At 39.9% G+C, this 57671-nt stretch carries 60 protein-coding genes and 1 tRNA gene (1 of these 61 only partly in view); 36 read left to right on the top strand and 25 right to left on the bottom strand.

Annotated features, from left to right (window positions below):
- Positions 1-1778, bottom strand: the 5' portion of a protein-coding gene (locus RBATCC27255_RS09295; protein WP_169923319.1) for a SpoIIE family protein phosphatase. 547 nt of this gene lie to the left of the window's left edge; 1778 of the gene's 2325 nt are visible here — the first part of the coding sequence; its start codon is at positions 1776-1778; its stop codon lies off the left edge, out of view.
- A 235-nt stretch (positions 1779-2013) separates the two neighbouring features.
- Here RBATCC27255_RS09295 and ruvX point away from each other — a divergent pair, with 235 nt between their 5' ends.
- From ruvX to RBATCC27255_RS09280, 3 genes are all read left to right on the top strand, one after another.
- Positions 2014-2439 carry a Holliday junction resolvase RuvX gene (ruvX, locus tag RBATCC27255_RS09290; protein ID WP_101029733.1) on the top strand — a complete coding sequence of 142 codons (426 nt, stop codon included), beginning with the start codon at positions 2014-2016 and terminating at the stop codon, positions 2437-2439.
- 140 nt (positions 2440-2579) lie between these two features.
- The gene (locus tag RBATCC27255_RS09285) at positions 2580-3272 is read left to right on the top strand and encodes a zinc-ribbon domain-containing protein (protein WP_101029732.1); all 693 of its coding nucleotides are present in this window, start codon (positions 2580-2582) and stop codon (positions 3270-3272) included.
- A gap of 129 nt (positions 3273-3401) precedes the next feature.
- The gene (locus tag RBATCC27255_RS09280; protein ID WP_313709807.1) at positions 3402-3641 is read left to right on the top strand and encodes a helix-turn-helix domain-containing protein; all 240 of its coding nucleotides are present in this window, start codon (positions 3402-3404) and stop codon (positions 3639-3641) included.
- A 392-nt stretch (positions 3642-4033) separates the two neighbouring features.
- Here the strand turns inward: RBATCC27255_RS09280 and RBATCC27255_RS09275 are convergent, their stop codons facing one another.
- Entirely contained in the window at positions 4034-4786 is a 753-nt protein-coding gene (locus RBATCC27255_RS09275; protein ID WP_101029731.1) for a DeoR/GlpR family DNA-binding transcription regulator, read from the bottom strand.
- Between the two features lie 459 nt (positions 4787-5245).
- The gene (locus tag RBATCC27255_RS09270) at positions 5246-7939 is read right to left on the bottom strand and encodes a valine--tRNA ligase (RefSeq protein ID WP_101029730.1); all 2694 of its coding nucleotides are present in this window, start codon (positions 7937-7939) and stop codon (positions 5246-5248) included.
- 215 nt (positions 7940-8154) lie between these two features.
- Here RBATCC27255_RS09270 and RBATCC27255_RS09265 point away from each other — a divergent pair, with 215 nt between their 5' ends.
- Positions 8155-8532, top strand: a complete 378-nt coding sequence (locus RBATCC27255_RS09265) for a hypothetical protein (protein ID WP_101029729.1) — start codon at positions 8155-8157, stop codon at positions 8530-8532.
- A gap of 109 nt (positions 8533-8641) precedes the next feature.
- On the opposite strand, the gene RBATCC27255_RS09260 is transcribed toward RBATCC27255_RS09265, so the two are convergent.
- On the bottom strand, positions 8642-8980 hold the full coding sequence (locus tag RBATCC27255_RS09260) for a hypothetical protein (protein ID WP_101029728.1): 339 nt from the start codon (positions 8978-8980) through the stop codon (positions 8642-8644).
- Between the two features lie 114 nt (positions 8981-9094).
- Between RBATCC27255_RS09260 and RBATCC27255_RS09255 the strand changes: the two genes are divergently transcribed.
- Positions 9095-9271 (top strand): hypothetical protein, encoded by a 177-nt coding sequence (locus RBATCC27255_RS09255; protein WP_015523241.1) that lies wholly within the window; start codon positions 9095-9097, stop codon positions 9269-9271.
- A 96-nt stretch (positions 9272-9367) separates the two neighbouring features.
- Here the strand turns inward: RBATCC27255_RS09255 and RBATCC27255_RS09250 are convergent, their stop codons facing one another.
- A complete protein-coding gene (locus RBATCC27255_RS09250; protein WP_101029727.1) occupies positions 9368-9922 on the bottom strand; it encodes an adaptor protein MecA in 555 nt (184 codons plus the stop codon).
- A gap of 229 nt (positions 9923-10151) precedes the next feature.
- On the opposite strand from RBATCC27255_RS09250, the gene RBATCC27255_RS09245 reads away from it, so the two are divergent.
- Positions 10152-11687 carry an alpha-amylase family glycosyl hydrolase gene (locus RBATCC27255_RS09245; RefSeq protein ID WP_101029726.1) on the top strand — a complete coding sequence of 512 codons (1536 nt, stop codon included), beginning with the start codon at positions 10152-10154 and terminating at the stop codon, positions 11685-11687.
- 130 nt (positions 11688-11817) lie between these two features.
- On the opposite strand, the gene RBATCC27255_RS10520 is transcribed toward RBATCC27255_RS09245, so the two are convergent.
- On the bottom strand, positions 11818-11976 hold the full coding sequence (locus RBATCC27255_RS10520) for a hypothetical protein (RefSeq protein ID WP_169923318.1): 159 nt from the start codon (positions 11974-11976) through the stop codon (positions 11818-11820).
- Positions 11966-13408 (bottom strand): nicotinate phosphoribosyltransferase, encoded by a 1443-nt coding sequence (locus tag RBATCC27255_RS09240; protein ID WP_015523285.1) that lies wholly within the window; start codon positions 13406-13408, stop codon positions 11966-11968. The genes RBATCC27255_RS10520 and RBATCC27255_RS09240 overlap by 11 nt, the downstream gene beginning before the upstream one ends.
- Before the next feature lie 210 nt (positions 13409-13618).
- Between RBATCC27255_RS09240 and RBATCC27255_RS10515 the strand changes: the two genes are divergently transcribed.
- The 4 genes from RBATCC27255_RS10515 to RBATCC27255_RS09225 all read left to right on the top strand — a co-directional run bounded on the left by RBATCC27255_RS10515 (position 13619) and on the right by RBATCC27255_RS09225 (position 16255).
- Positions 13619-13786: a hypothetical protein gene (locus RBATCC27255_RS10515; RefSeq protein WP_015523284.1), complete on the top strand. Its 168-nt coding sequence runs from the start codon at positions 13619-13621 to the stop codon at positions 13784-13786.
- A 177-nt stretch (positions 13787-13963) separates the two neighbouring features.
- Positions 13964-14039 (top strand) — tRNA-Trp (locus RBATCC27255_RS09235).
- Positions 14040-14265: 226 nt separating this feature from the next.
- On the top strand, positions 14266-15621 hold the full coding sequence (locus tag RBATCC27255_RS09230; protein WP_147640004.1) for a hypothetical protein: 1356 nt from the start codon (positions 14266-14268) through the stop codon (positions 15619-15621).
- Positions 15599-16255, top strand: coding sequence for an NUDIX hydrolase (locus RBATCC27255_RS09225; protein ID WP_101029724.1), 657 nt, complete (start codon positions 15599-15601; stop codon positions 16253-16255). The genes RBATCC27255_RS09230 and RBATCC27255_RS09225 overlap by 23 nt, the downstream gene beginning before the upstream one ends.
- Here the strand turns inward: RBATCC27255_RS09225 and RBATCC27255_RS09220 are convergent.
- From RBATCC27255_RS09220 to RBATCC27255_RS10510, 3 genes are all read right to left on the bottom strand, one after another.
- On the bottom strand, positions 16250-17059 hold the full coding sequence (locus tag RBATCC27255_RS09220) for a tyrosine-type recombinase/integrase (protein ID WP_101029723.1): 810 nt from the start codon (positions 17057-17059) through the stop codon (positions 16250-16252). The two genes, RBATCC27255_RS09225 and RBATCC27255_RS09220, sit on opposite strands and share 6 nt — an antisense overlap.
- A gap of 108 nt (positions 17060-17167) precedes the next feature.
- Positions 17168-17554 (bottom strand): cysteine-rich VLP domain-containing protein, encoded by a 387-nt coding sequence (locus RBATCC27255_RS09215; RefSeq protein ID WP_101029722.1) that lies wholly within the window; start codon positions 17552-17554, stop codon positions 17168-17170.
- 1134 nt (positions 17555-18688) lie between these two features.
- Positions 18689-18871: a hypothetical protein gene (locus RBATCC27255_RS10510; RefSeq protein ID WP_169923317.1), complete on the bottom strand. Its 183-nt coding sequence runs from the start codon at positions 18869-18871 to the stop codon at positions 18689-18691.
- Positions 18872-19265: 394 nt separating this feature from the next.
- Here RBATCC27255_RS10510 and RBATCC27255_RS09210 point away from each other — a divergent pair, with 394 nt between their 5' ends.
- Genes RBATCC27255_RS09210 through RBATCC27255_RS09175 form a run of 8 tightly spaced genes read left to right on the top strand, consistent with a single transcriptional unit; the run spans position 19266 to position 27394 of the window.
- Complete coding sequence (locus RBATCC27255_RS09210; RefSeq protein WP_101029721.1) at positions 19266-19682, top strand: very short patch repair endonuclease; 417 nt, start codon at positions 19266-19268, stop codon at positions 19680-19682.
- On the top strand, positions 19679-20182 hold the full coding sequence (locus RBATCC27255_RS09205; protein WP_101029720.1) for a hypothetical protein: 504 nt from the start codon (positions 19679-19681) through the stop codon (positions 20180-20182). Before RBATCC27255_RS09210 ends, RBATCC27255_RS09205 begins: the two co-directional genes overlap by 4 nt.
- A gap of 14 nt (positions 20183-20196) precedes the next feature.
- Entirely contained in the window at positions 20197-21204 is a 1008-nt protein-coding gene (dcm, locus tag RBATCC27255_RS09200) for a DNA (cytosine-5-)-methyltransferase (protein WP_101029719.1), read from the top strand.
- Positions 21188-22339 (top strand): HpaII family restriction endonuclease, encoded by a 1152-nt coding sequence (locus RBATCC27255_RS09195; protein WP_101029718.1) that lies wholly within the window; start codon positions 21188-21190, stop codon positions 22337-22339. Before dcm ends, RBATCC27255_RS09195 begins: the two co-directional genes overlap by 17 nt.
- The gene (locus RBATCC27255_RS09190; protein WP_101029717.1) at positions 22339-23268 is read left to right on the top strand and encodes a DNA cytosine methyltransferase; all 930 of its coding nucleotides are present in this window, start codon (positions 22339-22341) and stop codon (positions 23266-23268) included. Before RBATCC27255_RS09195 ends, RBATCC27255_RS09190 begins: the two co-directional genes overlap by 1 nt.
- An 11-nt stretch (positions 23269-23279) precedes the next feature.
- Positions 23280-24413 (top strand): SIR2 family protein, encoded by a 1134-nt coding sequence (locus RBATCC27255_RS09185; protein WP_101029716.1) that lies wholly within the window; start codon positions 23280-23282, stop codon positions 24411-24413.
- Entirely contained in the window at positions 24413-26263 is a 1851-nt protein-coding gene (locus RBATCC27255_RS09180; RefSeq protein WP_101029715.1) for an ATP-binding protein, read from the top strand. Before RBATCC27255_RS09185 ends, RBATCC27255_RS09180 begins: the two co-directional genes overlap by 1 nt.
- Before the next feature lie 21 nt (positions 26264-26284).
- A complete protein-coding gene (locus tag RBATCC27255_RS09175) occupies positions 26285-27394 on the top strand; it encodes a phospholipase D-like domain-containing protein (protein WP_101029714.1) in 1110 nt (369 codons plus the stop codon).
- Positions 27395-27453: 59 nt separating this feature from the next.
- Here RBATCC27255_RS09175 and RBATCC27255_RS09170 read toward each other — a convergent pair whose 3' ends face one another.
- Positions 27454-27696: a helix-turn-helix domain-containing protein gene (locus tag RBATCC27255_RS09170; protein WP_101029713.1), complete on the bottom strand. Its 243-nt coding sequence runs from the start codon at positions 27694-27696 to the stop codon at positions 27454-27456.
- Between the two features lie 126 nt (positions 27697-27822).
- Here RBATCC27255_RS09170 and RBATCC27255_RS09165 point away from each other — a divergent pair, with 126 nt between their 5' ends.
- Complete coding sequence (locus RBATCC27255_RS09165) at positions 27823-28290, top strand: hypothetical protein (protein ID WP_101029712.1); 468 nt, start codon at positions 27823-27825, stop codon at positions 28288-28290.
- Between the two features lie 93 nt (positions 28291-28383).
- On the top strand, positions 28384-28623 hold the full coding sequence (locus RBATCC27255_RS09160) for a helix-turn-helix domain-containing protein (protein ID WP_101029711.1): 240 nt from the start codon (positions 28384-28386) through the stop codon (positions 28621-28623).
- 74 nt (positions 28624-28697) lie between these two features.
- On the opposite strand, the gene RBATCC27255_RS09155 is transcribed toward RBATCC27255_RS09160, so the two are convergent.
- The 11 genes from RBATCC27255_RS09155 to RBATCC27255_RS09115 form a co-directional block, all read right to left on the bottom strand.
- Complete coding sequence (locus RBATCC27255_RS09155; protein WP_101029710.1) at positions 28698-29048, bottom strand: TnpV protein; 351 nt, start codon at positions 29046-29048, stop codon at positions 28698-28700.
- A gap of 2 nt (positions 29049-29050) precedes the next feature.
- Complete coding sequence (locus RBATCC27255_RS10505; protein ID WP_169923316.1) at positions 29051-29227, bottom strand: hypothetical protein; 177 nt, start codon at positions 29225-29227, stop codon at positions 29051-29053.
- A 463-nt stretch (positions 29228-29690) separates the two neighbouring features.
- Positions 29691-29948, bottom strand: a complete 258-nt coding sequence (locus RBATCC27255_RS10500; protein WP_169923315.1) for a hypothetical protein — start codon at positions 29946-29948, stop codon at positions 29691-29693.
- Between the two features lie 213 nt (positions 29949-30161).
- Complete coding sequence (locus RBATCC27255_RS09145; protein ID WP_101029708.1) at positions 30162-31418, bottom strand: serine hydroxymethyltransferase; 1257 nt, start codon at positions 31416-31418, stop codon at positions 30162-30164.
- A gap of 58 nt (positions 31419-31476) precedes the next feature.
- Positions 31477-32469, bottom strand: coding sequence for a tRNA dihydrouridine synthase DusB (dusB, locus tag RBATCC27255_RS09140; RefSeq protein ID WP_101029707.1), 993 nt, complete (start codon positions 32467-32469; stop codon positions 31477-31479).
- A 9-nt stretch (positions 32470-32478) separates the two neighbouring features.
- Positions 32479-33000: a hypothetical protein gene (locus tag RBATCC27255_RS09135; RefSeq protein ID WP_101029706.1), complete on the bottom strand. Its 522-nt coding sequence runs from the start codon at positions 32998-33000 to the stop codon at positions 32479-32481.
- Between the two features lie 175 nt (positions 33001-33175).
- Positions 33176-33556, bottom strand: coding sequence for an MmcQ/YjbR family DNA-binding protein (locus RBATCC27255_RS09130; RefSeq protein ID WP_101029705.1), 381 nt, complete (start codon positions 33554-33556; stop codon positions 33176-33178).
- A 13-nt stretch (positions 33557-33569) separates the two neighbouring features.
- The gene (locus tag RBATCC27255_RS09125; protein ID WP_101029704.1) at positions 33570-34157 is read right to left on the bottom strand and encodes a Fic/DOC family protein; all 588 of its coding nucleotides are present in this window, start codon (positions 34155-34157) and stop codon (positions 33570-33572) included.
- Positions 34157-34333 (bottom strand): antitoxin VbhA family protein, encoded by a 177-nt coding sequence (locus tag RBATCC27255_RS10495; protein WP_169923314.1) that lies wholly within the window; start codon positions 34331-34333, stop codon positions 34157-34159. The genes RBATCC27255_RS09125 and RBATCC27255_RS10495 overlap by 1 nt, the downstream gene beginning before the upstream one ends.
- A gap of 79 nt (positions 34334-34412) precedes the next feature.
- Positions 34413-35489 (bottom strand): 6-phosphofructokinase, encoded by a 1077-nt coding sequence (locus RBATCC27255_RS09120; RefSeq protein WP_101029703.1) that lies wholly within the window; start codon positions 35487-35489, stop codon positions 34413-34415.
- Positions 35486-37666, bottom strand: a complete 2181-nt coding sequence (locus RBATCC27255_RS09115; RefSeq protein ID WP_101029702.1) for an RNA degradosome polyphosphate kinase — start codon at positions 37664-37666, stop codon at positions 35486-35488. The genes RBATCC27255_RS09120 and RBATCC27255_RS09115 overlap by 4 nt, the downstream gene beginning before the upstream one ends.
- 326 nt (positions 37667-37992) lie before the next feature.
- Between RBATCC27255_RS09115 and RBATCC27255_RS09110 the strand changes: the two genes are divergently transcribed.
- The 3 genes from RBATCC27255_RS09110 (at position 37993) to RBATCC27255_RS09100 (ending at position 42575) form a co-directional block, all read left to right on the top strand.
- Complete coding sequence (locus RBATCC27255_RS09110) at positions 37993-39348, top strand: sodium-dependent transporter (protein WP_101029701.1); 1356 nt, start codon at positions 37993-37995, stop codon at positions 39346-39348.
- A gap of 195 nt (positions 39349-39543) precedes the next feature.
- On the top strand, positions 39544-41490 hold the full coding sequence (gene metG / locus RBATCC27255_RS09105; RefSeq protein WP_101029700.1) for a methionine--tRNA ligase: 1947 nt from the start codon (positions 39544-39546) through the stop codon (positions 41488-41490).
- 311 nt (positions 41491-41801) lie between these two features.
- On the top strand, positions 41802-42575 hold the full coding sequence (locus RBATCC27255_RS09100; protein WP_101029699.1) for a TatD family hydrolase: 774 nt from the start codon (positions 41802-41804) through the stop codon (positions 42573-42575).
- Positions 42576-42784: 209 nt separating this feature from the next.
- Here the strand turns inward: RBATCC27255_RS09100 and RBATCC27255_RS09095 are convergent, their stop codons facing one another.
- The 3 genes from RBATCC27255_RS09095 to RBATCC27255_RS09085 are packed head-to-tail and all read right to left on the bottom strand — an operon-like array spanning position 42785 to position 44938.
- Positions 42785-43615 carry a hypothetical protein gene (locus RBATCC27255_RS09095; RefSeq protein WP_101029698.1) on the bottom strand — a complete coding sequence of 277 codons (831 nt, stop codon included), beginning with the start codon at positions 43613-43615 and terminating at the stop codon, positions 42785-42787.
- Position 43616: 1 nt separating this feature from the next.
- Positions 43617-44342 carry a class D sortase gene (locus RBATCC27255_RS09090; RefSeq protein WP_101029697.1) on the bottom strand — a complete coding sequence of 242 codons (726 nt, stop codon included), beginning with the start codon at positions 44340-44342 and terminating at the stop codon, positions 43617-43619.
- Between the two features lie 5 nt (positions 44343-44347).
- On the bottom strand, positions 44348-44938 hold the full coding sequence (locus tag RBATCC27255_RS09085) for a hypothetical protein (protein WP_101029696.1): 591 nt from the start codon (positions 44936-44938) through the stop codon (positions 44348-44350).
- 839 nt (positions 44939-45777) lie between these two features.
- Here RBATCC27255_RS09085 and RBATCC27255_RS09080 point away from each other — a divergent pair.
- The 13 genes from RBATCC27255_RS09080 (at position 45778) to RBATCC27255_RS09020 (ending at position 57656) form a co-directional block, all read left to right on the top strand.
- Positions 45778-46500: a YveK family protein gene (locus RBATCC27255_RS09080; RefSeq protein ID WP_101029695.1), complete on the top strand. Its 723-nt coding sequence runs from the start codon at positions 45778-45780 to the stop codon at positions 46498-46500.
- A 21-nt stretch (positions 46501-46521) separates the two neighbouring features.
- The gene (locus tag RBATCC27255_RS09075) at positions 46522-47235 is read left to right on the top strand and encodes a CpsD/CapB family tyrosine-protein kinase (RefSeq protein WP_101029694.1); all 714 of its coding nucleotides are present in this window, start codon (positions 46522-46524) and stop codon (positions 47233-47235) included.
- 58 nt (positions 47236-47293) lie between these two features.
- Positions 47294-47968 (top strand): sugar transferase, encoded by a 675-nt coding sequence (locus tag RBATCC27255_RS09070; protein WP_101029693.1) that lies wholly within the window; start codon positions 47294-47296, stop codon positions 47966-47968.
- Between the two features lie 12 nt (positions 47969-47980).
- Positions 47981-48757 (top strand): glucose-1-phosphate cytidylyltransferase, encoded by a 777-nt coding sequence (gene rfbF, locus RBATCC27255_RS09065; RefSeq protein ID WP_101029692.1) that lies wholly within the window; start codon positions 47981-47983, stop codon positions 48755-48757.
- The gene (rfbG, locus tag RBATCC27255_RS09060) at positions 48757-49812 is read left to right on the top strand and encodes a CDP-glucose 4,6-dehydratase (protein WP_187128358.1); all 1056 of its coding nucleotides are present in this window, start codon (positions 48757-48759) and stop codon (positions 49810-49812) included. The genes rfbF and rfbG overlap by 1 nt, the downstream gene beginning before the upstream one ends.
- Positions 49813-49845: 33 nt before the next feature.
- The gene (locus RBATCC27255_RS09055; RefSeq protein ID WP_101029690.1) at positions 49846-50766 is read left to right on the top strand and encodes an NAD-dependent epimerase/dehydratase family protein; all 921 of its coding nucleotides are present in this window, start codon (positions 49846-49848) and stop codon (positions 50764-50766) included.
- 91 nt (positions 50767-50857) lie between these two features.
- On the top strand, positions 50858-51430 hold the full coding sequence (gene rfbC, locus RBATCC27255_RS09050) for a dTDP-4-dehydrorhamnose 3,5-epimerase (protein WP_101029689.1): 573 nt from the start codon (positions 50858-50860) through the stop codon (positions 51428-51430).
- Positions 51431-51466: 36 nt separating this feature from the next.
- On the top strand, positions 51467-52474 hold the full coding sequence (locus tag RBATCC27255_RS09045; RefSeq protein WP_101029688.1) for a glycosyltransferase family 8 protein: 1008 nt from the start codon (positions 51467-51469) through the stop codon (positions 52472-52474).
- A gap of 2 nt (positions 52475-52476) precedes the next feature.
- Positions 52477-53730: a glycosyltransferase family 4 protein gene (locus RBATCC27255_RS09040; RefSeq protein WP_101029687.1), complete on the top strand. Its 1254-nt coding sequence runs from the start codon at positions 52477-52479 to the stop codon at positions 53728-53730.
- Positions 53731-53789: 59 nt separating this feature from the next.
- The gene (locus RBATCC27255_RS09035; RefSeq protein ID WP_206602220.1) at positions 53790-54212 is read left to right on the top strand and encodes an acyltransferase; all 423 of its coding nucleotides are present in this window, start codon (positions 53790-53792) and stop codon (positions 54210-54212) included.
- A gap of 2 nt (positions 54213-54214) precedes the next feature.
- Positions 54215-55333: a polysaccharide pyruvyl transferase family protein gene (locus RBATCC27255_RS09030; RefSeq protein ID WP_101029685.1), complete on the top strand. Its 1119-nt coding sequence runs from the start codon at positions 54215-54217 to the stop codon at positions 55331-55333.
- Positions 55334-55347: 14 nt separating this feature from the next.
- Positions 55348-56499, top strand: a complete 1152-nt coding sequence (locus RBATCC27255_RS09025; protein ID WP_341458209.1) for a Coenzyme F420 hydrogenase/dehydrogenase, beta subunit C-terminal domain — start codon at positions 55348-55350, stop codon at positions 56497-56499.
- A gap of 20 nt (positions 56500-56519) precedes the next feature.
- Positions 56520-57656 carry a glycosyltransferase gene (locus tag RBATCC27255_RS09020; RefSeq protein WP_101029683.1) on the top strand — a complete coding sequence of 379 codons (1137 nt, stop codon included), beginning with the start codon at positions 56520-56522 and terminating at the stop codon, positions 57654-57656.
- The last annotated feature ends 15 nt before the right edge of the window (positions 57657-57671 follow it).

Genomic DNA, 57671 nt, shown 5'->3' with positions numbered 1-57671 from the left:
GTTTTGCCGAAACCGTCATTGAAATAATTTATGCAGTCACCGCAGAGCTTACCGTTGTCGGCGGTGTGCTGGTCGCTTCCGATTTCAACATCAAACACGGGCATTTCGCACATTGCAATACGGATTCTGTTGCCCTCACGGCTGATTGTCGGAAGGTCAAATCTTCTTCCGCAACAGCGTGAAATCTCACGCATAACCTCGCCCTTAGAAAGCTTTTCGGACTTATTCGAGAGCGTAAGTTCCACGCTCATTCTTCCGCCGTTTGACACAAGGCAGATGCACTCCTCAACAATTGCACCGAGGCTTGTGAGGGCGCTGATTATCCGTTGTGCAGATTCGTTATCGCACCGCATTGTGTTGCGAAATTCATCAGCCAAATCGTGGAGAATATCTCCGATTCCGGAAAACTGCCCTGCAACAACGCTCCGCACATCGGTAATCCTTTGTTGTGCCTCAAGCGCCGACTGATATTCACGGTAGTTTGCGTTCATTGAACGGGCAATTTCGCCTTTTTTACAGCAGTTTTTTACGAAAGATTTTTCAACATCTCTTTCGCCTATTGTGCCGTTCGATTCAAGATACTCTTCAAGCCTTGCAAAATCGTCACGGGTAACACCGCCCTTGTGTTCATAGCAGTACATTTTCAGTCCGCAGGTTTCGCAGACTTCATTTCTTGTACCCTCACAAACGGCTTCAAATGTCGGTGAATAGAGCTTTTTCATTTTTTCGGATACCTTTGAAACATCGTTTTTCACATTGCCGACCGCCTTTGAGGCAAAGTCGAGTCGCATAACAATATTTTTTCGCAGAGCCTCTCCGAGCGATGTATTTTTGTCGCTTGAAAACACGGGCGAAATCACATTGCCGACCTCTTTCGGAAGTACCATAAACACCGCACTTGCGGCAAGGCTTTCAACAAGCACACCCGACGGTGTTCCGAACTGCGAACCGAACGCAAGGCACATCACGCCGTTTGAGATTACAAAGGCAATCGCACAACCCAATTTTCCGAGCTGTGAAAAAAGCCCCGCCATAAGTCCTCCGAATGCAAAACCGCCGCAGATGTAGCCGTTCTCTCTTGATGCAATGCTGAAAATCGCCCCTGTTGAAATTCCGCTGATTGCACCGCCTGTAACCGAGCCGTAGCGTGAACAGAGCAAAATGACGAGCATTGCAATAATTCTGCCGAGCGATATATTCTGCCACGCAATACTGCCGAAAGCCAGAATCAGGATACACCCCGACATAACCACGCTTGCGGTTTCCTGTTGCGAAAAAACTTCAAAACTTCTGTTGTCGCCTGCAAGGTGCAGTGCTGTGCTGATAAAATATGCCGCCGCACCTGCAATTACCGCCTCGGTTACGCAATCGGCAAAGGTTGTAAGAGTGCTTGTGCTTACGAAAAGCAACGAAACACCCGTTGCAAAAATCGGAACAAATGCCACAAGCGGAGCAAAAACCTTGCTTTTTGTAACCTTGTCAAGATCACCGAGCAGCCACCGCAGACCTCCTATTGCCGCCACAACGGCAAGGTAACGAAAGCTGTCCGAAGGTTTTAGCAGGACATAGCCGAATGCCGTACCTAAGAGTGATGACAAAAGATACTTTCTCGGAACTGCCGCCGCAAATGACGCCCCGAACGGTGCAAGGCTTCCGAGAACCGCTCCCCGTGACACCAAAATTCCGCAGAGCAGACAACCTGCGTTTGTGAGCATTTTCCGCATAAAATCGCCCTGAACAGCGGGCTGTCTGCGAGCCAAAGTCGTTTTTGCTTCCATAAAAATCAACATCCTTTAATGATTTACTTCTTTTTGTATTTTCATTATAGAATATTACGGATGACAGTTTTGTCTTTTTGTGAATGAGAATTTTTATATTCTTTTGTAGAAACAAAGCTTTGAAAAAACTTAATAAAGTAATTACGCAAAAGATTGTTCAACATTAAAAAAAGCCGTTGTTAAAATTCCGATTTTGCATTATAATGGAGTAAACCAAAGCGAAAGGACAAACAAAATGATTATAATGTCAGTTGACCTCGGAAAAGCACGCACAGGCATTGCCGTATGCGACAAAACCGAGTTTTTAGCGTCGCCATATACGGTTATTTTTGAAAAGTCACCGAAACAGTTGCTTGAAAAGGTGTCAAATGCAGCCAAAGAAACAAAAGCCGAGCTTATTGTTGTGGGACTTCCGAAAAATATGGATGGCAGTGAGGGCGAAAGCGCACAGAATGCCAGAGCGTTTGCCGAAAATCTGAGCAATGAAACAGGCATTGAATGCGTTATGCAGGATGAGCGTGGAACAACAATAACGGCTCACAATTTTCTCAACACCACAAATACAAGAGGGAAAAAGCGTAAAAATGTCGTTGACGAGGTTGCCGCCACAATAATTCTTCAGGATTATCTTGACAAAAGAAAATCGGGCTTAAACAAATAAAATCATAAAAGATTTACCCTTCCGATGATTTCGGAGGGTTGTCTAATGTACATTTTGAGAATTTTGTTGATTATTGTAATTATTTATGGTAAAATTCTTTCGGAGATTTAATCTCTGATTTTACTTGAGAGAGGGATTCTATGTTTTGTCCGAATTGCGGAAATCAATGTCCTGACGGCACAAAATTCTGTCAGTCATGCGGTACACCGCTCATAAACAATCAACAGCAAAACACTCAGCCTGATTTTAACAATCAGCAGGCTAATTATCAGCAACCTAATCAGCAATATCAACAGCCAAATTACAATCAATATCAGCAACCGAATCAGTATCGGCAACCGATGTACAATCAACCGTATCAGCAGTACCCACAGTATCCCGATAAATTCAACGGACATCAGATGGGTTGGTACAAATTTCTGATTTACTTTGCACTTTTTGCAGGTGCGTTCTTTAATGTATGCTATGCTGTTTTGTACATGACAGGCAGTATTTACGAAACCGAGCAAATTGATCCGCTTACCGTATATTCACTTTATCCGGGTGTAAAAGCGGTTGACATCGTGTATGGCATATTGCTTCTTGTACTTGCCGTTTTTATGATCGTAACCCGTTTTCAGCTTTCAGGATTGAAAAAGAACGGTCCGAAAATGGTTGTTGCACTTTACGGTCTTAATATTGCCATTGCGATTATTTATGCCATTTTAATTTCATGCACAACAGATTACATGGCATTCGATGCGTCAACAGTCGGTCAGTGCGTTATACCGATTGTTATGGCAATTGTCAACAAGGTTTATTTTGACAGAAGAAAAGATATTTTCGTGAATTAAATTATGTTGAGAATTTTATAACCTAAAATTCAAGCACGCCGCAGTTTCAAGTGAGAAAAACTGCGGCGTGCTTTTAAGTTAAATGCTTTAGTACTTTTAAGTACTATAAAATCATTATATCACCCATTTATGATAAAGTCAATAGTACCGATAGATACTATGCAGGGTGATAATATGTATTTTAAAAGACTGCGTGATTTGCGAGAAGATCATGATATGAAACAAAGTGAAGTTGCCGAATATTTAGGAATTCAGCAGACGGTCTATTCACGCTACGAAAGAGGATTTCAGTCAATTCCTGTTGAGCATTTAATTAAACTGGCTGATTTGTACAAAGTTTCCACAGATTATATTCTCGGCAGAAAATAGTTACAAATTAAAAATTAAAGTCGGGCAGCAGATTTTCAATGCAAAATTTCTGTTCCCGACTTTTTTATTTGTGATACGGCGTGCCGCCGTACAAAACCGAACCGCCCTCGGCAGTACATATACTGTCTGAGGGCGGTTCGGTTTTACAAGGGGTTTCCGAAAGTTATCTTACTGAAATCAGTTGTTTTTAGGTTTTTTTGAAAATTCAACTCAGATTTAACGATACTATCCAATGATGATAAAAATATTTTCAATGCATTCTCAAAACTGTTAAATCTGCTAAAGTTTTGACAATACAAAAGCTCCTGCCGTTTTTGATTAAAAAGAACAGGAGCTTTAATGGGTAAAATTATAAAAAGCACTGGCTCAAACTATGTACCGGACAAGGTAAATCAGTACATAAGTTTTATTTTCATCTGCTCACAAAACTCAAGCCATTCATGTGACGGCTTTTCGTCTGTAATCAGATAATCAATCCTATCCCAATCCAAAAAATTAACGAATGCAGTATGGTTGAATTTTGAATGGTCTGCAAGTAATACCACACACTCGGCACGGCTTGCCATCTCAGACTTCAAATCAGCCTCACCTTCGGAAGAATCAGTTATGCCTCTTTCCATATCAAGCCCTTTGCATCCGAGGAGAACAAGGTCAACATTGTACTTTTTCATAGCCTCTTTTGCAGGTTTTCCGTAGAAAGAACGGTTTTTTTCATCATAAAGTCCGCCGGTTGAAACCAGCTTCATTTTACAAGTGTCGAGTTCCTGAAAAATCTGTGCAGAAAAGGTAATTGCGGTAAGATTTTCATTGTCCTTAAAAAGCTTAACAGCCTCAAGAACAGTTGTGCTGTTATCAATCATCATCGTGTTCACACCGATAAATTTATCAACAAGCAGCTTAGCAATTTTCTTTTTGCCCTCAAGGTTAATTCCCTTGCGTTTAAAGAAATGCACTCTGTCATTCTGAGAAGTTGTATTAAGAACAGCTCCGCCGAAAGTTCTGGTAATGATACCGTCATTCTTCAGCTTTTCAAGATCACGCCTGATAGTTTCTTCGGTTACATTATATATTCTGCTTAAATCCGAGACGAAAACCTCGCCTTCGGTTTCAACCTTTTGTCTGATTTCGTCAATTCTCTTTGCCATAAACATTTCCCTCAACTTTTATTACATACTAACATAATTATCAACAAAAGTAAAGGGAATTCGACTGTTTTTACAATAATTTTAACAATCGGGAGCGGATTCCTTCACCCTATACACAAAGGTGTATTAAGCAACCCTTAATTATTATTGAAAAAACATATTATGCCCGAGCGTAACATTGCAACCGTTCGCACAATCCCGTAGGGTATTTACAAAATCTGTTTTTCCATACAAATAAACAACAACTTCCATATACAAAAACAGTCGGGAAACAATGCGTTGCATTTTGCAAACTGTCTTCCCGACTATAATTTTCCATTTTCAATTTTCAACTTTCAATTTAAAAAGCTCACTCTCTCCCTAATAAGACTATCTGCACAAACATAAAAAGGCTGAAAGAACAACTATGCTCTTTCAGCCTTTGATTATAACTTTATTCTGTTTTATCGGATTGCCGAATTATTTGAGTGCGGCGATTGCGGCCTCGATAAGAGCAATCTGTTCCCTTTCCTTTGCGGCCTGTCCCTTAACCTTTTCTATTACAGCCTCGGGAGCTTTTGCAACAAAGCCCTGATTGTTGAGTTTACCCTCGCTCTGTGCAAGACGCTTTTTAACCTGTTCAAGTTCCTTGTTGAGTCTTGCAAGTTCCTTTTCCCTGTCAACGAGTTCGTCCATAGGAATGTAAATCTTTGCATCTGATGTTACAATATTTACAGCACCCTCAATTTCAAAGCTTTCTGCAACTTCAACCTCGCTTGCAGATGCAAGCTTCTGAATGAACTGTGTACCGTCCCTGAATGTGTCGGCAAACTTTGTTGCAACATAAACCTTTGCTTTTCTTGACGGCGGAACATTCATCTCTGCACGGCGGTTACGGATTGCACGGATTGCAGACATAATTTTTTCCATTTCATCCGATGCCTCGGGATAATTAAGCTCTGCGTTGTATTCGGGATACTTTGCGAGCATTACCGTTTCGCCCTCGTGAGGAATTGTCTGCCAGATTTCTTCTGTGATGTACGGCATAAACGGGTGGAGAAGTCTGAGAATTTGATCAAGCACATAAAGGAGTACCTGTCTTGCATTCTGAGCGTCCTCACCGTCACTTGAAAGTCTTGTCTTAACAAGCTCAATGTACCAATCGCAGTAGCAGTCCCAGATGAATTCATAAATCTTCTGAACTGCAATGCCGAGTTCAAACTTCTCAAGATTTTCGTTTACTTCTTTTGCAACTGTGTTGAGAGTTGAAACAATCCACTTGTCCTCTGTTGTGAGAGTTTTCGGAAGTTCATTCTTAACATCGTGGTCGTCAATGTTCATGTGAACATAACGGGATGCGTTCCAGAGCTTGTTTGCAAAGTTAGCGCAAGCCTCAACACGCTTGTCGGAATAACGCATATCGTTACCGGGTGTGTTGCCTGTTGCAAGGAAGAAACGGAGTGCGTCTGCACCGTATTTGTCAATAACTTCAAGCGGGTCGATACCGTTGCCGAGAGATTTTGACATCTTTATGCCGTTTTCATCTCTTACAATACCGTGCATAAATACGGTCTTGAACGGAGCAGAACCCATATTTTCACAAGCCGAGAAAATCATTCTTGCAACCCAGAAGAAGATGATATCATAACCTGTTACAAGAGTGCTTGTGGGATAGAAATACTCAAGTTCGGGAGTTTTGTCGGGCCAGCCGAGTGTTGAGAACGGCCAAAGTGCCGAACTGAACCATGTGTCGAGAGTGTCCTCGTCCTGATGAATGTGTGTACTGCCGCACTTACAGCACTTTTCGGGTGCGTCTTTTGCAACCATAACTTCGCCGCAGTCATCGCAGTACCATGCAGGGATTCTGTGTCCCCACCAAAGCTGACGGGAAATACACCAATCCTTGATATTCTCCATCCAATGGAAGTAAACCTTTTCAAATCTTTCGGGGATGAATTTTGTGTCGCCCTTGCGGACAACATCAATTGCAGGCTTTGCAAGCGGAGCCATTTTTACAAACCACTGCTTTGAAACCATAGGCTCAATTGTTGTGTGACAACGGTAGCAAGTGCCGACATCGTGAGTAAGATCTTCAACCTCTTTGAGAGCGCCGATTTCTTTAAGGTCGGCAACAATAGCCTCTCTTGCCTCCATTGTTGTCATGCCTGCATATTTTCCGCAGTCGAGAACCTCGGGTTCATTTTCGGCAAGCTGTCCCTTTGCCTTTAACTCGTTGTATTCTTCAACATCCTTTGCGCCTGTAAGGTGACCGTCATATGTAAAGCAACGGACAATCGGAAGATTGCAGCGCTGACCGACTTCAAAGTCGTTAGGGTCGTGTGCAGGAGTAATTTTAACAACACCTGTTCCCTTTTCCATATCTGCGTGTTCATCACAGACAATCGGGATTTCCTTGTTAAGGAGCGGAAGGATTACATGACAGCCGTGGAGGTGCTTGTAACGCTCATCGTCCTTGTTGACGGCAACAGCAGTATCACCGAGCATTGTTTCGGGACGGGTTGTTGCGATTTCAAGGTACTCGCCTGTTTCCTTAACCTGATAGAGCAGGTGCCAGAAATGACCGTTCTGCTCCTTGTATTCAACCTCGGCATCCGAAATTGATGTACAGCAATGAGGACACCAGTTTACCATACGGTTGCCACGGTAGATTTTTCCGTCATTATAAAGGCGAACAAAAACTTCTTTAACAGCCTTTGAACAGCCCTCGTCCATTGTGAAGCGCTCACGCTCCCAGTCACAGCTTGAACCGAGCTTTTTAAGCTGACTTGTGATTCTTCCGCCGTATTCCTTTTTCCATTCCCATGCACGCTTTAAAAATTCTTCTCTGCCGAGGTCTTCTTTGGTGATGCCCTCTTTACGCATTGCCTCAACGATTTTAGCCTCTGTAGCGATTGACGCATGGTCTGTACCGGGAAGCCAAAGTGCGCTGTAGCCCTGCATTCTTCTCCAACGGATAAGAATGTCCTGAAGTGTTTCGTCAAGTGCGTGTCCCATATGCAGCTGACCTGTGATGTTTGGCGGCGGCATTACGATTGTATAAGGTTTTTTATCTTTGTCAACCTCTGCATGGAAGTAGTTACCTTTCAGCCAGAAGTCGTAAATTCTGTCCTCAAACTCTGACGGGTTGTAGGATTTAGCAAGTTCCTTTGCCATAGTCATTACTCCTCTTGATTTATTGTTCGGATAAACCGAGTTCATATACCTTTTTATTATCTCATTTATGTACTGATTTGTCAATTATTCGCAAATAAAATGTAGCATATAATTTCAAATTTATCACATTTAAAGTTTGACGAATAAAGAGTTAAATGGTAAAATATATTGCATAAAAGGGAACAGGAACAAACAATTTCAAGGGTGTGTATTATATGAAAGTCAAGGTTATGTGCCTTGTGCTGTGTGCGATGGTTTTCGCATCAATTTTCTGCGGATGCGGAAGCAACAAAAATACCGAAATAATCGGCAAATGGGTACCGACAACAGCAAAGACAAACGGCGAAACAATTTCATACAGCGAACTCGGAGTTGACGAGGATCAGTTCGGGCTTGAATTTAAAGACAGCAGCAACTGCACCGTCACTCTTGCAGGGATTTCATGCGATTCAACATACACCTTCAACGGAACTTCCGTTGACCTCTCGGTAAACGGCACGGCATACAAGCTTAGCTATGACAGCGGAGTACTTACAATGGTGCTTGATTATGATAACGACAGAATCGAATTTTCGTTTTCCAAGCAAAGATAGTTTTGTAAATTTAAAATTAAAAATTTCGGTCGGGCAGCTGCTTTGCAAAATGCAAAGTTATGTTGCCCGACCGTTTTTTATATATGAAATTTTCGGTTCGTTTGCAACATTACTTATTTGCCAAAGCATAAACCTTAATCGGCACATTTTTTCTTTTGCAATTCTCTATAACAAACCGTGTTCCGTGTGACATACCGTCCCAAAATGCAATAACTTCATCGGCACAATCAATTATTTGCAAATTTCTTTTCAAAGGTGCTGACCACCCGTATCGTTCGTATTCGGGTAAAAATTCTTTTAGTTTAATATTATGTGTCTTAGCGTAATTTCTCGCACTTCTGTCAACACCAATAGCACCACCGCTTACTATTTCAGTTGTATTCCCAGGTAAATAATCGCCTAAATTATTCACTGTAATACTTCTTGAGCCTACTATCGCAATTTTCATTTTTTCACACTCCTAAAATTATGACACCATTATGACATCATAATAGCACCATTTTCGTTTTGACGCAATAATTACATTAAAATAGTGTCATAATAACATTTAGGAGTACCGATTATGGATGATAATATTTTACGATACACTCTGAGAGTTAACCGCACGCTTTTTCAGAAATTCAGATATGTTGCCGACTATGAAGGTCGTTCCGCAAATCGTGAAATTGAGCAGTATATAAAGCAAAGGGTTAAGTCCTTTGAAGAAGAACACGGCGAAATTGAAGTAAAAAAAGATTAAACATACGCATAGATTAACACCCTTTCGGAGTATTTCCGAAAGGGTGTTTTTTAATCAAACAAAACAATTTTCAACTTTCAATTTTCCATTTTCAATTTACACAAGAAACTTTCCTATCACCGCAACTGCGTCGGTATGGCACAACAGGTTTGCGTTTTCACGCACCCTTGCCGCTGCATTGCGGTGCTTTTGTCTTTCACCGTATTCTGACAACACCCGTATCATATGCTTCGGCAACGAAAAATAATCAAACACAAGGTAATAATTTCCCGACATTTCGTATGCGGAGCTTTTTCTGCAACAAATGTTACTGCGGTACAAAACCTCTACCGCATTCAGAAAATCAGACGCATTCGCCATTTTCCAGCACAGACCGCTGTCGGACTTTTTCAGCCTGTATTTTCGTTTTTTCGGATTTGCCGTAACGAGGATACAACATTCATTGCCGAACGAAAAGGCCTCTATTTTCACATTTTTACCGTTTGTGTCAAGCCCCGCCCTACAACAGGCAAGTCGCATAAGTCCGATAATCACCTTTTGATTATCCTCGTTTTCAAGGCTCATTTTTCCGAAATCAAGCTCAAAATTCTCCATATCCGATTCATCAAGCTTAATCAGCAGTTTATTATCACCGAGTTTGTCAACAGTCAAAATACTCCCTCCCCTAAATTCCGATACACATACATCTGTTTACATATTATGATGGACGGAGCATTTTTGCAAGTAAATATTACTGGAATAAAATTTGGCTGTTTTTTCACACATAATTGTCGAATATAGCGTATGCAATACAAAAAGGTTGCCAACATAACAATTTAATGCTACAATGTTGCCGTAAGATACAGCCACAGAAAATAAAAAGCGAAAGGAATGATTTTTTATGCCAAACTGGCTTAACGACGCTGTTTTCTATGAAATTTATCCGCAGAGTTTCTGTGATACCAACGGTGACGGAATCGGTGACATCGAGGGTATCATCAGCAAGCTTGATTATGTAAAAAGCCTCGGCTGCAACGCAATCTGGCTCAACCCGATTTACGATTCACCTTTTATGGATGCAGGCTATGATGTTCGCAACTACAAGAAGGTTGCAGAGCGTTACGGCACAAATGATGACCTTGTTCGTCTTTTCAACGAGGCTCACAAAAAGGGAATCAAGATTCTTCTTGACCTCGTTCCCGGTCACACATCAGACCAGCACGAATGGTTTTTAGAGGCCAAGAAAGCCGCAAAGAGCGAATATTCAAACCGTTACATTTTTACAAAGAGCGTATGGGACGCACCGCCGCAGTACCGTATGATGTGCGGACTTTGCGAGCGTGACGGCAACTATATGGTAAACTACTTCAGCTCACAGCCTGCTCTTAACTACGGTTTTCACGAAATCACACATCCCGAATGGCAGTTGCCGTGTGATCATCCCGACTGTCTTGCAACAGCAGAGGCTATGAAGGATGTTATGCGTTTCTGGCTTGACAAGGGTGCTGACGGTTTCAGAGTTGACATGGCTGACTCACTTGTTAAGAACGATGACGATAAAATTGCAACGGCAAAAATCTGGCGTGGGGTGCGTGATATGCTCGACAGGGAATATCCGAATGCCGCAATGGTTGCAGAGTGGTGCAATCCCGAAAGAGCAATCAACAATGCAGGTTTCCACATGGACTTTTATCTTGACCACTACGGAAACGGCTACAGCAGACTTTTCCGCTACGGTGAATTCGGCGATCAGGCTGTTTTCAATCCTAACGGCAAGGGCGATATTAAGGCATTTGCAGATGAATATCTCCCTAACTATGAAAAGACAAAGGACAACGGCTACATCAGCTTTATGACAAACAACCACGATATGCCGAGAGTTACGGCATATCTTGACAAAGAGGCTATCAAGCTTGTGAATGCATTCATTTTCACGATGCCGGGTGTTCCGTTCCTCTACTACGGTGATGAAATCGGCATGAGATACCAGAAAGGCATCGTAAGCAAGGAGGGCGGTTATTCAAGAACAGGCTCCCGTACTCCTATGCAGTGGAACAGCGGTAAGAACCTCGGTTTCTCAACAAGTGACGAGCCGTATCTTGCAGTTGATAAGAGTGCCGACGCTCCGACTGTTGAGAATCAGAAGGACGATCACGACAGCATCTACAAGGTTGTAACAGACATCATTGCACTTCGTCACAAGTACGATGACCTTAAAGGCAACGGTGAGCTTGAATTTATGTATGAAGAAGGCAAAATTCCTTTTGCATACAAGAGAGGCAACCTCGTTATGTACTTTAACCCCCTCGGTGAAAGTGCAGTAATGAACGCAAAATATACAGGCAAAACAGTATATTCCCTTGGCAACGCTGAATTTGCAAACGGCAAGGTAACAATGTCACCGCAAAGCTTCGCCCTCGTAGAAATTGACGGCTGATTAAATATAATTTTATAGTTTAAGCATAAAAACACCCTTTCGGAATTTACCGAAAGGGTATAATTTTTTAAAATATAACAAAGCGATCGTCACTTCGGTCTTGAAAAACGAAAAATGACTTTAAATGTTGTTATGGAACAACAGTCTTTTGAATATTGGGTGCGTCAACAATTGAAACAATACCGTCGCTGTTCACATCGTCCATCGGGAAAGTTTCGGCATTCTGTATTATATATGAATCAAAAAATGTTTCAACTTGCCATTGCAATTTACAAAAATCACTTTTCATAGATGTTGAGCAAAAGAGCCTTGATATCATAAAGCTTCTTTGAGAGGTCAACATAATAGTTATGCGGATTTTCAAAACGCTTAACCTCGTCCCAAAGAAGGTCAATCTGTTCACGGCAATAGGTTGCGATTTCCTCAATTGACGGTGACTCATACACGCACTTGCCGTTCTTGAAGATTGGCACAAGAAGCTCCTTTGCGGTATAGTTATCAAGCATTTTTGTTTTCCAAACTGCATTCGGATCGAAAATTGTTCTCGGCTTTGAATCGTCAACAACCTCATCATAAATGCAAAGCTCATCGGCAATAGCCTTGCCGCTGTCCTTGTCAAAGTAGCGATAAACCTTTTTGAAGTGCGGATTTGTAATCTTGGTTGTATTTTCGCTGACCTTGATTTTCGGCACAATTTCACCGCCGTCATTTTCAACAGCAACAAGCTTATAAACACCGCCGAATACAGGCGAGCTTGATGAAGTAATGAGTCTTTCACCGACACCGAATGTGTCAACCTGAGCGCCCTGCATCATAAGGTCACGAATAAGGTACTCGTCAAGAGCGTTTGACGCAGTAATTGTACATTCTGTAAGACCTGCGTCATCAAGCATTTTTCTTGCTTTCTTTGAAAGATAGGAAATATCGCCAGAATCAAGGCGGATTGCACACTTGGTCTTGCCCTGCGGAAGAAGAACCTCCTTGAACACCTTAATGGCATTCGGGACACCGCTCTTTAATGTGTTGTATGTATCAACAAGGAGAGTAGGATTATCGGGATACATCTCGCAGTAGGTTTTAAAAGCGTCATACTCGCTGTTGAACATCTGAACCCATGAATGTGCCATTGTACCGCCGGCGGGAACACCGTAAAGCTCGTCTGTAAGTGTGCAGGCTGTACCCTTGCAGCCGCCGATATATGCGGCTCTTGCACCGTCAACTGCGGCATTTGCACCCTGAGCACGGCGTGAACCAAATTCAAGTACGGCTCTGCCCTGGGCGGCACGGACAATTCTGTTAGCCTTTGTCGCAATGAGAGTCTGATGATTGATTGTGAGGAGTAGGAATGTTTCAACAAGCTGAGCTTCAATTGCAGGCGCTTTTATTGTCATAACAGGCTCGTTCGGAAAAATCGGAGTTCCCTCGGGAATTGCATAAACATCACCGCTGAATTTGAAATTTCTCAAATACTCAAGAAACTGCTCGTCAAAAATGCCCTTGCTCTTGAGATACTCAATATCCTCGTCTTCAAAATGAAGTTCCCTGATATATTCAATAGCCTGTTCAAGACCTGCCATAATCGCAAAACCGCCGTTGTCGGGAACTTTGCGGAAGAACACATCAAAATAGACATTCTTTTTATAAAAACCGTTTTTAAAATAGCCGTTTGACATTGTAAATTCGTAGAAGTCACACAGCATAGCCATATTTTCTTTTTTCATAATAATCACCTTGAATGAGATTGTATATTCTGTAACGCAGAAGTATAGATATAGTTTAGTCTTTTTTCGTCAATTTGTAAAGCGGAATTTGCACAAAAGCCGTTAAAATCCAGCCCTGCTGCCTATACATTTTTAATATCTCGGTTGACATTTTACCGCTTAAAGGTATAATTAAGTTATATCGAAAACAATCCACTCGGAGGTAAAAATATGAACAGCGAAAATAATAAACTCTGCCCATTCTGCGAAAGCGAAATGATGATTATTCAGGACAACCTCAACAACGGCAAGCCGTACCTTGAATGCCCCACCTGCGGACTCCGTTTCCAAATTGAAGGCTTCCCCGAAAATCCGCAGGAAATCAGAGAAACTGAGTGATTTGGTCTGAACATTTGTATTGCAAATATTGAAAAAATCACCGCTCGGCTCAAAATGTCAAGTTTCACAAAAATGTGTTGACAAATCGACTGAACGGTGATATAATATGTCTTGCGTTGAAATTTATAAGTAAGTTTGCAAAACTGACTTTCGTAATTTCATCGGTTAAATTAATATAGGGGTATAGCTCAGTTGGTAGAGCAGCGGTCTCCAAAACCGCGTGCCGAGGGTTCAAGTCCTTCTGCCCCTGCCAAGCAAAAACGGCTTAAACACTGCGTTTAAGCCGTTTTTTATATAAATAATCAGGTGGAGTGTGGTCTAAAATACCACTTTTTATGCTCAAATTATGTTTCAAACTTCTCAAACGGTCTCAAAAATTCCAACAAGTCCGTCTGTTACATCATCAAAATAGCATCAATAATCTTTTATATTGTATTTTCAAATTCATCAATATTAACACTTTAATGGAGGCTTTTTATTTGAATAGATATGTATATTTAAGCGATTTGGATTCTGTTTGCAATAGTCAAGAAGAAATTAAATATGCTTTAGATAAAACATTATATGAAAACATAGTTTTAAATGGAGATATTGTTGTACTATCCTTTAACCAACTGGCTGACTCAAATTTCATTATATCATTTTTGAATGATAATGTAATGAAAGAGGTTTTGATAAATCTTTTTGAATGTGGAAGAATTGTAGTATCAAAATATAAATCTAAAGACATAATTATTTCATCTGCTGTCAGATATATAATGCAACAAATAGACAAACAAATCAAATCCTTAGAATTATCTGAAAATAACGATTTTATTTTTTCTGCTATTAACTGCCTAAACATAGAAAATAATAAACAAAAGATAATCATATTAACGATATTAAAAGAAACACTTATCTATAACGACTTAAATTATCTTTGTAAAGAACTGGGTTCTAAAAGTTTGTCGAATGAAATAGATATTTCCGAAAACGATATCCTACTGCTAAAAAACTACGCTGAATTTTTAGTTAGGATAAGTTTAGGCAATATTAGTTACATAGATGAAAAAACTGAAAAAATTACTAAATTTACTGAATGTGTTGATATAGCTTGTTCGGTTTTGAAAAGTACAGATTTAGATGTATATAAAGAATTATCTGCGTTAAAGGAAAAAATCTCATACCAAGAACAATCACGCTCTAAATGGATAAAAGAACACAATAAGAATATTAAGGGGCTACAAGAGGTTGAAGCAGTAATAAATACTTGTTATAACTTGGCTGTTGAAAGCAGTATTTCTACTATTATTTCAATTGATGATACAGAAGATAAAGAGAAGTATTTTTTAAAAAGATATAACCAAATACTAAATAACTATCAATTAAACAATCATCAATATTTTTCATCTAAGCAAAAAGATGAATTGTATGAATTTACTGATACTCAGAGAGAATACTGGGAAAGTGCAATTCGTATTATCAAAAATGAGAATTTCAATAACAACAGTAATAGTTCTTGGCAAGAAAACATTAAAGAATATAGAACAGCACGGAAAACCCGTTACTTTATTGTATGGCTGCTGACATTGTCAATACTTTATTTTTCAGGACAAGTAATTGATGTAACACTTGATACATTTACTGGTTATGTGAGTATTTCGGGAATCATACTTGATATTATTGCGATAATTTTTGGCGATGCTGTTGGATATTTCTTGAAGGTTTCAAACTTAATTGAGTTATTTTTTGATAAAAAACAAAGGTTTGACATGAGAAATTGCAACAATATTGTAAAACACAAATACTATGATAAGGAGGTCCCAAAAGTATATGTCGCTAACAACAATAGATAAATATCTTAATTTAGTACATACTCGACCACAGTCTTTTACTCAAGGAAAATTGAAAATAATCACAAACAAAAGCATTCTTATGAAATATGAAAATCAGAACAAATGTGACCTTGGATTATTATATGAGAGTACATATCATTTATTGGTTAAAGATTTAGTAAGTGATGGCAATAGTTATTTTGCTTACGAAAGAATAATTAAACAAAATTCTGACAATGCTGTTGTAATAATTCCTATATATCAGGGTAAATTTGTATTACTAAACCAATTTAGGCATTCTATGAGAGATTATCAGCTTTGTTTCCCGCGAGGTTTTGGAGAACCCAATCTCTCTATTAACGAAAATGCCATTAAGGAGTTGCGTGAGGAATTGGGAGTTAATGCTTTATCATGCTCCGTGATAGGTAAGGTAATTGCAGATAGCGGATTGTGTGGTGAAAAAGTAAATATTTGTCTTTGCAAAATCACAAAACCAAAATTAATGTATAACTATGAGGGTATCAACAATATTAAAATTACAAATACTAAAGGATTAGTTTCATTAATTAATTCTGAAAAAATTAATGATGGCTATACTCTTTCTGCCTTTAGCTTATATATTGCACAAAAGAATTTTAAATATAATCATTTATAATTCAAACCCATCCGTAATTCCATTAAGCTTTGTTAAATCTCTTTTTACATAATACATCTCTGTAATCTCTGATGTGGTGTGACCGAGCAAATCTGCAACCTGTCTTGGTGTGAGGGATTTTATTGAACCGTTAGGTTGCTTTATGCCGTTTACGAGGTTTGTTGCGAAGGTGTGGCGGAGTGAATGTAAGCCTTTGGTTTCTATGGCTGTGGCTTTGAGGATTCTGTAATAGCGTTTGCGGAAGTTGACAGGTCTGGTGAAGTTGCCTTTTTCATCGGGTATCAGCGGTGAGTCCTCTCCGAAGTAAAATTCTTTTCTCAGGTCGAGTATCATTTCGATTGCAGTATCGTTCAGCGGAACATCCCGCTTGCTTGTGGCACTTTTGAGCTTGCCGACTTTTACTTCTCGTCCTTTTTCTGCTGTTACACCGTCACGCTTTGAGATTTCCTTTACACCTCTGTTAAGGTGCATTACACGATTGTCAAGGTCAATGTCGCTGTTGAGAAGTCCGAGCACCTCGCCTGTTCTCAAACCGGTATTCAGCATAAGAATATATGCTGCGGCTTGCTGATATTTTCTCTTGCCGTTTGAGAATGTACTAAACGCTTCATCTTTAAATATTTTAATCTCTTCCGGCGTGAATATCGTTATGGTTTCGCTCGTCGGAAGATTTTCTTTGTCCTGCGCTTTCATTTCAAGTATTCCGGTAAACTCTCCTGCTTCTTCCATCATCTGATAGTCCGAGGTGTCGATCATCATTTCTCTCATCTCAATGAGCGAGAATACTTTTGCGTTGTCGTTCATTTGGTTCTCCTTTCTACTTCTCGAAAAGAAAAGTTTTTGCCGCCCATATAGGTAGGTGTTTAAGATAAACTTCTTCTTTTTCGGTTAGTTATTTTTTTATTTGTCTATTTAGTTATTTATATATAGGAGCTGCTTCTGACGTTCACGTTCACGTTGACGGCGCTTTCGTTCGGCTGCCTTCTGCCGCTTGATTCGTTCGGCGCACTTGTCGCAGTAGCGTTTGTTGCGAGCCTTGGAATAAAAGCGTAAGCCGCAGCTCTGGCAGCGCTTGTAATCGTTGTCGCAGATTAGCACCCGATACAGCTCCTTGTCGAGAGGAAGCACAGCGTCCTTGAAATGGTTGCAGAAAATGTGATACTTGGAAATCAGCTGCACACAGGTGTGTGTTTCTCCGTCGTCGAGCAACAGACAGTTGCCGTCCATACAGTTGCAGCACTCCCGCCTGACCAAGCGGCTGACCTTCCGAAATTGTCCTGCCTTAAATTCAATGAGCATTTGACCTCCTTTCCTGTCACGCTTAATAAGTCCGAAAATGTGGTGGGTAATATAATTTACTCTCCTTCGTGCTTTTTGTCGCTCAGAGGTCGCATTATGAGCGGCTCGTGAGCCTTAAAAAGCGTGACATCAAACTGTATGTTATGTGTCACACTGCCAAAGCGTACTTTCCTGACAGGCAATCCTGCTCGACGCTGTGTCGTCAGCTTTCCGGCTGCGCTCGCTCCGTAGAGGTCGTGGCGGTTTATCCTTCGCTTGGCAGCTATTCAGTTGTAGGTTTATTTTTGTGGACATCGCCTCCTTCCAAAAATGCCCTTCACCCTATACGCAAAAAAGTCGGGGCAAATATAAGCCTTTTTCAAAAAAAGTTTTTGAAAAATCTGTTTTTTAAAAGAGCTATTCGGTTTTTGTTGATTATTCAGTTTTGTTTTTGTCCTCCATATATAAGGGAATGGGAGCGTTCAAAAATTAACCATAATTGGACAATTTTTTTAATTTTGTAGCTTTGCATAAATTCGGTGTATTGTTTTTGTGCAATTTTTTGTTTAGAAAAAGCCCTTCACTTATATGGACAAAATGAAGCCTTTTGGCAGGGTGTTTTTCAAAAGTTCTTTGATAAATCTGCGTTTTGCACAAAAGCGAGGTTGTGTTTTTGTGCAATGTTCTATTGTGTTGGTTTTCTCAAATATCATCAGACATCTAACACTGTCACGCTTAATAAGTCTGAAAATGCGGTTGGTAATATAATTACTACCCTTCGGGCGTTTCATCGCTCAGAGGACGCATACAGAGCGGCTTGTGAGAACTTAAAAGCGTGACATCAAACTGTATGTTGTGTGTCAGCACTGCCAAAGCGTACTTTCCTGACAGGCAATCCTGCTCGACGCTGTGCCGTCAGCCTTCCGGCTGCGCTCGATCCGTAGAGGTCGTGGCGGTTTATCCTTCGCTTGGCAGCTATTCAATTGTAGGTTTGCTTCGGTGGGCATCACTTCCTTTCAAAAAGCCTTTCACTTATATGGACAAAATGAGACCTTTCGGGGGGGTTATCAATAATTCTTTACTAAATCTGCGTTTTGCACAAAAGAGCTATTCGATTTTTGCGCAGTACAACGAGTCGCATATTAACCCCTCCACTTATCCCCACTGGGAGAGGAAAAAAACGAACCCTAATAAGGAAACTTTTTTATTTTTATAGCTTTGCACAAATTCATCACCCTGTTTTTGTACAATATTCAGTTTTAAAAAATCCCCTTCACTATTACCCACTGGGGAGCGGATTTTGTTACCCCATTTTGAGAAAAAATTATTTTCTCTCACTTATACCTAATGAGAGAGGTCATTTTTGAAGTCTTTTTTGAAACTTTTTCAAAAACCCTTCACTTATTTGGAATGGGAAGGGGTATTTTGCAACCCCAAACTAACATTTTTCCTCACTTGTTCATGAAAAGATGTATTCGATAAAAAATTATCCCCTCACCCTTAATGCAAAAAAGTCCTGCAAAATATACACCCTATCGAGAAAAATATTTATAAAAATATTTGCCCCTTCACCTATACCCAATGGGAAAGGTCATTTTTTAAGTCTGTTTCAAAAATTTTTGCAAAAAAATAACGCCTGCTGAAAGCAGACGTAAAATCATCATGTTTAAAGGTTGATAAGACAATTCAAATATGATAAAATAAAAAGATAAACTGACAAGAAGTGACACGGATGGACAATCATACTCCGGAGCAACGTCGCCGTAATATGAAAGCGGTAAAAAACAAAGGCTCCAAAATCGAAACAATGCTGCAAAAAGAATTGTGGCACAGAGGTTTACGATACAGAAAAAACGCTAAAACCGTTTACGGGAAACCCGATATAGCCTTTATCGGCAAAAAGGTTGCCGTATTCTGTGACAGCGAGTTTTTTCACGGATATGATTGGGAAAACAAAAACAAAGAGATTAAGTCCAATCGTGATTTTTGGATACCTAAAATCGAAAAGAATATGCAACGTGATCGTGAGGTAACCGAAAAGCTCACATCCGAGGGATGGATAGTATTAAGATTTTGGGGTAATGAGATCAAAAAAGACTTGTTAGGCTGTGCCGATAAAATAGAAGCAGCTGTTAGGAGTATAAAATGAAGTGGTCATATTTTCCGAGAAACCAAAGAATAACAGATGACTTACTTAATGTTATTGATGTATTTAATCGTAACAACAATCATATTAATTCGTCTGAACACAAATTAAAAAGCGATGAAGTATTGCATTCGATAGCAAACGGACTTGAAGAAATTGGATATTCCGTTGAAAAAAGTAAGCGTGACGAAGATAAGATCAAAATGCCTGTATTATACGGCGAATGCGGTAAACCATCACTAAACTTTGAAGCAGATGCATTTAATCCATGTAATAATATTGTTATTGAAGTTGAAGCCGGCAGAGCAGTAACAAACTATCAGTTTCTGAAAGACTTCTTTGAATCGTGTTGTATGGACGACGCCGACTATCTATGCATCGCAGTAAGATTACTGTACAGAAAGAATGACGACTACAAAAAAGTCTGCGAATTTTTTGATGCTATGTATGCCAGTAATAAGTTTTCTATTCCTTTAAAAGGAATATTGATTATCGGATATTAAATGGAGTAAGAATTATGGTTTATAAATCAATTGATTTGTTTGCCGGCATAGGCGGAATCCGTTTAGGTTTCGACCGTGCTTTCAAGGATGAGATAGAAACCGTGTTCGTTAGCGAATGGGACGAAAAGGCACAGGAAACCTACCGGGCAAATTTTGACGATAATTTTGAAATCGCCGGAGATATTACAAAAATAGATGAAAGTCAAATTCCTGAGTTTGATATCTGTCTTGCCGGTTTCCCGTGTCAAGCGTTTAGTATGGCCGGCCGTAAGCAGGGATTTGATGATGACTATAAAGGCACTTGCAGAGGCACATTGTTTCTTGATGTGGCTCGTATCTGTGATTACCATAAGCCAAAGGTGATTTTTTGTGAGAACGTGAAGGGATTAACTATTCACGACAGAGGACGTACATATAAAATTATCAGAAAAACCTTTGAGGATTTAGGATATAAAGTATTTGACAAAATACTTAACAGCAAAGACTTCGGTGTTCCTCAAAACAGAGAGCGCATTTATCTGATTGCTTTCCGCAATGATATTGCACCGAAAACTTTTGAATTTCCGGAACCGACAGACACCACACAGGAGCTTTGGAATATTCGTGAAGAGGAACCGGTGCCGGCGAAGTATTATCTCAGCACAACGTATTTAGATACCCTTGTCGCCCACAAAAAACGTCACGAAGCAAAAGGAAACGGCTTTGGTTTTGAAATCAGAGATTGGAGCGACGTTGCAGGCGCTATTGTTTGCGGCGGTATGGGTAGGGAAAGAAATCTTGTTGTAGATAACCGGCAAAAAAATCTTGTTCCAACCACACATATCAAGGGCGAAATTAACCCTTATGGCATTCGTAAAATGACACCTCGTGAGTGGGCGAGATTACAAGGTTATCCCGATGATTTCGTTTTACCGTTGGCAGATACACATTTGTATAAGCAACTCGGTAACAGTGTAACTGTTAATGTTATCGAAGCTATTGCCGAAAAGATAAGGATGGTTTTAGATGGTAGAATCAATTAAAGGCAAAAAGCTGAATAAAGGCGAATGGGCTGAATTCTATGTAATGCTGAAGCTCTTGGGAGAAGGAAGATTATACACCGCTAACAAGCTACTCCAAAAGAACTACCAAAGCTACTTAGATGTATTAAAAGTTATTAGGCAGGAAATAGCTACGCAGGTATTGGAATACATAATTGACGAAGCAAATTCTGTTGTGGTCATAAAGGAACAGAAATCTGATAACGTATTGGAAACGATTCCTACAAAAGAGTTTGAAGAAAACGCACGATTGCTTTTCACGGGAATTAAAGATGCGAAGGGCAGTTCTGTTCCTGCTCCCGACAGCGTTTGTGATTTTGCACAAGTAATCTATGTCAGCAAGCCCAAAGCACCGGCGGTAAAAGCGTTGAAAAAACAATTCGGCGGAAAGAACGATATTTTCATTGAGGTTAGAGACGGACAGACATCTATTGTATCTGTTATGGGTTTCTCTATTAAATCTAAATTCGGTCACAATCCAACTTTGTTTAATGCAGGATCGTCTTCTCAATTCCTTTACAAATTATCAGGCTGTGATGAAGCTAAAATGAAAGATTTTAACGCTATAACCGATAAAGGCGGTCGTGGCTGGTCAAAGTGTAAAGAGTTTCTGCTTCAAAACAATATTACAATGGAATTTTCAAAAACAAAGAATCCGATTTACAACGATAATCTTTTCTTGATCAGAGAATCTATGAGCAAGATTATGGCTTGGTGTGTAAAGGATAGGCTGATAGATTCACCAAAAGATTATGAAGTAATGGAAACGGTTGAAAGAATGATTCAAGCTAATCCTCTAAAAGTGCCGAATACTCACATCTACTATGAAAAAGCCATAAAGGACTTTCTTATGGCAGGATTTACCGGTATGACCGCAGGAAAGCCGTGGGACGGAAAAGAACAGGTAAACGGAGGATATATTTCCGTTATGGATGACGGCGATGTTCTTTGCTACCATTCCAACGACAGAGAAGCCTTCCGTGACTATCTCTACCGCAATACGCACTTTGAGTATGTAAGTGCCGACAAATATGTTTGGAGTCGCATTGAAAAGATAGATGGTGATTATTATTTGCCGCTTAACGTCTCCGTAAGATTTAACACAAAAATCAGATAATGAAAGTCGGCAGTTTATTCGCAGGGATTGGCGGAATTGATCTCGGATTTCAACAGGCGGGATTTGATATTCTTTGGGCAAACGAAATTGACAGAGACGCTTGTAAAACTTACAAACTGAACTTTCCCGAAACGAAACTATTTGAGGGAGATCTTCGCAAGCTTGATGCTGCTAAACTTGAAAACGTTGATATTATAACAGCAGGATTCCCCTGTCAACCATTTTCTGTTTGCGGAAATCAGAAAGGATTCGGGGACGATAGAGGTAATCTGTTCTTTGAGATAATGCGGATCGCTGACGCTATTGAGCCTAAGATAATTTTCCTTGAGAATGTCGCAAATCTTGTCGAACACGACAAAGGACGCACTTTCAACGTAATTCATAATGAGTTGGTATCGAGAGGGTATTATCTGCGTTATTTGGTTGTCGACGCTTGTGATTACGGTATTCCTCAACATCGCACAAGGACTTATATTCTTGCATTTCGTGATGTTGAGCGATGTGAATCCTATCGTTTCCCTGAAATGGTTAAGTTGGAAAAACGAGTTTTTGATATTATTGATAAATCCGTCAAGGCTGATGACAGTTACTATCTTTCTGAGAACAGCCCAAAACACAACAAAATGGCTAAAGCAATCACCGACGATAATCAAATATATCGTTTTTCGGACTATGGGATACAATCCGGCAAAGACGGTATTTGCTTTACCCTAAAAGCAAATATGGGCACTTGGTATGACCGAGTACCTATAATAAAGGATAACTACGGAATCCGTACCATTACACCTTATGAGTGTTTGGCGTTAATGGGATTTCCGGAAGAATTTAAAATTGCCAATATACCACTGAAAAGCGCATACAAACAAATCGGCAATTCCGTTTGCGTACCAATCATTAAAAAGACAGCGAAACAGATTTATAGCTTATAGAGGAGTATAGTATGAGCGATACTATTTCTATTTACAAAGGTGACAATCATAGAGAGTGTGATATAGATGAAGCAAAAAAATCATTTGCTCAGTATTTGCAAACTGAAAACCTTAATTTTTTAATCGGATGCGGTTGCTCAAGTAATGTTGAAGATGGAAAAGAATTGGCAATACCAATTATGAATGGATTATATAAATCGTTCTTTGAGGGAAATCCGGATTTTGATATTGCCGGCATTGATCCCAAAGATAAGTTTGATAATAATCTTGAATCTATGTTAGATACAATGCTCTCAATAAAAATGACTAACTATTTAGTCAAGACAGATGAGAGAATAGATGAGAAGATTAAAGCTGTACAAAAGCACATTGTAGATAAAATTATTAACGGACAAAATTGCAAAAGTGTTTTAGATTATTACAAATCGTTTTATTTGAAATTGGTTCAGCCCAGCCGTAGGCAACCAATTAACATTTTCACTACAAACTATGATTTATTTAATGAGCAAGCATTAGATTCTTTAGGGTTTTATTATAACAATGGTTTTTCAGGTTCTTGCATTCGCAAATTCAATCCAAACGTATATAATTATGTCTATGTTGAAAATATGAATTTGCATAAAGATGTGTGGGGACGTGTTTCTTCATTCTTTAATCTATATAAGATTCACGGATCTATAAATTGGGTAGTTGAAAACAATGAAGTATTCGAAAAGCCTGTCGATTCTTGTGTTGAAGAAAGGGTGTTGATTTATCCTACTCCTCAAAAAGATCGTTCAACTTTAATGACACCTTATTCAGACTTAATGAGAAATATGCAACAAGAATTAGTTAAGAATAATTCTGTATTAGTTACTTTAGGGTATAGCTTCTCAGATGACCATATAAACAGAATAATTCTTAACAGTCTTTCAAATCCTTCGTTCAAACTAATTGTTTTAGGTAGCGGTACAAATATTAAAAAACTTATCGAATTGAATGATAAACGTATTATCGTTATTAATTCTGATAACAAGATTCATTACTTTAAAAACTTTGTTAAAGAACTAATGCCTGATATTGAAGAATCCATCCAAGAAGAAATGGAGCTTACAGACGGAGTAGCAGCTATAAAAGAATTTGAGTCTTTATCGGAGGACAAATAATGGGTACCAGCAGTATTGGCAGAATTATTTCTATTGATACCTATAAAATAATAGCGGAATTGTATGACAGTGTAAATAACTACATAAGTACAATTGACGGAATTAGATTTATTGGTGAAATAGGTTCATATGTTTCAATTAATGAAATCGATAGAAAAATCATAGCTGAAATTGTATCTGTTGAAGAAAAGAATCTGTTTACCAATAAAGAGCTTAGCAAACCAAACGGTACAAGATTGGTGGCTTTGAGTTTAATTGGTGAAATAACAGATGATTCATTTTGCTTTGGTGTATCAAAGCCACCCCATATTTATTCAGAGATAAGCATTATTCATCAATCAGACTTACAGGTAATGCTTGATGTAGGAGAATCAGAGGAAGAAATAGTTGAAGGTGTCAACACAAGACTCCGCTCACTCAGAATCGGACAATCAGTTGTATTCCCTGATTATCCTGTCAATATAAACATTGATAGGTTTTTTGGGTTTCATTTCGCAGTATTTGGAAATACAGGCGCAGGTAAATCAAATACAATTGCAAGGATAATTCAAAATATATTTCTGAAAAGAGAGTATTCCGCAAAAGGAGCCAAGTTTATTATTTTTGATTCAAATGGGGAATACAACCGAGCATTTGAATCAATCAATGAATTCAACGCCGATATAAAATGCAAATGTTTTTCGTGTGACACGGAAACAGAAAACCATTTTGAAATACCGGTTTGGGCTCTTTCGGCAGATGATTGGGCAATATTGTTACACGCCTCGGAAAAAACACAAATCCCTGTATTGTATCGTGCAATGGATATTGCAAAAGTATTCTATGATCCTGATTGCAATGACGATGAAGTTAAAAACCATATCTTAGCTTCAACTGTACTCGGGATTTTGAATAGTTCCGATTCTTCACCTTCTAAAGCAGATAAAATAAGAGCTATTCTGGCTCAATTTGCAACAAACGAGTTTAAACTTACAAAAACAGTAGATGAAGTCCACAAACAATTAAATCAATTACTTGAGGTATCATATGGAGAAATGAAGCTTCAACAAGCACTAATAAATTATTGTGATCAATTTATTAAAAGCGATGTTGATAACAACTTGGGAATAAAAAAACTTGTTCCTTTTGATTTAAAACAGTTTTCAGAAGCTGTGAAATTTGCAACACTATACGAAGGAAGTATAAGTTCACAACGTATTCAAGAATACACATCGACCTTGCTTACCAGGCTTCAAGCAATAATAGAAGGATCGCAAGGAAAACTGTTTACAAAAACAGAATATACTTCGATAAATGATTACATAAAATCACTTATCGGAGATAATCAAATCCTCGATATTGATATAAGTATGTTGGATGATTCTTCGAGTGAAGTTATTGCTAAAGTATTATCAAAAATTATATTAGACTACGTTAGGAAACTTAAGCAAAAAGCAGAAATGCCAATTAATCTGATTGTTGAAGAAGCTCATCGTTTCGTGAAAAATGATGGCAACAATAATTCCTTTGGCTTTAACGTATTTGAGCGGATTGCCAAAGAAGGTAGAAAATACGGATTATTGATGGGCATTTCTTCGCAACGACCAAGTGAGTTGTCAAAAACAGTTGTGTCTCAATGCAGTAATTTTATTATTCATCGCGTTCAGAATCCTGATGATTTACAGTACATCTCCAAAATGGTACCCTACATTAATAGAGGTATTCTGGATAGGCTTACTTACCTTCAAACGGGAACCGCTCTTGTTTTCGGAACAGCAATTAACCTACCGACATTAACTCGATTCGCTATAGCTTCACCGGAAACCGATAGTAACAGCGCAAGAATATCGGAAAAATGGTTTGTGGAATAGTGTATTGATTAGAGGAAAAATATGGAACTTTCTTTTACTAAAGGTACCTTTGTATCAAATCCCGGAGAATTAAACTATAAACAAGTTCTTGAAGATTTTCAAAGAGCTAATACTATCCGAATTTTGACATACAATATTTCGGGAAACTACAAAAATGATACTTTGCTTTCAGCGTTATCAGATACAAATGCGGATATTCAGATAATTACAAACATTCCCTCTCGAATGGAATATTACTATGATTCTGAAGCAGGGCGAAGAATGCGGTTAAATGCACAGAAGAATATAAAAGCTTATATTTCAAAATTAAATTCCGATAATTATTCTGCGGGGTTCTCTGCGTTTTTCAATTTACATAATCACGCAAAAATAATAGGTACAGAAAATATTGTTTATATCGGTTCGGCTAATTTTTCAAATGAAAGTGCTAAAAGTATTGAAACTGGTGTTATTATTGAAGATAGAGCTTTTATAAGAAATCTCTATTCGGATTTTTTTGCTGAAATAGTAAAAGACTCGCTTTCATATTATGACGAAACATTTAGTGCATTTCGCCTCTTTATTTTATTTCTTTTAGAGAAGTTTCAATGCGTTTATAATGATATGCTTGTCAATCTATTTACGGACTATAACCGAACCAAATTAACATTGGCTGATACAATAAACATTACAACTGATCAGTTGCATTCACTATATTTATTATTTGAGGAATTGGAAAGAATACCTGACGCATTGGATGATACTTATGATGAAAGTAATGAAGAGTATAATACAGAGTTAGAAATAATAAAAGAACTTTCAAATAACATTGATATAGAATGGTTTAAATCAGCAATTTCATATGGCGGTGAATTATTCTCTTTAGTCGATTTTGATGAAGAAAAAGAAGCGCTTAACATTTTACAAACAAAAAATATATATGATGCCAACGAAGAAAAACTGGACTTTTACGCACAAAAATCAATTGATGAAGCTAACTCTGAATTACATTCATTAAGAGACAATTTTATAGCAATTGAGGATGATTTTATTTCTGGGTTTAATACAATTCTCTCTAATCTTAATCAAATAATTGAATTTACTGAAAAATGGAAACCATTAAAAATCAATTCTGAAATAGATAATACATAAATTATTTGCTAAAATCAAAAAGCGTGTAAGCAACTATAACTCCTGCTTACACGCTCGTTTTATTTTATCTCTTGTTCGGTTTCATCAAACAGCGGGCTGTCAAAGAATTGTCGAACAGTGATTTCCAAACCGTCGCAGATTTTCTTGATGGACACCACGCCCGGATTCTGGCTCTTTTGATTGAGCATACTGTATATGGTTGACGGCGACACGCCTGAAATATTTGCAAGGGCATTGACAGCAATGTTTCTCTCACGGCACAGCTCCAAAATGCGCTGCGCAACAGCTTCTTTTGTTCTCATAGCCTTCTCCTTTGCGATTTATCGTAATTCAATTCTACAAAAATGTGCGATAAATCGTGTGGGATATATCGCAATTATAAAGATTATGTGTTATAATTTACGATATATCCCACAAAGGAGATTATTATGTTTTCAGTTTATACGGTTTGCTTTTTCGGGCATCGTCAGATAGATGATTTTAGGATAGTTGAACAAAGGATTGAACGGCTAATAGATAAGTTGCTTAATGAACACGAATATGTCGAATTTCTCGTCGGACGTGACGGCGAGTTTGACCAACTTGTTACCTCTGCAATTCGACGTTGCAGAAAGCACTTGGATACAGCCAACTGCTCTGTCACTTGGGTTATGCCTTATCTGAAATCGGATTATATCAAGAACAGGAAATGCTATGATAACTACTACGATTCTGTTGAGGTCTGCGAGCAATCCGCTAATGCTCACCCGAAATCTGCTATTCAAATCCGAAACAGAGCAATGGTTGACCGTTCCGATTTGTGCGTTTTCTGCGTTACGCATAAGAGCGGCGGTGCTTATCAAACGCTTCGATACGCAAAAAAGTCAAGTTCAAATATCGTCAATCTTTTTGAATGATTCTACTTTTCGGTTACAGTTTTGTATTTCTGTATGAAGAAAGTTTGTGTTTAACCATTATGCTGTTATCATATATGATAACAATTCGGCGAGGTGATTCATATCAGAACAAGTGATGATGTAGTTAAAAAGCGTCAAGCAATTATATCAAAAATAGCTCAAGTAAGGCTCGAAAAAGGGTTTTCTCAAACGCAACTGGCTAAACTTACCGGAATGCACCGCTCAAATATCTGTCGCATTGAAAGCGGACGTCAAAATATCTCTCTTGATACTTTAATAAGAATATTTGACGCACTTGGCATAGATATTTCGATTGAACTGAAAGATAAATAAGAATACGCTTTTAGAAAATCACCTAAAAAACAAAAGCTGATGTAATTCAATTAAGAACCACATCGGCATTTGTGTTAATTATAGATTATTTCAGCGTTCACAACTTCTCTCGCTCGCTGAACAGCATTATTCATATTGCGTACCCACAGCAACTGGTCTGTTGCTTTGAGTTGTTCGGTGCAGCCTTCTTCCTTTGCGAAAGCCTGCACAAGCTCGTCGTACATCTTCTGCGCCTGTTCATCAATGTCAGCAAGATACTCATTCAGCTTGCATTTAGTGAGCAGGTTGGTGTAGAGAATCGGGCGACTTCGTTTTATATAGCGAAGGTGTTGTTGTCCCCACAAGCCGATCGGACGGCTATCCTGTTCGGGCAGTGTTAAGTTCGGCAGCAAATAGTCGCCCTGCATTGTATATGTAATCTCCATTATTAGACCTCCTTAATCTTGATTTTCTTGACTTTAGCTTTAGTGAACTTGATTATGAGTTCATCTATGATGTCGGTGTACTTACCTCGTGAAATGAGATCGTTTCTCAATTCAATCAGGCTGTTGATAACGACTCTACGTTCCTCTGCTGTGAGGTAAATATGATATGTATCTCTCATAATTCAAACTCCTGTTTCAGAATAATTCAGCGGGCAATTCTTCTACCATTTTTCTACCAAAATTATACCAAAATGATTTTACATTATGATCTATACTATTATGCAGGGGTATCTGATTTCCAATCCAAAAACAGAATATAAAACTATATAACAGTGTGGGTGATTAAATAACATTTGATTAAATCCCCATTCCGCTTCGAGTCCTTCTGCCCCTGCCAAGCAAAAACGGCTTAAACAACAGTGTTTAAGCCGTTTTTTGATACATTTATAGTGTAACAATATATTATGGTTTATAAATCATAGGAAATTGAGTATAATTTAAATTTCGCCTACTGAATTATTGTAATATTATTTATGATTAGGAATTCAATTTATGATTTTTAAAACTTACACACTTTTCTTGACAAAGGCGGACAAAAACGCTGTACCATAGAACGGCTTTTTTGCACAAATTGGGTCACATCTATTTACAACGCAGATGTCCGTTTTCATAAATGCATACACTGCCTCCACAATAAGGGCACCGGACTGTCTGCGTTGATCTTAAGCTCTCCAAAAACAGTACGCTTTTATCTTTATTAGGGTTGATTCCTATATGTGTTCCTTTAAATCCTTGACTTTCAAATTTGGCTTCGATATCATCTAAATAGAGCATAGGTTTCTCTCCTTCATTGTTTGTCTCTTCAACTACAATTTTGGAGCTTCCTATGCTCTTTTTCAATATTTACTTTTGATTATCCCACATTTTTCCGTGATTAGGGAATTTTATACTCATATGCTTTAGCATAATAAAATCCGTGCAAAAGGCACATAACCGTCATCGTTCTCGGTTATGTGCCTTCCTGTTTTTGTAAGGCTGTTTTTTCACAGCCACATAATTTTTATTAAAATCCGCAGAAAAACGGTTACGGTATTACTGCGCTATTGAAAAAAATTACTCGTAGAGCGGATATTTTTTGCAGATTTCTTCAACGCCTGCTCTAACCTTTTCCTTGCTGTTTTCATAGTCGTTAAGAACGAGGGTGATGTACTCGGCAATCTTGTCCATATCTTCCTCGTTAAGACCTCTTGTTGTAACAGCGGCAGTACCGATTCTTACACCGCTTGTTACGAACGGTGAACGAGGTTCGCCCGGAATTGTGTTCTTATTTACTGTGATGTAGCAATCGTCAAGACGAGCCTCAAGCTCCTTGCCGGTTACATCTGTGTCACGGAGATCCATAAGAAGAACATGGTTGTCCGTACCGCCTGAAACAAGCTTGTTGCCTCTCTTGAGAAGTCCGTCTGCAAGAGCCTTACAGTTAGAAACAATCTTTTTGCCGTACTCCTTGAACTCAGGCTTTAATGCCTCGCCGAAGCAAACAGCTTTTGCGGCGATGATGTGCATAAGAGGACCGCCCTGTGTACCGGGGAAGATAGCCTTGTCAATCTGCTTTGCAAATTCTTCACGGCAGAGGATAAGACCGCCGCGAGGACCGCGGAGAGTTTTGTGTGTTGTTGTTGTAACGAACTCACAATACGGAACAGGGTTCGGATGAACACCTGCGGCAACAAGACCTGCGATGTGAGCCATATCGACCATAAGATATGCGCCTACTGCGTCGGCAATCTCACGGAGCTTTGCAAAATCAATGATTCTTGGGTAAGCAGACGCACCTGCAACAATCATCTTAGGCTTGCATTCCTTTGCAATTTCAAGAACCTTATCATAATCAATTCTGTGCGTTTCGGGATCAACACCGTATGGAACAAAATTGAAGTATTTACCTGAAATATTAACAGGTGAACCGTGTGTAAGGTGACCGCCTTCGTTAAGGTTCATACCCATTACCGTATCACCTGGATTAAGCATTGCAAAATATACCGCTGTGTTAGCCTGAGCGCCTGAGTGAGGCTGAACATTTGCGTGTTCGGCACCGAAAAGCTCACACGCACGCTGACGGGCAATTTCTTCAACTACATCAACGCACCGACAACCGCCGTAGTATCTCTTTCCCGGATAACCCTCGGCATATTTGTTTGTGAGCAGGCTGCCCATTGCAGCCATAACTGCCGGAGAAACGATGTTTTCACTTGCGATAAGTTCAAGGTTTCTGCGCTGTCTTTTAAGCTCGTCTGTCATTGCGTTACCGATTGCGGGATCGTACTCGTTGAGGTAATCAAGAGTAGCGATATTTGTTTTTTCACTCATTGTTACATTCCCCTTATATTTTTATTTTAGAATACTGTGTATCCTGTTTGAATTTATGTCATTGCAGCGAAAGGGCTTTTTGCCTTAATTCGTACAAATCATCAAGCGTTTTAATTTTTCCTGCTTCGTTTCTCAAAGCTGCCGCACCCTTCATGCCTTTGAAATAGCCGACTACAAGTTTTCTTGCCTGAAGCATTGCCATATGCTCACCCTTGTATTCAACCATTTTGCCGATATGTTCAATCATTACACCGAGCCTTTCTTCAAGGTCGGGAGTGTGAATTTTAACATTCGGGTTTTCAAGGTATGCGTTAATCTGCGAGAAAATCCACGGATTTCCGAGCGTTGCCCTGCCGATCATAACAAGGTCACAGCCCGTGATGTCCATAACCTCCTTTGCCTTTTCGGCACTGTCGATGTCGCCGTTTGCTATTACGGGAACGCTGACGGATTCTCTTACAGCCCTTATGATACCGTAATCAACGGGAGGCTTGTAATACTGCTGTCTTGTTCTGCCGTGAACGGTGATTGCCGCCGCACCTGCCGATTCGCAGATTTTTGCAACTTCAACGGCATTTACGCTGTCATCGTCCCAACCCTTGCGGATTTTTACGGTTACGGGGGTGTCGGTAACGGCTGTCACAGCCTTGACGATTTCTCCGCAAAGCCGAGGATTTTTCATCAATGCACTTCCGCTGCCGTTTGAGCTTATCTTTGGAGCAGGGCATCCCATATTGATGTCAATTATATCAGGTTTGTTTTCAAGTGCGTGCTTTGCGGCATCAGCCATACATTTCGGGTCATCACCGAAAATCTGGATTCCGCAGGGACGCTCCAAGTCTGAAATTTCCATCAGCTCCTCGCTCTTTTTACTGTTGAAAGAAAGCGCCTTTGAGCTGACCATTTCGCTTACGCAGTATGCCGCACCGAATCTTACGCAAAGCTCACGGTAAGCCCTGTCGCTTACACCTGCCATGGGTGCGAGAACTGCGTGGGATTTCAGCGAAACGCCGCCGATGTTGAGATTGTTCATATTTTTATTTTTACACATTTAATGCTGTTACCTTATTCTTTTTCTTGCACCGACTTTTGTGCTGATCATCACAACCGCAATTACAACTATCCCAAGACCTACGCAAATCCACGAAACAATTCCCGCCGTGTAGCTTGTGGAATACTTTTTTTCGCTGACTGTTTTTGCGATTGTCGGCGCCTGAAATTCCGTTGAATCGGGTGCCTGAGTTTCAACATACTGATTCTGATACTGTGTTTCTTCCTGTACCGGAGCTTCTGTTGTTTCAGGCTGAACATACTCAGTTGTGGGTTCTTCCGTTTCGGGCGCAACATACTCGGTCGTAGGCGCTTCGGTGTAAACAGGCTCGGTATAAACAGGCTCTGTGTATTGCGGTTCGGTTTCATCGGGAACATACTCCGTCACAACAGGCTCTGACTGTGAGTCGGGGACCTGCGGATCGTCCTCTCCTACCGCAAAGGCTGTTATTGAACAAACCGACAGTGCAAGAACCGCAAGCAAGGTCGGAAGTATTCTTTTCCTAAAAATTTTCTTAAAATCTGACTTCATATTTAATACCCCGTTCGTTTTGCGTGGCACACATTTTCATACATATACTACGATTATAGCAAAAGCAAGCGTTCATTGCAAGATTTCAGACAATTTTTCTGCACACATTTAATGCTCAAACAACAAAAAGTCGGAAAACCGATTGCAAAACCGATTTTCCGATTTGATTATTATGTCAAATTTTTGAGCGTTTTTTAGCCTTTGGCATAACAAGGCTGTAGCTTTCGTCAATCAGCGGAAAGATTTCTTCCTTGCTCACAGAGCCGTCAAGCAAAATACTTATCCACTTGTCCTTGTTCATATGATAGGCAGGCAGAAATCCGTTTTTTAATCTGAGTGAGCCGACAAGAATCGGGTCGCACTTGACATTCATCACATCAATAAAGCCCTCACCGTCAAGCCCTAAAATCTGCCTTTTGACACGCATAACTATTGCGTACCATTTGCCCGACATCATATTCCGCAGAACCGCATTATCGGGACTGTTCTCCCACGGATATTCGGGTTCTGTTCCGTATGTGCTAAGGGCATAGTTTAAAATTACATCTCTGTTCATGGAACACCTTACACTACCTTATATTTTTTAAAAATATATCTCTTAAAAAATCTGTAACACCGTTAGCGGAATGAATTGTTGCTATCATTAACTCGTCTGTGTCAATATTCGAAAAGTTAAAGTCATAACCGTTGTGCCGTATCAACTGCGAAATAAATAATCTTTGTGTTCTGCCGTTTCCCTCTCTAAATGGGTGTAGCATATTTGTTGTGCAGTAAAAATCGACTATTTCATCAACAAACTCTATTTTATCTAAATTTATAAACAAATGTTTTGATTTGAGATAGTCAAAACTCTTTCTACACATTTCTTCAAGATTATATGCACTGCAAAATGAAGTTCCTTTTTTTGAGATGTCAATACTTCGCAATTCACCAGCCCAAGAATACAAATCTTCAAATAAAAACTTATGGATAGCTTTGTAGTGATTAAAATCAAAACTTTCAAGCAATGGATTGCGTTCCCATTCAGATGATTTTGCAAATGTAATATCGGCTTCTATCGCAGATAACTGTTCTTCATCTCTTATATCAAATTTATTTATTAAGCATAAAGTGTTTGGATAACAATCATCTGTAAGTGAATTAACATTGTATGCCATTAAGCCTTAACTCCTGCTTTTTTCTTAACGAGTGAAATATATTCCTGCATTGTGATTTCGTTACGCAGTAATTTTTGACACCATTCTTTGCTTTTGCTGTCAATGGTATAGCCTTCCATTTCAACTGATGCGGCAGCATTTTCTATTATCTGTTCAATCGGCTTATTACCGTTCACAGTAACACTCCCTTTCGTGAAATCTGAACTTCATATCATTTTATCATAACAAAGGCATATGTCAACCAAAAGGTGAAAATCATTCGCCAAAGCTGATGCCCATTTTTCTTGCTGTTTCAACAACCTCGCTGTCTTTCGGAACGCTCTTGAGCTTGCCTGCGATGTCCTTAAGCGGAACGGCAACTACCTTATTATTTACAAGGGCAACCATTTTGCCGTAGTCTTTATTGATAATAAGCTCTGCGGCTTTAACGCCGAAACGAGTTGAAATCACTCGGTCATAGGCATCGGGACTGCCGCCTCTCTGGAAGTGACCCGGTACTGTAACCCTTGTTTCCTGACCTGTTGCCTCCTCAATATCGTGGGCAATCTGATAGGAAATTGACGGATATTTCATCTCTGCAACAGCAGCTTTTCTCTGCTTTTTAGGCAAAGCTGCAATTTCTTTTGAAATTGCACCCTCGGCAACTGCAAGAATTGAAAAGTTCTTACCGCCTGCGGTTCTTGACTTGATTGTCTTTACAACCGAGTTGATGTCGTACGGAATTTCGGGGATAAGGATAATATCCGCACCGCCTGCAATACCTGCATAAAGGGTGAGCCAGCCAACCTTATGTCCCATAACCTCAATAATGAAAACTCTGCCGTGAGATGTTGCGGTTGAATGGATACAGTCGATTACATTTGTTGCAATGTCAACGGCACTCTGAAAGCCGAATGTCTTGTCTGTACCCCAAAGGTCGTTGTCGATTGTCTTAGGAAGTGAAACCACATTGAGTCCCTCTTCACGAAGAAGATTTGCGGTTTTTTGAGTTCCGTTGCCACCGAGTACAACAAGACAGTCAAGACCAAGCTTTTTGTAGTTCTTCTTCATAGCCTCAACCTTGTCAACGCTGTTCTCGTCAACAACACGCATAAGCTTGAACGGCTGTCTTGATGTGCCGAGAATCGTACCGCCCATTGTGAGAATACCCGAAAAATTCTCGGGTTTCATCTTTCTTGTTTCGCCGTAGATAAGACCTCTGTAGCCGTCAATAATGCCGATGATTTCAACATCATTGCCAAGCTGATTATAAAGTGTTTTTGCAACGGCACGGATTGTTGCGTTAAGTCCCTGACAATCACCGCCGCTTGTTAAAATGCCTACTCTTTTCATTGTTCGGAGTCCTCCTTTTTCACTTCAACGGGTACAATCGGAGTTCCGACAGTGCTCGCATATGTTTTTTTCATTGCCTGCTTTTGAGCCTTTAACGCAAGCTTTGAAAAGAATTTCTGACAATTCATCTTATGCTTGCCGCGCTTGTCAACAGACTTATATACACCTGTTGAAAGCTGTTGGCGTGCATTTACGGTATCCTTAAATGAAACCGTGATAACCTCCTGCACACGCTTTTTGATATCCTCGTCCTCAACAGGGAACACAAGCTCAACTCGTCTGTCGAGGTTTCTCGGCATCCAGTCGGCACTTCCCATATAATAAAGCGGATTTGAATTGTTTTCAAATATGAATATTCGGCTATGCTCCAAAAGCTGACCGACAATTGAAACTACTCTGATGTTCTCGCTGAATCCATGGACTCCCGGAACAAGACAGCAGATACCTCTTACGATGAGGTCAATTTTTACGCCTGCATTTGACGCATCGTACAAAAGGCTGATGATTTCAGGATCAACAAGCGAGTTCACCTTTGCGGTAATTTTGGCCGGAAGTCCGAGCTTTGCGTTCTCGGTTTCCTGAATAATCATAGCCTCAAAGAACGGACGCATTCCGTGAGGTGCAACGATAAATTTGTTGTATTCAGGCGGAGTTGAGTAACCTGTCAATACATTAAAGAGTGATGATGCGTCAACACCGTATTCTTCACGGCAGGTGAACATACCGATATCGGTATAGAATCTCGCCGTACTGTCGTTATAGTTACCCGTACCCATATGCAAATATCTTCTGATTCCGTCCTTGTCTTTTCTTACTACAAGACAGATTTTGCAGTGAGTTTTAAGTCCTGTAAGACCGTAAATTACATGACAGCCCGCCTTTTCAAGCTTTGTTGCCCACTGAATGTTGTTTTCCTCGTCAAATCTCGCCTTGAGTTCAACAAGAACAGTTACCTGCTTGCCGTTTTCAGCCGCCTTGATAAGAGCCGCAACAATCGGTGAATTTCCGCTGACACGGTACAAGGTTTGCTTGATGGCAAGAACATTCGGATCGGTTGCCGCCTTTTTGACAAAATCAACCACAACATCAAAGCTTTCATAAGGATGATGCACAAGTCTGTCCTTTTCACGGATAGCCTCAAAAATATCGTCATAACCGCAGAATTCCGCAGGCGGATTTACGGGAACGATTGGTTCAAAGCACATATCCTCACAGCCCTTAATATGAGCAAATTTTGAAAGGAATGTAAGGTCAAGAGGACCTCTCTGAAAGTAGATTTCACGCTCCGTAACATCGAGAGCGTCAACAAGAAATTCACGAATTTCTCGGTTGCATTTCTTGCCGAATTCAAGACGAACAGGTTCTCCTCTCTTACGCTTTCTGATTGACTTTTTAATTTCAGCCATAAGATCCTCGGTATCCTCGTCAATGTCAAGGTCGGAATCTCGGGTGATTCTGAAAGGATCGTACTGCTTAATGTTGTAAAGCTCAAAAAGCTCGCCGAGGTGCATTGCGATTATTTTTTCAAGCAGAATAAACGCTCTGCCCTCGTGAGTCGGAAGCTCAAGAAATCTCGGAAGAATTGACGGAACCTGAACCAATGCGAAAAATTCTTCATTCTCGGCATTTGTAAGGCGAACAGCAATGTTAAGGCTTTTGTTTGCAAGCATCGGAAACGGACGGCTTGTATCGACAGCCATAGGCGTCAATACGGGGAAAACTACTTTTTCAAAGTATTCCTCAACAAACGCTTTCTGGTCGCCGTCAAGCTCGTCAGCCTCTTTGAACACAATGCCTGCCGAACGAAGTGACGGAATTATTGAACGGTTGTAACAGCTGTACTGCTTTTTGGCAAACTCGTGAATTTTTTCAACAAGTCCGTCCATAACCTCTGTAGGAGTCATGCCCGATGCGTCACGGCTTGTTCTGCCGTGATGAATCTGGTCAAGCACACCTGCAACACGAACCATAAAAAATTCGTCAAGGTTCGACGCCGTAATTGAAAGGAAGTTGCATCTTTCCATAATTGGGTTGGTCTTTTTGAACGCCTCTTCAAGCACTCTTGCATTAAAGTCAACCCAGCTTAATTCTCTGTTAGTATAAGGCATCTTTTGCCATTTTGACATAAGCTTTGCTTTTTCGGATGCTTTTTTATTGTTGTTTTTTGAATTTGACATATAATTCACCACCATAAAAACTGATATATAACCCAATTTAATATATCTGATTAAGTATAAAATACGAAACGGATTATTTCAAGCGAATTGCACTAAATTTTACCTTTGGCAACGCATTCTTTACATATATTTTACAATAACACAAATAAAATTGATTTGCAATAGATTTGACAAAATTCGCAAAGATAAAACCAAAATTTTCTTTTTGCAAAATATTCAAAAAATCTCAAAAAATATTGTTTTAATCTCTGTATTATGTTATACTTGCGTTGATTGTTTTATTTACAGATTTTAAAAAATTCTAAAGAAAATGAGAGGTAATTATCATGAGTAAAAAAAGAGGAAGCTTTTCCGGCGGACTCGGATTTGTATTTGCCGCTGCGGGAAGTGCAGTAGGCTTGGGAAATCTCTGGAGATTTCCGTATTATGCAGCTAAGTACGGCGGCGGAACATTTATCTTTATCTACATAATCCTTGCGCTTACATTCGGCTTTTCACTTTTGACTGCCGAAATCGCAATTGGCAGAAAAACAAAGCTAAGTCCGATTCTCGCCTACAAAAAGCTATGCAGCAAATTTTCGTTTTTAGGCTACCTTGCAACGCTTGTTCCTATAATCATTATTCCGTACTACTGCGTTATCGGCGGTTGGGTTACAAAATATATGTGCGTTTATGCACAGGGACTTGTTGCCCCTGCGGCACAGGACAACTTTTTCTCGGACTTTATTTCCGACCCGTTGTCACCCATTGTGTTTTTCTTAATATTTATGCTGTTGAGTGCAGTGGTAATTATGCTCGGAGTAAACAAGGGCATTGAGCGACTGAGCAAATTTTTGATGCCTGTTCTGCTTGTTCTGACAGTCGGAATTTCAATCTACACACTCACGCTCCCGAACGCAATGGAGGGTGTTTCGTACTACCTCATTCCCGATTTCAGCAAACTGTCAATTTGGACATTTGCGGCAGCACTCGGTCAGCTGTTCTTCTCAATGAGCATTGCAATGGGAATTATGGTAACCTACGGTTCATACACAAAGGATGAGGTAAACCTCACAAAGTCGGTTAACCAGATTGAGATTTTCGACACAGCCGTTGCACTTCTCGCAGGTCTTATGGTAGTTCCTGCGGTTTATGTATTCAGCGGTGAAGAAGGTCTTGGTGCAAGCGGTCCCGGACTTATGTTCATCACACTTCCAAAGGTATTCAACGAAATGCCTGCCGGCGTAATCATAGGATTTTTGTTCTTTATTCTTGTATTCTTTGCAGCTATCACAAGCTCAATCTCCGTAATGGAAGCAATTGTTTCTTCGCTTATGGACAAGTTCAAGCTCACACGAATCAAGTCCTGTCTTATCGTTATAGGCATCTGCCTTATTATGGGTATTCCGTCGTCACTCGGCAACGGTATATGGTCAAATGTTAAGATTCTCGGAATGGACTTCCTTACATTCTTTGACTTCTTGAGCAACAGCATTATTATGCCGATTGTCGCACTTTGCACTTGTATTCTCATCGGCTGGGTTATCAAGCCAAAGACTATTGCAGACGAAGTCACAAGGAACGGCGAGCGTTTCAGCAGAAGGGCTTTGTTTGATGTTATGATTAAATATATAGCTCCAATCTGCCTTGTGTTCATCTTAATTTCCTACACACTTGCGCAGTTCGGCATTATTTCACTTTAACCCGACACTTTAACACGATTATTTATGAATTCAGGCAGTAATATCACCGAAATGAATCATAAGTAATTGTCTTTAAATTAAGCATACAACAATTAACTATTCTCCGTTTATCCCATAAACTCTTGAAATTATATGCAATAATTGGTATAATTACAGTTACAGCTCATTTGCTGAATTTTAGGGAGGACAAATACTATGTGTCAGAAAAAACCATTTTACATTACAACACCTATTTATTATCCGTCAGGCAATCCCCACATCGGTCATTGCTACACCACCGTTGCGTGCGATTCTATCGCCCGTTACAGACGAATGCAGGGATACGATGTTATGTTCCTTACGGGTACGGATGAACACGGTCTTAAAATTGAACAGAAGGCTGCCGAAAAGGGTGTTACTCCCAAAGAGTATGTTGACGAAATTGTAAAAACCTTTAAGGGCTTATGGAAATTTATGAACATAAGCTATGACAGATATATCCGCACAACAGACGATTACCACATTGAAACAGTTCAGAAGATTTTCAAGGAGCTGTATGACAAGGGCTACATCTACAAGGGCGAATACAAGGGCAAATACTGCACCCCCTGTGAAAGCTTCTGGACAGAAAGTCAGCTTATTGACGGCAAATGTCCCGAATGCGGACGAGAGGTTACAGAGGCAAAGGAAGAGGCATACTTCTTTAAGATGTCACCTTTTGCCGACAGAATTGAAAAGCTCCTCACGGAGACAGACTATTTACAGCCAAAGACAAGAGCGGTTGAGCTTGTAAACAACTTTATCAAGCCGGGACTTGAAGACCTTTGCGTATCGAGAACAACCTTCAAATGGGGCATTCCGGTTACATTTGACGAAAAGCATATTGTTTATGTTTGGATTGACGCACTTTCAAACTATATCTCCGCTCTCGGCTACAAGAATGAAAAATTTGACGAATTTGACAAATACTGGCCTGCCGATGTTCATATGGTAGCAAAGGACATCATGCGTTTTCACGCTATCATCTGGCCTGCAATGCTTATGGCTCTTGACCTTCCGCTTCCAAAGCATCTTGCCGTTCACGGCTGGATTACTTTCAACGGACAGAAGATGTCAAAGTCACTCGGCAATGTTGTTGATCCGTTTGTACTCGGCGAGCGTTACGGCGCTGACGCAATCCGTTACCACATTTTGCGTGAAATGGCTCTCGGTGCAGACAGCTCGTTTTCAAACGAAATTATGATTAACCGTATCAATTCCGACCTTGCAAACGGTCTTGGCAACCTTGTTTCAAGAACAGTTGCAATGGTTCAGAAATATTTTGGCGGCACACTTCCCACAGAGCGCGAGAGCGGCGAATTTGACGATGACCTTATCGAAACCGCAACATCGCTCCGTGCAAAGGTTGACGATTTCATGGACAAGACTCAGCTCCAGAACGCACTTGCCGAAATATTCAAGCTTGTTTCCCGTGCAAATAAATACATTGACGAAACCGCTCCGTGGGTTATTGCCAAGGACGAAACAAAGAAAGCAAGACTCGCAACGGTTCTCTACAACCTTCTTGAGGCAATCCGTATTGCCTGCACCCTCCTTTCGGCATTTATGCCAACAACAATGCCAAAGGCTCTTGAGCAGATCGGTGCTTGTGAAAAGTGTGCCGGCTACGAAAACTGCGACAAGTTCGGTGTACTTCCTGCTGATGTCACGGTTCACAAGGGAGATGCACTCTTCCCACGAATTGATGTTGAAAAGGAAATTGAAGAACTCAACAGCATTATCAAGAACAACGAGGGTGAAAGCGAAGAAACAAAGGCACTCCGTGAAGAGCTTGAGGGTGTTGCACAGATTGGCATTGATGATTTTGCAAAGGTTGATCTCCGTGTGTGCGAGGTTAAGACCTGCGAACCCGTTAAAAAGAGCAAAAAGCTTTTACAGTTCACAATTTTTGACGGTGTAAAGGACAGAACCGTTGTCAGCGGTATTGCAAACTACTACAAGCCCGAAGAGCTTATTGGCAAGAAGATTATTCTTGTTCAGAACCTCAAGCCGGCAAAGCTTTGCGGTGTTGAAAGCTGCGGTATGATTCTTTCGGCAGTTCACGGCGATGATTTAAAGGTTGTTTTTGTTGACAATATGCCTGTCGGCTCAAAAATCTGTTGATTTATGTTCGTGTAGACAGTTTGATAAATTAAAAACTATTTATGCCCAAGCGTAACTGTAGGAGCGGATATCATCTGCCCGCACGGCGAGCCGCCGGCAGCGTGTCGCTGCATCCAATTCGTGAAGACAGTTTGCAATATAAAAATATATTATGCCCGAGCGTAGCATAGTTCGTGTGCGTTGCACACGATTGCACGCATTGCGTGCAAAATTGAATACACATATGTTATATCAAAACATATGTGTATGAACATATAAATTCATCAATGTGGGCGGTCAATGACCGCCCATACTTTTAGGGAGATATACCGATGTCACTTTACAACAACATTTTCGATGCGCACGCACATTATGACGACAAATGGTTTGACGATGACCGTTTTGAACTTTTGGAAAACATTCACACAAAGGGTGTGTGCGGAATTGTCAACAATGCGGTTGACCTTGAAACGGCAAAAACCTGCATTGAATATGCCGAAAAATATGATTTTATGTATGCCGCAGTCGGATTTCATCCCGAAAATCTCGAAAATATTCCGGACAATTATCTTGAACAGCTTGCACAGCTTTCAAAACATAAAAAGGTTGTCGCAATCGGCGAAACAGGGCTTGATTATCATTGGGACATTCCGAAAGACTTGCAAAAGCGTGTTTTTGAGGAACAGATCAGGCTTTCTCTTGACCTTGAAATGCCGCTTATAGTTCACGATCGTGAGGCTCACGGTGATGTGTACGATCTTCTGAGAAAATACAAACCAAATGCGCTGGTTCATTGCTTTTCGGGCAGTGTTGAGCTTATGCGTGAAGCGGTTCGCATGGGAATGTACATCAGCCTCGGCGGTGTTGTTACATTCAAAAATGCCCGTCACAGTCTTGAGGTTGCTTCGGAAATTCCGCTTGACAGGCTTCTGCTTGAAACCGACGCTCCGTATATGGCGCCCGTGCCGTTCCGCGGCAAGCGTTGCGACAGCTCTATGATTGTCTATGCCGCTGAAAAAATCGCATCTCTGCGTAATATAAGCATTTCCGAGCTTCTGCAAATCACCTGCGACAATGCAAAACGATTTTACAATATTGATGATTAATTCATAAAACAACACGGTCGGAATCACCGTTTGGAAATCCGACCGTGTTATTTTTTCATTATTTTAGTAGTGGCGAACCATGTTCGCCACTACTAACAGACAACAACTTTCATATAAAAAACGGTCGGGAAGACAGTGTTTTGCATTTGCAAACTATCTTCTCGACCGTAATTTTACATTTTCAATTTTTAATTTTCCATTTACTTACATCATTCTTCACTTGCGTGTTTGCGCATATTCTTGTGCAGGAAGAAAAGTCCGATAGAAATTATAAGAAAGACTGCCGAACAGATTGCAAGTGCGATAAGCACGCTGTTTATACTCTGAACAAAGAGGTTGTAGAAAGCTCTTGATTCAATATTGATTTTGCTCACATAGCCTGTTGAAAACAAAACAGCAGGGATAATTCCCACCGTGATAAATGTTCCGGATGTTGCGTAACAGATATATCTGACCGCCCTGTGCTTCCAACGGTTTGCAAAGATGATAATCACACAAAGGATTGCGGCAAAAACTACCAGTCCGCCTATTAGAAGCGGCATCATATCTTTCAAGGCCGTGAGATACGGCGAAAGCATTGAAAACATCGGTATTCTGAGATTCGCCTCATAAACAGACGCAGCTTTATTTATAAGATATTCCCTGCTGTCACTGCTTGCAACCTTAACATTATTTTTCTTTATGTAGCTGTCAAGCTCTGAATTAAAACGCTGACGAAAGGCAACCGTGCTGATTTTTGCCGAGCCGCCGTTATAATAGCTTTCAAGGTAATCCTCTGTATCGTCATGAATTGTTACAGTTTCAACCACATTACCAAAAAAGCTTTCTTCAAGCCCCGACGCGTAACCGAGGTCAACAAGCTCTCTTGTTATTTCGTCCTTTTTGTCGGTAAAATAATTGGTTGTGTTCATATTGTCGAGAATATACGAGGGATTCAGAATCGTGGCTTCAAGCATCACCGAAATTGAAAGCAGAAGCAACACAAATGACAAAACAAACGAAAGCAAGCAGAAAACAATACCTCTTATCTTAGAATGCATATCAGTTGCCCCCCTTATCTATCTGGGTTCCCGACACAAGCTTTGCATACACGAAAAATCTTTTTGATGTGAGTCCCAATTCATCAAAGGGATAACAGGTGTACATTATCAGATTTTCGTAATCAGCAGAAAGGTCGTAGGCGCTGCTGTCGTTAGCACTTTTTACGGCAGTATCGGTAATTTCATACACATAGTTACCGTAGCTTGTCTTAATTTCAACCCTTTGACCAACCTGAGCATTTTTCAAACCGTTAAAATAGGTATTGTTATGACCTGCAACAAGAATTGTTCCTCCGTAACCGGGTACAAAACTGCCTGCGTAAATGCCTACGCCGTTTCTCAAAGCAACATCACCGTCGCCAAAGAACAGATTTGCATCAACATTGCAGTCACTTATTATGAGTTCACCGAACAGATTGCCATAACCCGGATACTGAACGGAATCTTTTTTTACATATGATTTTTCCTTACCGTCAGAATCTTTCTTGGTCACGGTAGGAACAGTTGCGTTTTCTGACACGGGCACAAAAATATTATCGTACTCTGTCGAATAATCCTTTTCATTATCCGAAAAGAACATACCCATAGCCGAAATTATCGGAGAAAATGACGGAACAAACGCCAAATACAGCACCAGATATGTTACCAGACAAAATATAATGGGAAGAATTATAAAACCCTTCCCATTCTTTGATCTATGACCGTGTCTGACTTTTTTATCAGACATTTAAATCAAGCTCTTTCTTTCTTAGTTTTTACAAGGTAGAAAGCTCCGCCTGCTACCATAATGAGTGCTACTGCAGAAACTGCTGCAACACCGCTGAAATCAGCTGCAACACCTGTTGTCTTGATTGCGCTGCCGTCTTTAACCTGTCCAACCTTTGAAAGAGTAGGAACAGCTGAGAATGCAACCTTGCCGTTTGCGTCATAAATTGTAAGAGTCTTTGTTGATGTGTCATATGACATTGTCATACCAAGAACACCTACGCCCTCCTTACCGTAAGCAAGAAGTGTCTGCTTCTGAGCAAATGTGAGATCTGCGATGTTAGATGCGCCTGAGTTCTCAAGGAAGCTCTCGCCCTTCTTGAGTACAGCGATAATCTTTGATGACTCATCTGCTGTCATGTCAATTGTGTTAAAGTAGTTCTCAGCCTGGTTTACAAACTCGCTCGGAATAACCATCTCTGAGCCGTTCATCTTAACAGATGTTTTGAGTTCGTCAAGAACAGCCTGCTCACTGTCATTGATGCCTGCTGCAAAAGCAGTGAAAGCCGTTGCTGCAACAAGGATGAGTGCTACTAACATTGCTGATAATTTTTTCATAGTTCATACCACCTTGTATTATATTTTGTTTTCATCAGCAAGAAGCTTTACGGATTCATCGGCACAATACGCATCTGCAAGCCAAAAGCCGCAGGGAGTACAATGGAAAACTTCACCATCTAACTTCTTTGTACAGTATTATACACCACACCTCGGATTTTGTAAAGTGTTTTGTTATAAATATTTGTTATATTTTAAGAAACGACAATCCTGTTGTCAAAATAGATGATTTCATTGTGCATTATGTCGTTCCGATTATGCATTATGCCGTTCCGAATCAATTAAATACTGTGTCACACCGTGTCGGTTTCGTCTGGACTTTGTATTTTTATCCGTCTTTGCACATCATTTTTGCATAAAATATACATACTGGTTTGTAAATTACTCCTTGAACAAATATCCGTGCAGCGGCTCTGCCTGCATATTTACAGTAATTGCTTTCTTATCATGACATATTGTGACATATTAATATATGAGTAGAAATTTTATCGGTTATTTACCTTATTTTTGTTTATTTTTTTAGCAAATTTAGCTGAAATTGTCTTTAAAACTGCTTTTTTGTGTGATTATTAACCATTTTCAGCCTAATAGTTATATATTTTATGTAAGTTTTGTACATACAGAAAATTTGTCCAACCCGAAAATCCGCAAAATAAACTAATTTTTCCCTATAATAGATTCCTTTGTCATATTGATTTTTTTACTGATTTCACATATAATGGAAGTGTCATGTTTTAAAGATTTTTGTGCTTTTGTACCGTTTTCGCCTGTAACACTTTTGTTTCGGCTGCGGCATTGTCTTGCCATATGTGAGCAAAAGCCGGGAGGAGTATTATTTAATGGAAATATCATTTAAGGACATAACGAGAATAATAAAGAAAAACTTGGTTTTTATTGCAGTGCTTTCTCTTTTGTGCGCTACAGTATCTTTCTTTATTACTACCTTTTTTATTCCGAAAACCTACACCTCAAGTGTAAAGCTATATGTTGAAACCAACTACAAGAGCCAGTCGGCATATGAGGATTACCAGAGTGTAAACTATGCAAAGAATCTTGTGCTTACATATATTGAGCTTCTTGATTCAAACTCATTCTACAATCAGATTTCCGAAGCGCTCAACGAAAAGTACACAGCGTCACAGCTTAAATCTATGATTAAGTTCGAGAGCATTGAAGATACCGAGGTATTTAAGGCTCTTGTAAATTCGAGCAGTCCTACCGAATCAAAAAGAATAGGCGACGCAATTGCGAAGATTGCACCAAAGACGATTGCAAATGTAAAGGACAACGCAAAGCTTAAAATTGTTGACAAGGCAACTCTTCCAAAAGCTCCTGCTTCACCGAGTGTATCCAAAAATGTGATTATCGCATTTGCGGCAGGTCTTATCATTGCTTTGATTGTTTCATTCGTCCGTGACTTCCTTGATGTCAAAATCAAGTACAACGAAGAGATGACAACCGTTCTTGACCTTCCGCTGCTTGCCGCTATTCCCGACTTTGAATATTTTTCGAATCAAAAGGCAGCCGAAAAGAAGTACGGCAACTATGAATCGGGTTATTAATGTTAAAGGAGTGAAGCTGCAATGAAAAAGACTAAAATAGATCGTTCAATTGACACCGAGGCACTCGGCTTTCAGGTTCGTGAATCATACAAAACAGCCAGAACAAACATCGCATACTCAATCTTTAAAAAGGGTTGCAAAAAGGTAGCATTTACCTCGTCAACAAAGGGCGAGGGCAAAACGGTAACATCAATCAATGTTGCGTCTGCGCTTGCTCAGCAGGTTGGCACAAAGGTTATCGTTGTTGAATGTGACCTTCGCCGTCCGAGAGTCAACACCGCACTCAAAATCTCACCTACCCCCGGCATTACAAATTACCTTAACGAGGAATGTTCTCTTAAAGAGGTCACCAAGGATACAAAGATTGAAAACCTCAAGGCTATTACCTACGGAGCTATTCCGCCGAACCCGTCGGAGCTTCTTGCAAGTGAAGCTATGGCAGAGCTTATAAAAACCCTTGAAAAGGATTATGACTATATTATTTTTGACACACCGCCAATCGGCGTTGTTATTGACGCTCTTCCCATTATGAAGGCATCTGACGGTGTTGTTATTGTTGCAAGAAACAATTCAACGACATACCCCGAGCTTGAAAGGACGGTTGAGGTTATTAAAAGAACCGACGCAAAAATTCTCGGTGTTATTCTTAACCGTGTAAAACCTCACGAAACCCGCAAGGGCAAGGGCTACTACTCAAGATACGGCGGATATTACAAAACAGAAACAAAAGACTGATAACAAGCCGCCTGCGTAAGCATAAACTAACAGGCTCGTCCTGTCCACGGAGGGGAAAATGGAATCCGCAAAAAGCAAAAGTATAAATAAAAGTGCGTCACCAAGCGGACACGCAATTAAAAAAAAGCCTGTTTATGATTTTTTCAAACGGATTTTTGACATTGTATGTTCACTCGTCGCTTTAATAATCCTTTCACCTGTATTTCTCATTCTGGCAATTCTTGTTAAAGCAACAAGCGAAGGACCTGTATTCTTTGTTCACCAGCGTGTAGGAAAAGGCGGAAAAACCTTAAATATATATAAATTCAGAAGTATGGTGACAAATGCCGAGGAGCTTATCAGGCAGTTCACTCCCGAGCAGAAGGCTGAGTATGAAAGAAATTTCAAGCTTGAAGATGATCCCAGAGTCACAAGGGTCGGCAAATTTATGAGAAAAACAAGCCTTGACGAGCTTCCTCAGCTTTTCAATATTTTAAAAGGCGATATCTCTGTTGTGGGACCAAGACCCGTTATGGAGGTTGAAACTGAAATTTACGGCAACTACCGTGATATGCTTTTGAGCGTTAAGCCGGGGCTTACGGGTTTCTGGGCGGCAAACGGCAGAAGCTGTACTACATACACACGCAGAAGAGCAATGGAAATTTGCTATATCAAAAACCGCTCTGTCTGCTTTGACCTGAAAATCATTCTCAAAACTATCACCTCTGTTTTCAAGGGTGAGGGTGCTGTTTAAGGAGGCAGAGTTTTGAAAGCTGTTATACTTGCGGGAGGGTACGGAACAAGAATTTCCGAGGAATCCCAGTTCAAACCTAAACCAATGATTGAAATCGGCGGAATGCCGATTATGTGGCACATTATGAAGCTGTACACTCACTACGGCATAAACGAGTTCATCATCTGTGCAGGTTACAAACAGCATGTAATCAAGGAATGGTTTGCCGACTATTTTCTTCACACATCCGACATCACCTTTGATTTTACTCAGGATGATAAGATTATTGTACATAACAAAAGAGCCGAAAAATGGAAGGTTACTGTTGTTGACACAGGTCTTGACACGATGACAGGCGGCAGACTTAAAAGGGTTCGCAATTTTATCGGAGATGAGCCGTTTTTTATGACCTATGGCGACGGTGTTTCCGATATTGACATAAACGCTCTACTCGATTTTCACAAAAAACACGGTAAGCTTGCAACTATGTCAGCCGTAAAGCCCGAAAGCAGGTTCGGTGTGCTTGATTTGTCGGAGGACAGCAAAGTCAGGGCGTTCCGTGAAAAGAGCGATATCGACTCAGGCTGGATTAACGCAGGCTTTATGGTGCTTGACCCAAGGGTTCTTGACTATATAAAGGACGACACAATAATGTTTGAACGCGAGCCTATGGAACAGCTTGCGGGAGAGGGTCAGCTTATGTGCTTCAAGCACAACGGTTTTTGGCAATGTATGGACACATTGCGTGACAAGGAAAGACTTGAAAAACTATGGAACGAATGCAAAGCTCCGTGGAAAGTGTGGTCATAATGACGCTTGATTTTTATAAAGGTAAAAAAGTGTTCGTTACGGGACACACGGGATTCAAGGGCAGCTGGCTGTGCAGACTGCTTGCGAATGCAGGCGCAGAGGTAACGGGTTATTCACTTAATCCGCCGACCTCACCGTCACTTTTTGAAATTGCAGATATTGAAAGCGATGTGAAATCGGTTATCGGAGATATCCGCAATTTTGACTCTCTGAAAAAGGCATTTGATGAGGCACAGCCTGAGATTGTACTTCATCTTGCGGCTCAGCCGATTGTGCGCGACAGCTACAAAATGCCTGCGTACACATATGAAACAAATGTTATGGGAACGGTAAATATTCTTGAGTGCGTAAGGCAGTCAAGCTGTGTAAAATCGTTTCTCAATGTAACAACCGACAAGGTTTATGAAAACAGGGAATGGCAGTGGGGATACCGTGAAAACGAACCGCTTGACGGCTTTGATCCGTATTCAAACAGCAAAAGCTGCTCGGAACTTGTAACCCACAGCTACAAAAATTCTTTCTTTGCAGACGGAAGAACGGCAATTTCAACAGCGAGGGCAGGCAATGTTATCGGCGGCGGAGATTTTGCAAACGACAGAATCATTCCCGACTGCGTGAGAGCCTTGGAAAAGGGCGAGGATATTATTGTAAGGAATCCGTTTTCAACAAGACCGTATCAGCATGTTCTCGAACCGCTTTTTGCCTATCTTATGATTGCAAGGGCGCAGTACGGTGATATTAAGCTAGCCGACTGCTATAATGTTGGTCCCGATGAATGCGACTGCGTAACGACAGGCGAACTCGTTGATTTGTTTGTAAAGTATGCGGGAAATATAAAATGGGTCAACAAAAGTGAAAAGAATGCAGTCCACGAGGCAAGCTTTCTCAAACTCGACTGTTCAAAGCTAAAGGCTGTTTTTGGCTGGAAACCCCATTGGCATGTTGATGAAGCAGTGAAAAAAACGGTTGAATGGTCGCGCTGTTATATGAACGGCGGTGATGTTCGCCGCTGTATGGACGAGCAAATAAACGATTTTCTTAAAAGCAGAATCTAAGACTCCTGCGGATGATATAAAAGAGGTTAATTTATGAAAAAAGCAATTGTAACAGGCTCAAACGGCTTTGTCGGTTCAAATGTCTGCAAAAGGCTTTGTGCCAAGGGTGTAAAGGTTTTTGCAGTTGTAAAAGACGAAAACGAAAAAATCGAAAATATAAAAGACCTTAACGGCATTGAAATCGTGTATTGCGAGCTTGATGAGATTGAAACCTTGGCTGACAGAATTTCCGACAGAGATATTGATGTTTTCTACCACTTTGCATGGGTAGGTTCGGCAGGACCGCTCAGATGTGATGAAAATGTTCAGCTTAAAAATGCACTCTGGACAGCAAGAGCGCTCAGAACGGCAGACGGTATGCAGTGTAAAAAATTTGTCAATGCCGGTTCTATTATGGAAAAGGAAACCTACACCGCTGTTTACACTCAGGAAAGCAAGCCGGGACTTCCGTACATTTACGGTGCAGGCAAGCTGATTGCAAGGGCAATTTGCAAGCCGATTGCAAACAGCCTTTCAATTGACCTCTGTTGGGCAGTTATTACAAACGCGTACGGCGTCGGTGAGCTTTCGCCCCGTTTTGTAAATTCTACAATTCGCAAAATCATTGCAAATGAGCCGCTGCAGTTTACTGCCGCAACACAGAACTATGACTTCATCTATATTGACGATGTTGCAAGAGCGTTTGAGGCAATCGGAGAATACGGCAAAGCAAATAAAGAATATACTATCGGCAGCGGAAACGCAAAACCGCTCAAGGAATTTATCCTTGAAATGCAGCAGGAGCTTGCCCCCGAAGCAAAGCCGATTTTCGGCGATGTTCCTTTTACGGGAGTAAATATGCCGCTTGAGGCATTTGATACAGCCGATATTGAAGCAGACTGTTATTTCAAGCCCGAAATATCATTTGCAGAAGGCACAAGAATGACTATGGACTGGATTAAGTCGGTTGGCTAAGAAAATACAGAGGGCGAAATGTAACTTTCGCCCTTTCTATGTGTAAAGGGTACTGCTTACATAGAAAAACATTATAAAAGGGAGAATAACGATGATTCAGAAGTTTGAATTTTGTAATACAGATTTTGAAGGCGCGTATCTTATCAAGCCGTTTTGTGCAACAGATGTAAGAGGTGCATTTATAAAGGATTATTCAAAGGAAGTTTTCGAGGCAAACGGACTTGAACACAACCTTGCGGAGGTTTTCTACACAGTATCTCACAAGGGCGTAATTCGTGCGCTTCATTTTCAGAGAGTTCACGAACAGGCAAAGCTTGTACGGTGCATTAAAGGCAAGGTTTTTGATGTTATCGTTGACCTCCGCCCCGAATCACCTACATTCAAAAAATGGCAGGGCTTCTGTCTTTCCGAAGAAAATATGAATGAACTCTATGTTCCCGAACATTTTGCACACGGCTATCTTGTGCTTGAACCGTCTGTTGTTTCATACAAATGCGGTGAAAAATTCTACGGCGAATATGATGACGGCATTATGTACAACGATCCGGATTTGGGAGTTGAATGGCCGTTTGATGAAATCGGCGGTATTGAAAATCTTATTATTGCCGACAAAGATAAAAATCTTCAGACTTTTAAGGAATACGAGGATAAGTATCTTAAGTAATTTTTATGTTACGACTACTTTTTCACGGAGGGTAAAATGAACATAGTATATTCAAGCTCCGACAGCTATGCCCCTATTGCCGGTGTGTCAATAATGTCACTCTTACACAACAATACCGATGCCGATGAAATCAACATTTATATGATTGACAACAATATCTCAGATGAAAACAAAAAGAGATTTGAGAATATGGTTGACAAATTCGGCAGAAATATTGTTTTTATTCCCCGCCCTGATCTTAACAAAATGTCAGGTGTTGATATAGAAGTCGGAAGATGGAACATCAGCACATTTTTCAGACTGTTTCTCTGCACGATACTGCCTGATAATCTCGACCGCTGTATTTATCTTGACTGTGACACGGTTGTGCGTCACTCTTTGAGAGAATTTTGGGAAACAGATCTGGAAGATAAGATCGTTGCGGCAGTTGACGATTGCCGAAGTGACCGTTATAAAACCGAACTGAATCTTCCGTGCGACAGCACTTATACAAATAACGGTGTTTTGCTGATTGACCTTAAAAGCTGGAGAGAGATGAATGTGGAAAAAGACTTTCTCGATTTTATTATTGCTCACAACGGCAACATCACCTATGTTGATCAAGGGGTTCTTAACGGTGTTCTTGCCAAAAAGAATCTTGTAAAGGTTATCCATACCAAATACGACGCTATGACTGTTTTCTTTGATTTTAATTTTAAAGATCTTATGAAGGTGCGTCGTCCCGAGCATCATCTGAGTGAAGAAGAATACATCGAGGCGGTAACCGATCCTTATATAATTCACTACACCTCGTGTTTCCTTTCGGGAACACGCCCGTGGAACGAAAATAACAATCACCCCTTTGTCGGGGATTATCTCAAATATAAATCAATGTCACCGTGGAAAGATTTTCCGCAATATCCCGATGTCAGAAAGAAATCCAAAAAAATGATGACGAGTGTGTGCAATGCCATGCCGAAAAGAATGATGATTGCAGGTATCTCACTTGTTCACTCAAAGTTGTACCCAATGGTACGCTCACTTAAAGGAAAAAGGCGGGGCTGATAATGAAAATTCTGCTTGTTAATAAATACCACTATGTAAAAGGCGGAAGTGAAACCTACTATTTCGGTCTTGCAAAACTTCTTGAGGAACACGGTAACGAGGTTATTTATTTTGCAATGCAGGACGAAAAAAATTACGCTTGTCCGCAATCCGAATATTTCTCAAAAAATGTTGATTTCAATAAAAGTATGTCTGCCGTTCAAAAATTAAGTGCGGGTTTTCATGCACTCTACTCATTTGACGCTAAAAAAAAGATTGAGAAACTTATCAAAGATGAAAAACCCGACATTGTACATATCAATCTTGTTCACCGTCACATAACGCTCTCAATACTCAATGCTATTCAAAAGTTCAATATTCCCGTTGTACTGACCGCACATGATTTGAACTGTGTGTGTCCAACACACACCATGCTCTGTGACGGAAAAGTTTGCGACCGTTGTGTTAGGGAACACAGTTATAAACCGGCAATCGAACAAAAATGCGTGAAAAATTCAGCTATGCAAACATATCTTGCCGTAATCGAGGCTAAAAATTACGAGCGTATGCATATGTACGATAAGATAGATTTCTATATCTGCCCTTCCGATTTTTACCGCAGACAATTTGTTGAATCACACATAACCAAAAATCCAATTGTTCATTGGGTAAATTTTTTGCCGTCAGGTACTCAATATCACCTTTGTAAGGATATTGACGATTACTTTCTGTTTTTCGGCAGATTATCAGTTGAAAAGGGGCTTATGTCGCTTGTAAAAGCTTATCATAAGGGAAATTTTGAAAACAAGTTGTATCTTGTGGGCGACGGTCCTCTTAGGAAAGATCTTGAAACCTATGTAAAAGAAAACAATTTGACCGACAAGGTTATCTTTACAGGTTTTCAGAGCGGTGACGAATTAAAGAAGTATGTTGAACACGCAAAGTGCGTAATTCTGCCGAGTGAATGGTATGAAAACGGTCCGTATTCAATTCTTGAGGCAATTGCGGTCGGCAAGCCTGCAATCGTAAGCAATTACGGAGGACTTCCGGAAATTGTTGATGACGGCATTACGGGTTTTATCTGTGAACCCAATAATCCTGACAGCCTTTGTGAATGTCTGAAGAAAATGAACAGTCTCTCGGATGACGAATACAGCAGAATGTCAGAGTCTGCACTTAAAAAAGCCAAAGACAGCTGCGACTGCGAAGCATACTATAATAAGCTTATGAAATGCTACAAGGAACTGATAAAGGCTAAGGGCGGTAATAAAATATGATCTTATTAAAAATATACTGGCGAACAAAAGCCGCAATAAAAAAACTATGCTTTAAAATTATGTTTGGAAAGAGATTTTCGGTCGGGAAAAATACAACCTTCCGCAAAAATTTCGGTCTTTATCTTGAAAAAGGTGCATCAATAAAAATCGGAAACGATTGCTTCTTCAATCGTGGTTGTTCTGTTAATTGCCTTGAAAGTGTTGAAATCGGCGACCATACCATATTCGGAGAAAATGTCAAAATTTATGACCAGAATCATAAATTCAGGGACAGAACAAAGCTTATCCGTGAACAGGGATATTCAACAGGTCGTGTAAAAATCGGAAACAACTGTTGGATTTGCACCAATGCAGTCATTCTCAAAGGCGTTGAAATCGGGGATAACAGCGTTATCGGTGCAGGTTGTGTTATTCATCATGACATTCCCGCAAATTCTGTTGTAAAAAGCAACGGCGGTATTACTATTGAAAGTTTGGACTGATTATGGACAATAAAAAAACAGTTGCATATCTGACAAGACACACAGTTTCAAACTACGGCTCTGTTTTGCAGGCATATGCAACACAAACAGCACTCGAAAAACTCGGTTGTAATGCTGTATGCATTAATTATTACAGAACCGATGAAAAAACAGAGAATATAGTTGATACGAGGCTTAAAAGCGTAAGTGCAAAATGGAATAAAAACGCACTCACCAGACTTTTTTTTAAGGCGACCCAAAAGCCCGTCTATAAATTTGCTGACAAACGCTTTGAAGAATACAGAAAAATTGTCAAGGTAACGGACAAAGAATATAACAGCGAAGCAGAGCTTAAAAGCGATATTCCAAAAGCTGACATATATATGACAGGAAGTGATCAGGTGTGGAATACCGTTGTCTGCGGAGAAATTGATCCTGTTTACTTTCTGTCCTTTTTGCCAAAAAAAGTAAAAAAGATTGCATATGCCGCAAGTTTTGGCGGTGCGAGTGTTGAAGAAAAAAACAAAACAAGAATAAAAAGTTGGCTTAAAGAATACAACAAAATTACTATCCGTGAAAACAGCGGAATTAAAATTGCATCAGAACTGGGAATTCACGCAGAGCAGGTTCTTGATCCGACATTTTTGCTTGATAAAAACGAATGGGAAAAGCTTATTCCGAATCGCAAATGCGATGAAAAGTATGTGCTTGTATATCAGCTTCACCCAAATAAGCAGTTTGATGCATACGCAAAAGAGTTTGCAAAGAGAAAAGGGCTAAAACTTTACAGGGTAAGCCATTGTTTTCATCATATTGTCCGCAGCGGAAAATTTATCTGTTGTCCGCCTGTCGGTGAATTTTTATGGTATATAAAGAATGCAGAATACTTTCTTACCGATTCATTTCACGGTACAGCTTTTTCGATAGGACTTAACACTCAATTTGCAGATGTTCTGCCCAAGAGCTACAGCGAAAGAATTTCGAGTATTCTGGAACTGATAGGATATGAGAATCGAATTTTAAAGAGCTATGATGACTTTAAAATTGCAGAGGAAAAAATTGATTTTAATAGGGTAAACGAGATAATCTCAACCGAAAGAAAAAAATCGTTTGATATTCTGAAGGATATGATAGGTGATTAATTGTGAACAATATAATGCAACTTGGAAAAAGCTGCTGCGGTTGCTCCGGATGTGAGCAGATATGCCCTAAAAATTGTATATCTATGAAACCGGATCATGAAGGCTTTTTATATCCCGAGGTTGATGAAAGCATCTGCATTGAATGCGGAATTTGTATTAAACATTGCCCTATTTTGACCGATGTATCAAGATGCAATATTCCAAAAGTATATGCTGCAAAATACAAAGACCGTGGAAGTACATTCAAAAGTACTTCCGGCGGACTTTTTATACCTATCGCAAAATCCGTTCTATCTATGGGCGGTGTTGTTTTCGGCTGTGCATATGATGAAAACCTTGTTGCAAAACATATTAAGGTTGAAACCGAAGATGGGCTTTACCGACTGCAAAGTTCCAAATATGTTCAAAGCGACACAAGAGGAATTTATAAACAGGTTAAAACCGAACTTGAGAACGGCAAAGAAGTTCTTTTCAGCGGCACAGGCTGTCAAGCAGCGGGACTGCGTTCTTTTCTCGGCAAAGATTATGGTAATCTGCTGATTACAGATATTGTATGTCACGGTGTGCCGAGCCCAAAACTTTTCAAAAATTATATTGACTATATGGGCAAAAAGCTCGGCGGCACATTAACCTCATATAACTTTAGAAGCAAAGAAAAGCGTGGTTGGGATCTGTACTATAAAGCTGAAAACGGTCAAAAAAGCAAATCTGATTATGGCTTTTTTGACCCATACTACAGTGCTTTTCTATACTGTAAAACCTACCGCGAAAGTTGTTACGAATGTAAATTTGCCAACAAAAATCGCGTAAGTGACATTACCCTTGCCGACTACTGGGGAATACAAAAATTTCATCCCGAATTTTTTGATGAAAACGGTGTTTCCCTCGTCCTTGTAAATACCGAGAAGGGCAAAAAATACCTTGAAAAGATAAAAGACAAGCTTGAAATAATTGAGTCTGATTATAACAAAGCCTCTGTTATGAACGCAAATCTCGTACATCCCTCAAAACGACCAAGTTGCAGGGATTCAATTTATGACGGTTTTGACTGCGGCAACTTTGAAACATATGCCAAAACTAAGCTTGCTTTTAAAATAAATCCAAAAACCAAAATCAAAAAAATGATTCCTCTCGGAGTAAAAAGGTTTCTGAGAAAATTACGCTGATAAAGGAAGGAAAACCGATAATGAGGGTACTGCAAATTGCTGTTGGAATAAACGGCGGAGGTGTCGGCGCTGTATTATTAAACTACTACAGCCATATGGATCATAATGATGTAAAATTTGATATTGTCATTGATGATCTTCCATCGGTAAAAAACGGCAGTCTTAATGAAGCCACTTTTAAACAGATGGGTTGCAATATTTTTCGTGTCACACCAAAATCAGTTAATCTGAGAGAAAATATCCGACAGGTAAGCGAGATAATGAAAAACGGCAACTATGATGTGTTACATTCTAATATGGAGGAATGGTCGGCACTGTACTGTTGTATAGCAAAAAAACACGGTATAAATACACGCATTGCTCATGCACATCTTGCGTATGTAAACACACCGAGTCTGATTAAAAAAATGTACAACCGTGTTTTGAAAACAGGTTTAAAACACTATGCGACTGATTTTTTTGCTTGCAGTCGTGATGCGGGAAAATACCTTTTTGGTGATTCTATTCTTAAAAAAGATAATTTTAAGGTTCTTCCAAACGCAATAGAAACAAACAAATACATTTATAATTGCGAAACAAGGAACAGAATAAGAAAAGAATTTGGAATCAACAATAATACATTTGTGGTAGGATTTGTCGGAAGATTATATTATCAAAAAAATCCCGAGCGTATGATCAGAATTTTTAATGAAATCTGCAAAAAGCACACTGATTCTCAACTTGTCATTGTAGGTGATTATAAAAGCTATTCCAAATTCTCAGAACTTACGGATTATGCTAAAAAAAACGGCATTTACAACCAAATCATCTACACAGGTCTGCGTCAGGATGTACCCGATGTTATGCAGGCATTTGATGCATTTGTTCTTCCCTCTCGTTACGAAGGTTTCGGAATAGTATACATAGAAGCGCAAACCGCCGGTCTTATGACATTCGGAACAGCAAAGGTAGTACCCGAAGAAGTCAACTGCACAAAACTTATGAACTTTATTGATTCAAAGAAAACCGACAAAGAATGGGCGGAAATTATTCTGAATAAAAGCTTAAACTATACAAGGGAAGATCTGTCAACTGAAATTCGAAATTCTGGTTTTGAAATAGCCGTTGAAGCAAAGAAATTGCAAAGATTTTATATTGAAAAAGCAAGCAAATATTAACTACCGGAGGCGGTA

It is taken from the genome of Ruminococcus bromii (genome assembly GCF_002834225.1).
Lineage (GTDB): Bacteria > Bacillota > Clostridia > Oscillospirales > Acutalibacteraceae > Ruminococcoides > Ruminococcoides bromii.
Note: the sequence above shows the minus strand (reverse complement) of the source record. Positions and strands in the feature narration are given on the sequence as shown.

Bases quoted from the DNA above. Each gene is read 5' to 3' on its own strand.
- RBATCC27255_RS10520 (WP_169923318.1), bottom strand. From the start codon at position 11,976: ATGAAAAGTGATTTTTGTAAATTGCAATGGCAAGTTGAAACATTTTTT.
- ruvX (WP_101029733.1), top strand. From the start codon at position 2,014: ATGATTATAATGTCAGTTGACCTCGGAAAAGCACGCACAGGCATTGCC.
- RBATCC27255_RS09175 (WP_101029714.1), top strand. From the start codon at position 26,285: ATGGAACTTTCTTTTACTAAAGGTACCTTTGTATCAAATCCCGGAGAA.
- RBATCC27255_RS09240 (WP_015523285.1), bottom strand. From the start codon at position 13,408: ATGAAAAAAGAAAATATGGCTATGCTGTGTGACTTCTACGAATTTACA.
- RBATCC27255_RS09260 (WP_101029728.1), bottom strand. From the start codon at position 8,980: ATGAAAATTGCGATAGTAGGCTCAAGAAGTATTACAGTGAATAATTTA.
- RBATCC27255_RS09205 (WP_101029720.1), top strand. From the start codon at position 19,679: ATGAAGTGGTCATATTTTCCGAGAAACCAAAGAATAACAGATGACTTA.
- RBATCC27255_RS09090 (WP_101029697.1), bottom strand. From the start codon at position 44,342: ATGTCTGATAAAAAAGTCAGACACGGTCATAGATCAAAGAATGGGAAG.
- RBATCC27255_RS09280 (WP_313709807.1), top strand. From the start codon at position 3,402: ATGATAAAGTCAATAGTACCGATAGATACTATGCAGGGTGATAATATG.
- RBATCC27255_RS10515 (WP_015523284.1), top strand. From the start codon at position 13,619: ATGAACAGCGAAAATAATAAACTCTGCCCATTCTGCGAAAGCGAAATG.
- RBATCC27255_RS09170 (WP_101029713.1), bottom strand. From the start codon at position 27,696: ATGAGAACAAAAGAAGCTGTTGCGCAGCGCATTTTGGAGCTGTGCCGT.
- rfbG (WP_187128358.1), top strand. From the start codon at position 48,757: ATGACGCTTGATTTTTATAAAGGTAAAAAAGTGTTCGTTACGGGACAC.
- RBATCC27255_RS09085 (WP_101029696.1), bottom strand. From the start codon at position 44,938: ATGAAAAAATTATCAGCAATGTTAGTAGCACTCATCCTTGTTGCAGCA.
- RBATCC27255_RS09045 (WP_101029688.1), top strand. From the start codon at position 51,467: ATGAACATAGTATATTCAAGCTCCGACAGCTATGCCCCTATTGCCGGT.
- RBATCC27255_RS09185 (WP_101029716.1), top strand. From the start codon at position 23,280: ATGAGCGATACTATTTCTATTTACAAAGGTGACAATCATAGAGAGTGT.
- metG (WP_101029700.1), top strand. From the start codon at position 39,544: ATGTGTCAGAAAAAACCATTTTACATTACAACACCTATTTATTATCCG.
- RBATCC27255_RS09210 (WP_101029721.1), top strand. From the start codon at position 19,266: ATGGACAATCATACTCCGGAGCAACGTCGCCGTAATATGAAAGCGGTA.
- RBATCC27255_RS09145 (WP_101029708.1), bottom strand. From the start codon at position 31,418: ATGAGTGAAAAAACAAATATCGCTACTCTTGATTACCTCAACGAGTAC.
- RBATCC27255_RS09120 (WP_101029703.1), bottom strand. From the start codon at position 35,489: ATGAAAAGAGTAGGCATTTTAACAAGCGGCGGTGATTGTCAGGGACTT.
- RBATCC27255_RS09155 (WP_101029710.1), bottom strand. From the start codon at position 29,048: ATGGAGATTACATATACAATGCAGGGCGACTATTTGCTGCCGAACTTA.
- RBATCC27255_RS09135 (WP_101029706.1), bottom strand. From the start codon at position 33,000: ATGAAGTCAGATTTTAAGAAAATTTTTAGGAAAAGAATACTTCCGACC.
- RBATCC27255_RS09195 (WP_101029718.1), top strand. From the start codon at position 21,188: ATGGTAGAATCAATTAAAGGCAAAAAGCTGAATAAAGGCGAATGGGCT.
- RBATCC27255_RS09255 (WP_015523241.1), top strand. From the start codon at position 9,095: ATGGATGATAATATTTTACGATACACTCTGAGAGTTAACCGCACGCTT.
- RBATCC27255_RS09070 (WP_101029693.1), top strand. From the start codon at position 47,294: ATGGAATCCGCAAAAAGCAAAAGTATAAATAAAAGTGCGTCACCAAGC.
- RBATCC27255_RS09270 (WP_101029730.1), bottom strand. From the start codon at position 7,939: ATGGCAAAGGAACTTGCTAAATCCTACAACCCGTCAGAGTTTGAGGAC.
- RBATCC27255_RS09190 (WP_101029717.1), top strand. From the start codon at position 22,339: ATGAAAGTCGGCAGTTTATTCGCAGGGATTGGCGGAATTGATCTCGGA.
- RBATCC27255_RS09030 (WP_101029685.1), top strand. From the start codon at position 54,215: ATGGACAATAAAAAAACAGTTGCATATCTGACAAGACACACAGTTTCA.
- RBATCC27255_RS09110 (WP_101029701.1), top strand. From the start codon at position 37,993: ATGAGTAAAAAAAGAGGAAGCTTTTCCGGCGGACTCGGATTTGTATTT.
- RBATCC27255_RS09265 (WP_101029729.1), top strand. From the start codon at position 8,155: ATGAAAGTCAAGGTTATGTGCCTTGTGCTGTGTGCGATGGTTTTCGCA.
- RBATCC27255_RS09165 (WP_101029712.1), top strand. From the start codon at position 27,823: ATGTTTTCAGTTTATACGGTTTGCTTTTTCGGGCATCGTCAGATAGAT.
- RBATCC27255_RS09080 (WP_101029695.1), top strand. From the start codon at position 45,778: ATGGAAATATCATTTAAGGACATAACGAGAATAATAAAGAAAAACTTG.
- RBATCC27255_RS09220 (WP_101029723.1), bottom strand. From the start codon at position 17,059: ATGAACGACAACGCAAAAGTATTCTCGCTCATTGAGATGAGAGAAATG.
- RBATCC27255_RS09025 (WP_341458209.1), top strand. From the start codon at position 55,348: ATGCAACTTGGAAAAAGCTGCTGCGGTTGCTCCGGATGTGAGCAGATA.
- RBATCC27255_RS09225 (WP_101029724.1), top strand. From the start codon at position 15,599: ATGTCGCTAACAACAATAGATAAATATCTTAATTTAGTACATACTCGA.
- RBATCC27255_RS09115 (WP_101029702.1), bottom strand. From the start codon at position 37,666: ATGTCAAATTCAAAAAACAACAATAAAAAAGCATCCGAAAAAGCAAAG.
- rfbC (WP_101029689.1), top strand. From the start codon at position 50,858: ATGATTCAGAAGTTTGAATTTTGTAATACAGATTTTGAAGGCGCGTAT.
- RBATCC27255_RS09035 (WP_206602220.1), top strand. From the start codon at position 53,790: ATGTTTGGAAAGAGATTTTCGGTCGGGAAAAATACAACCTTCCGCAAA.
- RBATCC27255_RS09125 (WP_101029704.1), bottom strand. From the start codon at position 34,157: ATGGCATACAATGTTAATTCACTTACAGATGATTGTTATCCAAACACT.
- RBATCC27255_RS09100 (WP_101029699.1), top strand. From the start codon at position 41,802: ATGTCACTTTACAACAACATTTTCGATGCGCACGCACATTATGACGAC.
- RBATCC27255_RS09040 (WP_101029687.1), top strand. From the start codon at position 52,477: ATGAAAATTCTGCTTGTTAATAAATACCACTATGTAAAAGGCGGAAGT.
- dusB (WP_101029707.1), bottom strand. From the start codon at position 32,469: ATGTGTAAAAATAAAAATATGAACAATCTCAACATCGGCGGCGTTTCG.
- RBATCC27255_RS09180 (WP_101029715.1), top strand. From the start codon at position 24,413: ATGGGTACCAGCAGTATTGGCAGAATTATTTCTATTGATACCTATAAA.
- RBATCC27255_RS09285 (WP_101029732.1), top strand. From the start codon at position 2,580: ATGTTTTGTCCGAATTGCGGAAATCAATGTCCTGACGGCACAAAATTC.
- RBATCC27255_RS09075 (WP_101029694.1), top strand. From the start codon at position 46,522: ATGAAAAAGACTAAAATAGATCGTTCAATTGACACCGAGGCACTCGGC.
- RBATCC27255_RS09020 (WP_101029683.1), top strand. From the start codon at position 56,520: ATGAGGGTACTGCAAATTGCTGTTGGAATAAACGGCGGAGGTGTCGGC.
- RBATCC27255_RS09095 (WP_101029698.1), bottom strand. From the start codon at position 43,615: ATGCATTCTAAGATAAGAGGTATTGTTTTCTGCTTGCTTTCGTTTGTT.
- RBATCC27255_RS10505 (WP_169923316.1), bottom strand. From the start codon at position 29,227: ATGAGAGATACATATCATATTTACCTCACAGCAGAGGAACGTAGAGTC.
- dcm (WP_101029719.1), top strand. From the start codon at position 20,197: ATGGTTTATAAATCAATTGATTTGTTTGCCGGCATAGGCGGAATCCGT.
- RBATCC27255_RS09215 (WP_101029722.1), bottom strand. From the start codon at position 17,554: ATGCTCATTGAATTTAAGGCAGGACAATTTCGGAAGGTCAGCCGCTTG.
- RBATCC27255_RS09245 (WP_101029726.1), top strand. From the start codon at position 10,152: ATGCCAAACTGGCTTAACGACGCTGTTTTCTATGAAATTTATCCGCAG.
- RBATCC27255_RS09055 (WP_101029690.1), top strand. From the start codon at position 49,846: ATGAAAAAAGCAATTGTAACAGGCTCAAACGGCTTTGTCGGTTCAAAT.
- RBATCC27255_RS09130 (WP_101029705.1), bottom strand. From the start codon at position 33,556: ATGAACAGAGATGTAATTTTAAACTATGCCCTTAGCACATACGGAACA.
- RBATCC27255_RS09275 (WP_101029731.1), bottom strand. From the start codon at position 4,786: ATGGCAAAGAGAATTGACGAAATCAGACAAAAGGTTGAAACCGAAGGC.